This is a genomic window from Pseudomonas sp. UBA3149, from assembly GCF_002364655.1.
Classification (GTDB): Bacteria; Pseudomonadota; Gammaproteobacteria; order Pseudomonadales; family Pseudomonadaceae; genus Chryseomonas; species Chryseomonas luteola.
In genome coordinates, this window is the sequence record NZ_DEYV01000028.1 from 1 (window position 1) to 57,052 (window position 57,052).

General features: G+C 55.8%; 57 protein-coding genes and 3 pseudogenes. 23 read left to right on the forward strand and 37 right to left on the reverse strand.

All coding sequences use genetic code 11. The annotated features are described in order from the left end of the window. Positions 1-51: 51 nt before the first annotated feature. On the forward strand, positions 52-270 hold the full coding sequence (locus B3729_RS17535) for a hypothetical protein (RefSeq protein WP_084213921.1): 219 nt from the start codon (positions 52-54) through the stop codon (positions 268-270). 100 nt (positions 271-370) lie between these two features. On the opposite strand, the gene B3729_RS17540 is transcribed toward B3729_RS17535, so the two are convergent. The 3 genes from B3729_RS17540 to B3729_RS17550 all read right to left on the reverse strand — a co-directional run bounded on the left by B3729_RS17540 (position 371) and on the right by B3729_RS17550 (position 3,778). Then, positions 371-1,087 carry a transposase gene (locus B3729_RS17540; RefSeq protein WP_218186950.1) on the reverse strand — a complete coding sequence of 239 codons (717 nt, stop codon included), beginning with the start codon at positions 1,085-1,087 and terminating at the stop codon, positions 371-373. Then, entirely contained in the window at positions 1,054-2,193 is a 1,140-nt protein-coding gene (locus B3729_RS17545; protein ID WP_010799141.1) for a glutathione-independent formaldehyde dehydrogenase, read from the reverse strand. Before B3729_RS17545 ends, B3729_RS17540 begins: the two co-directional genes overlap by 34 nt. Positions 2,194-2,788: 595 nt before the next feature. Continuing rightward, positions 2,789-3,778, reverse strand: a complete 990-nt coding sequence (locus tag B3729_RS17550) for a zinc-dependent alcohol dehydrogenase family protein (RefSeq protein ID WP_286788586.1) — start codon at positions 3,776-3,778, stop codon at positions 2,789-2,791. 140 nt (positions 3,779-3,918) lie between these two features. Between B3729_RS17550 and B3729_RS17555 the strand changes: the two genes are divergently transcribed. After that, positions 3,919-4,815, forward strand: coding sequence for a LysR family transcriptional regulator (locus B3729_RS17555; RefSeq protein ID WP_196122367.1), 897 nt, complete (start codon positions 3,919-3,921; stop codon positions 4,813-4,815). Between the two features lie 60 nt (positions 4,816-4,875). Here B3729_RS17555 and B3729_RS17560 read toward each other — a convergent pair whose 3' ends face one another. Both B3729_RS17560 and B3729_RS17565 read right to left on the reverse strand, forming a co-directional pair. Beyond that, a complete protein-coding gene (locus B3729_RS17560) occupies positions 4,876-5,124 on the reverse strand; it encodes a hypothetical protein (protein WP_010799145.1) in 249 nt (82 codons plus the stop codon). Positions 5,125-5,817: 693 nt separating this feature from the next. Then, positions 5,818-6,120 (reverse strand): putative quinol monooxygenase, encoded by a 303-nt coding sequence (locus B3729_RS17565; RefSeq protein WP_007182542.1) that lies wholly within the window; start codon positions 6,118-6,120, stop codon positions 5,818-5,820. A gap of 768 nt (positions 6,121-6,888) precedes the next feature. On the opposite strand from B3729_RS17565, the gene B3729_RS24835 reads away from it, so the two are divergent. The 3 genes from B3729_RS24835 to B3729_RS17580 all read left to right on the forward strand — a co-directional run bounded on the left by B3729_RS24835 (position 6,889) and on the right by B3729_RS17580 (position 8,644). Next, positions 6,889-7,197, forward strand: coding sequence for a helix-turn-helix domain-containing protein (locus tag B3729_RS24835; protein WP_371106407.1), 309 nt, complete (start codon positions 6,889-6,891; stop codon positions 7,195-7,197). A 66-nt stretch (positions 7,198-7,263) separates the two neighbouring features. Further along, complete coding sequence (locus tag B3729_RS17575) at positions 7,264-7,449, forward strand: hypothetical protein (RefSeq protein WP_037031229.1); 186 nt, start codon at positions 7,264-7,266, stop codon at positions 7,447-7,449. A gap of 211 nt (positions 7,450-7,660) precedes the next feature. Then, positions 7,661-8,644: an LLM class oxidoreductase gene (locus B3729_RS17580; protein WP_219652948.1), complete on the forward strand. Its 984-nt coding sequence runs from the start codon at positions 7,661-7,663 to the stop codon at positions 8,642-8,644. A gap of 79 nt (positions 8,645-8,723) precedes the next feature. Here the strand turns inward: B3729_RS17580 and B3729_RS17585 are convergent. Next, positions 8,724-9,101, reverse strand: a pseudogene (locus B3729_RS17585) (potassium transporter); the annotation flags it as partial. 873 nt (positions 9,102-9,974) lie between these two features. Here B3729_RS17585 and B3729_RS17590 point away from each other — a divergent pair. Continuing rightward, positions 9,975-10,334 (forward strand): SPOR domain-containing protein, encoded by a 360-nt coding sequence (locus B3729_RS17590; protein WP_286788565.1) that lies wholly within the window; start codon positions 9,975-9,977, stop codon positions 10,332-10,334. Positions 10,335-10,610: 276 nt separating this feature from the next. Here the strand turns inward: B3729_RS17590 and B3729_RS17595 are convergent, their stop codons facing one another. Both B3729_RS17595 and B3729_RS17600 read right to left on the reverse strand, forming a co-directional pair. Further along, complete coding sequence (locus B3729_RS17595; protein WP_286788566.1) at positions 10,611-11,465, reverse strand: helix-turn-helix transcriptional regulator; 855 nt, start codon at positions 11,463-11,465, stop codon at positions 10,611-10,613. A gap of 188 nt (positions 11,466-11,653) precedes the next feature. Then, on the reverse strand, positions 11,654-12,625 hold the full coding sequence (locus B3729_RS17600; protein WP_010799151.1) for an XdhC family protein: 972 nt from the start codon (positions 12,623-12,625) through the stop codon (positions 11,654-11,656). A gap of 90 nt (positions 12,626-12,715) precedes the next feature. Here B3729_RS17600 and B3729_RS17605 point away from each other — a divergent pair, with 90 nt between their 5' ends. Next, positions 12,716-13,495, forward strand: coding sequence for an alpha/beta fold hydrolase (locus B3729_RS17605; RefSeq protein WP_010799152.1), 780 nt, complete (start codon positions 12,716-12,718; stop codon positions 13,493-13,495). A gap of 16 nt (positions 13,496-13,511) precedes the next feature. Here the strand turns inward: B3729_RS17605 and B3729_RS17610 are convergent, their stop codons facing one another. The 15 genes from B3729_RS17610 to B3729_RS17680 all read right to left on the reverse strand — a co-directional run bounded on the left by B3729_RS17610 (position 13,512) and on the right by B3729_RS17680 (position 30,011). Continuing rightward, positions 13,512-14,135: a UbiX family flavin prenyltransferase gene (locus tag B3729_RS17610; protein WP_010799153.1), complete on the reverse strand. Its 624-nt coding sequence runs from the start codon at positions 14,133-14,135 to the stop codon at positions 13,512-13,514. Next, positions 14,122-15,072 (reverse strand): LysR family transcriptional regulator, encoded by a 951-nt coding sequence (locus tag B3729_RS17615; protein WP_196122363.1) that lies wholly within the window; start codon positions 15,070-15,072, stop codon positions 14,122-14,124. The genes B3729_RS17610 and B3729_RS17615 overlap by 14 nt, the downstream gene beginning before the upstream one ends. A 20-nt stretch (positions 15,073-15,092) precedes the next feature. Beyond that, a complete protein-coding gene (locus B3729_RS17620; RefSeq protein ID WP_010799155.1) occupies positions 15,093-16,535 on the reverse strand; it encodes an aldehyde dehydrogenase family protein in 1,443 nt (480 codons plus the stop codon). A 14-nt stretch (positions 16,536-16,549) separates the two neighbouring features. Further along, entirely contained in the window at positions 16,550-17,308 is a 759-nt protein-coding gene (locus B3729_RS17625; RefSeq protein ID WP_154851539.1) for an SDR family NAD(P)-dependent oxidoreductase, read from the reverse strand. An 11-nt stretch (positions 17,309-17,319) separates the two neighbouring features. Then, complete coding sequence (locus B3729_RS17630; RefSeq protein ID WP_286788567.1) at positions 17,320-18,669, reverse strand: MFS transporter; 1,350 nt, start codon at positions 18,667-18,669, stop codon at positions 17,320-17,322. A gap of 78 nt (positions 18,670-18,747) precedes the next feature. Then, a complete protein-coding gene (locus B3729_RS17635; RefSeq protein WP_286788568.1) occupies positions 18,748-20,181 on the reverse strand; it encodes a UbiD family decarboxylase in 1,434 nt (477 codons plus the stop codon). A 75-nt stretch (positions 20,182-20,256) separates the two neighbouring features. Beyond that, positions 20,257-21,675, reverse strand: coding sequence for a sodium:solute symporter family protein (locus B3729_RS17640; protein WP_286788569.1), 1,419 nt, complete (start codon positions 21,673-21,675; stop codon positions 20,257-20,259). Positions 21,676-21,870: 195 nt separating this feature from the next. After that, on the reverse strand, positions 21,871-22,674 hold the full coding sequence (locus B3729_RS17645) for an enoyl-CoA hydratase/isomerase family protein (RefSeq protein ID WP_196122360.1): 804 nt from the start codon (positions 22,672-22,674) through the stop codon (positions 21,871-21,873). A gap of 19 nt (positions 22,675-22,693) precedes the next feature. Beyond that, positions 22,694-24,232, reverse strand: a complete 1,539-nt coding sequence (locus B3729_RS17650; protein ID WP_010799161.1) for an AMP-binding protein — start codon at positions 24,230-24,232, stop codon at positions 22,694-22,696. Positions 24,233-24,237: 5 nt separating this feature from the next. Further along, complete coding sequence (locus B3729_RS17655) at positions 24,238-24,738, reverse strand: (2Fe-2S)-binding protein (RefSeq protein WP_008060977.1); 501 nt, start codon at positions 24,736-24,738, stop codon at positions 24,238-24,240. Positions 24,739-24,740: 2 nt separating this feature from the next. Next, entirely contained in the window at positions 24,741-25,547 is an 807-nt protein-coding gene (locus tag B3729_RS17660) for an FAD binding domain-containing protein (RefSeq protein ID WP_010799162.1), read from the reverse strand. Next, on the reverse strand, positions 25,544-28,540 hold the full coding sequence (locus tag B3729_RS17665) for a xanthine dehydrogenase family protein molybdopterin-binding subunit (protein ID WP_286788570.1): 2,997 nt from the start codon (positions 28,538-28,540) through the stop codon (positions 25,544-25,546). The genes B3729_RS17660 and B3729_RS17665 overlap by 4 nt, the downstream gene beginning before the upstream one ends. 134 nt (positions 28,541-28,674) lie before the next feature. Continuing rightward, positions 28,675-29,016 carry an EAL domain-containing protein gene (locus B3729_RS17670; protein WP_256205769.1) on the reverse strand — a complete coding sequence of 114 codons (342 nt, stop codon included), beginning with the start codon at positions 29,014-29,016 and terminating at the stop codon, positions 28,675-28,677. Positions 29,017-29,084: 68 nt separating this feature from the next. Further along, entirely contained in the window at positions 29,085-29,330 is a 246-nt protein-coding gene (locus tag B3729_RS17675) for a hypothetical protein (protein WP_010799165.1), read from the reverse strand. A 486-nt stretch (positions 29,331-29,816) separates the two neighbouring features. After that, entirely contained in the window at positions 29,817-30,011 is a 195-nt protein-coding gene (locus B3729_RS17680; protein ID WP_010799166.1) for a hypothetical protein, read from the reverse strand. Positions 30,012-30,071: 60 nt separating this feature from the next. Between B3729_RS17680 and B3729_RS17685 the strand changes: the two are divergent. Further along, a pseudogene (locus B3729_RS17685) lies at positions 30,072-30,359 on the forward strand (Mu transposase domain-containing protein); the annotation flags it as partial. 36 nt (positions 30,360-30,395) lie between these two features. Here B3729_RS17685 and B3729_RS17690 read toward each other — a convergent pair. Then, positions 30,396-30,635, reverse strand: a pseudogene (locus B3729_RS17690) (helix-turn-helix domain-containing protein); the annotation flags it as partial. Between the two features lie 67 nt (positions 30,636-30,702). After that, positions 30,703-31,446 (reverse strand): SDR family oxidoreductase, encoded by a 744-nt coding sequence (locus B3729_RS17695; protein WP_010799168.1) that lies wholly within the window; start codon positions 31,444-31,446, stop codon positions 30,703-30,705. Positions 31,447-31,568: 122 nt separating this feature from the next. Between B3729_RS17695 and B3729_RS17700 the strand changes: the two genes are divergently transcribed. Next, positions 31,569-32,477, forward strand: coding sequence for a LysR family transcriptional regulator (locus B3729_RS17700; protein WP_010799169.1), 909 nt, complete (start codon positions 31,569-31,571; stop codon positions 32,475-32,477). Between the two features lie 82 nt (positions 32,478-32,559). Here B3729_RS17700 and B3729_RS17705 read toward each other — a convergent pair whose 3' ends face one another. Next, the gene (locus B3729_RS17705; RefSeq protein ID WP_010799170.1) at positions 32,560-32,862 is read right to left on the reverse strand and encodes an ArsR/SmtB family transcription factor; all 303 of its coding nucleotides are present in this window, start codon (positions 32,860-32,862) and stop codon (positions 32,560-32,562) included. An 85-nt stretch (positions 32,863-32,947) separates the two neighbouring features. Between B3729_RS17705 and B3729_RS17710 the strand changes: the two genes are divergently transcribed. Next, positions 32,948-34,039, forward strand: coding sequence for an NADH:flavin oxidoreductase/NADH oxidase (locus B3729_RS17710; RefSeq protein ID WP_196122356.1), 1,092 nt, complete (start codon positions 32,948-32,950; stop codon positions 34,037-34,039). On the opposite strand, the gene tnpC is transcribed toward B3729_RS17710, so the two are convergent. The 5 genes from tnpC to B3729_RS17735 all read right to left on the reverse strand — a co-directional run bounded on the left by tnpC (position 34,030) and on the right by B3729_RS17735 (position 37,301). After that, entirely contained in the window at positions 34,030-34,965 is a 936-nt protein-coding gene (gene tnpC, locus B3729_RS17715; protein WP_258019894.1) for an IS66 family transposase, read from the reverse strand. The two genes, B3729_RS17710 and tnpC, sit on opposite strands and share 10 nt — an antisense overlap. An 18-nt stretch (positions 34,966-34,983) precedes the next feature. Beyond that, positions 34,984-35,343 (reverse strand): IS66 family insertion sequence element accessory protein TnpB, encoded by a 360-nt coding sequence (gene tnpB / locus B3729_RS17720; RefSeq protein ID WP_225441864.1) that lies wholly within the window; start codon positions 35,341-35,343, stop codon positions 34,984-34,986. Positions 35,344-35,447: 104 nt separating this feature from the next. Next, positions 35,448-35,663 carry a hypothetical protein gene (locus B3729_RS17725; protein WP_010799175.1) on the reverse strand — a complete coding sequence of 72 codons (216 nt, stop codon included), beginning with the start codon at positions 35,661-35,663 and terminating at the stop codon, positions 35,448-35,450. 18 nt (positions 35,664-35,681) lie between these two features. Next, positions 35,682-36,167, reverse strand: coding sequence for a hypothetical protein (locus B3729_RS17730; protein WP_037031233.1), 486 nt, complete (start codon positions 36,165-36,167; stop codon positions 35,682-35,684). Between the two features lie 900 nt (positions 36,168-37,067). Continuing rightward, a complete protein-coding gene (locus tag B3729_RS17735) occupies positions 37,068-37,301 on the reverse strand; it encodes a hypothetical protein (RefSeq protein WP_286788571.1) in 234 nt (77 codons plus the stop codon). A 294-nt stretch (positions 37,302-37,595) separates the two neighbouring features. On the opposite strand from B3729_RS17735, the gene B3729_RS17740 reads away from it, so the two are divergent. Further along, on the forward strand, positions 37,596-38,489 hold the full coding sequence (locus tag B3729_RS17740) for a ParB/RepB/Spo0J family partition protein (RefSeq protein ID WP_286788572.1): 894 nt from the start codon (positions 37,596-37,598) through the stop codon (positions 38,487-38,489). A gap of 1,113 nt (positions 38,490-39,602) precedes the next feature. On the opposite strand, the gene trfA is transcribed toward B3729_RS17740, so the two are convergent. The 4 genes from trfA to B3729_RS17760 all read right to left on the reverse strand — a co-directional run bounded on the left by trfA (position 39,603) and on the right by B3729_RS17760 (position 45,842). Then, positions 39,603-40,445 carry a plasmid replication initiator TrfA gene (gene trfA / locus B3729_RS17745; protein WP_010799179.1) on the reverse strand — a complete coding sequence of 281 codons (843 nt, stop codon included), beginning with the start codon at positions 40,443-40,445 and terminating at the stop codon, positions 39,603-39,605. Next, entirely contained in the window at positions 40,446-41,414 is a 969-nt protein-coding gene (locus B3729_RS17750) for a ParB/RepB/Spo0J family partition protein (RefSeq protein ID WP_010799180.1), read from the reverse strand. It abuts the gene before it with no gap. Then, entirely contained in the window at positions 41,411-42,208 is a 798-nt protein-coding gene (locus tag B3729_RS17755) for a ParA family protein (RefSeq protein ID WP_010799181.1), read from the reverse strand. Before B3729_RS17755 ends, B3729_RS17750 begins: the two co-directional genes overlap by 4 nt. 1,648 nt (positions 42,209-43,856) lie before the next feature. Continuing rightward, positions 43,857-45,842: a hypothetical protein gene (locus B3729_RS17760; protein WP_286788573.1), complete on the reverse strand. Its 1,986-nt coding sequence runs from the start codon at positions 45,840-45,842 to the stop codon at positions 43,857-43,859. Positions 45,843-46,294: 452 nt separating this feature from the next. Here B3729_RS17760 and B3729_RS17765 point away from each other — a divergent pair, with 452 nt between their 5' ends. From B3729_RS17765 to B3729_RS17795, 7 genes are all read left to right on the forward strand, one after another. Next, positions 46,295-46,762, forward strand: a complete 468-nt coding sequence (locus tag B3729_RS17765; protein WP_125890169.1) for a helix-turn-helix domain-containing protein — start codon at positions 46,295-46,297, stop codon at positions 46,760-46,762. Continuing rightward, positions 46,759-47,334, forward strand: a complete 576-nt coding sequence (locus B3729_RS17770) for a PIN domain-containing protein (RefSeq protein WP_125890168.1) — start codon at positions 46,759-46,761, stop codon at positions 47,332-47,334. The genes B3729_RS17765 and B3729_RS17770 overlap by 4 nt, the downstream gene beginning before the upstream one ends. 303 nt (positions 47,335-47,637) lie before the next feature. Then, positions 47,638-48,594: an endonuclease gene (locus B3729_RS17775; RefSeq protein WP_286788574.1), complete on the forward strand. Its 957-nt coding sequence runs from the start codon at positions 47,638-47,640 to the stop codon at positions 48,592-48,594. Further along, complete coding sequence (locus B3729_RS17780; protein WP_286788575.1) at positions 48,591-49,010, forward strand: lysozyme inhibitor LprI family protein; 420 nt, start codon at positions 48,591-48,593, stop codon at positions 49,008-49,010. Before B3729_RS17775 ends, B3729_RS17780 begins: the two co-directional genes overlap by 4 nt. Before the next feature lie 379 nt (positions 49,011-49,389). Further along, positions 49,390-50,922 carry an AAA family ATPase gene (locus tag B3729_RS17785; RefSeq protein ID WP_286788576.1) on the forward strand — a complete coding sequence of 511 codons (1,533 nt, stop codon included), beginning with the start codon at positions 49,390-49,392 and terminating at the stop codon, positions 50,920-50,922. Beyond that, positions 50,913-52,406, forward strand: a complete 1,494-nt coding sequence (locus tag B3729_RS17790) for a VWA domain-containing protein (protein WP_286788577.1) — start codon at positions 50,913-50,915, stop codon at positions 52,404-52,406. Before B3729_RS17785 ends, B3729_RS17790 begins: the two co-directional genes overlap by 10 nt. Before the next feature lie 468 nt (positions 52,407-52,874). After that, positions 52,875-53,177 (forward strand): hypothetical protein, encoded by a 303-nt coding sequence (locus B3729_RS17795; protein ID WP_286788578.1) that lies wholly within the window; start codon positions 52,875-52,877, stop codon positions 53,175-53,177. Between the two features lie 2 nt (positions 53,178-53,179). Here the strand turns inward: B3729_RS17795 and B3729_RS17800 are convergent, their stop codons facing one another. Both B3729_RS17800 and B3729_RS17805 read right to left on the reverse strand, forming a co-directional pair. Then, complete coding sequence (locus tag B3729_RS17800; protein ID WP_286788579.1) at positions 53,180-53,416, reverse strand: hypothetical protein; 237 nt, start codon at positions 53,414-53,416, stop codon at positions 53,180-53,182. Beyond that, positions 53,406-54,035 carry a hypothetical protein gene (locus B3729_RS17805; protein ID WP_286788580.1) on the reverse strand — a complete coding sequence of 210 codons (630 nt, stop codon included), beginning with the start codon at positions 54,033-54,035 and terminating at the stop codon, positions 53,406-53,408. Before B3729_RS17805 ends, B3729_RS17800 begins: the two co-directional genes overlap by 11 nt. A 158-nt stretch (positions 54,036-54,193) precedes the next feature. On the opposite strand from B3729_RS17805, the gene B3729_RS17810 reads away from it, so the two are divergent. The 5 genes from B3729_RS17810 (at position 54,194) to B3729_RS17830 (ending at position 56,932) form a co-directional block, all read left to right on the forward strand. After that, complete coding sequence (locus tag B3729_RS17810) at positions 54,194-54,502, forward strand: DUF5440 family protein (protein ID WP_286788581.1); 309 nt, start codon at positions 54,194-54,196, stop codon at positions 54,500-54,502. 91 nt (positions 54,503-54,593) lie between these two features. Further along, on the forward strand, positions 54,594-56,096 hold the full coding sequence (locus tag B3729_RS17815; protein ID WP_286788582.1) for a 3'-5' exonuclease: 1,503 nt from the start codon (positions 54,594-54,596) through the stop codon (positions 56,094-56,096). Between the two features lie 9 nt (positions 56,097-56,105). Continuing rightward, on the forward strand, positions 56,106-56,420 hold the full coding sequence (locus B3729_RS17820; protein ID WP_073450614.1) for a hypothetical protein: 315 nt from the start codon (positions 56,106-56,108) through the stop codon (positions 56,418-56,420). Positions 56,421-56,438: 18 nt separating this feature from the next. Then, the gene (locus B3729_RS17825; protein WP_073450613.1) at positions 56,439-56,753 is read left to right on the forward strand and encodes a hypothetical protein; all 315 of its coding nucleotides are present in this window, start codon (positions 56,439-56,441) and stop codon (positions 56,751-56,753) included. Continuing rightward, on the forward strand, positions 56,747-56,932 hold the full coding sequence (locus B3729_RS17830) for a hypothetical protein (RefSeq protein ID WP_073450612.1): 186 nt from the start codon (positions 56,747-56,749) through the stop codon (positions 56,930-56,932). Before B3729_RS17825 ends, B3729_RS17830 begins: the two co-directional genes overlap by 7 nt. Positions 56,933-57,052: the final 120 nt, after the last annotated feature.

The following is a 57,052-nucleotide window of genomic DNA, read 5'->3' on the forward strand; positions in this document are numbered from 1 at the left end:
TCGGCGTATTTCACCAGATTCGGGAAGTCTTTTTCAGACCTTCCCTAGAGCCTGTATAAATATGAGGTTAGGTTGGTGGCTGAAAACCCTGCCGATACCCATGTGCCATACCTGGATGTAGGGCCGGTTCACGCGATTGGCGAATGCTGGTTCCAAAGCCCGGAGGACTACCAACGATATATCGAGTCGGCAGTGCGCAAAGCCTGGTTCGAACATGGCAAAACGTTCATTGGCCAGCTCAAGCCCTTCGTCACTGAAACACTTGTTTGAAAGCTGCTCAAAGCGGTTATCGCCGATCAGGCCACCCCTCCATTCATTCTGGAGGGGCTTTCATCTACGAGTGAACCCCTGGTTATTGATTTAACGTAAATCACTGGCAGATTCCCCAATGAACATGGGGACCCGTGCGAGTCTCAATTCGCACGAGGTGCCGTCTATGTGTCGTTTCGACAGCATGTCCGACGACTGCGCGTGGGAACCATCGATCAGGTCGCCGATGGGGTAAAACATATCGAGCGGCTGATGCCTGCAAATCTCTCAGAAATCCTGGCAAGTTGCCGGGATGGTTCAGTGACGTGCCATGCAGCAACCCCAAGATGGCCCAACTGCAGGCAGTGAAACTCATTTCGCAGGGGTACACACCGGAACACTGCCTGGACATCAGTACCATCTGGTAGCGCAAAAGGTTGTAGCCCAGCAGCACACCCCATAGCTCTTGAGCGATCATCTCTGGCGTCTTGCTTCTCAGGGTATATTCGCCGCCCAGCAGTCTCTGCTTGATCGCCCGATAGCCCAGCTCAATTTCCCAGCGTTGACTGTAAAGGTCGACGATCTCCCCACCCGGAAAGCGCAGCGGGTCGACCACCGAAGTCAGTACGCTTACCATTTTTCCCTTGATCATCTTGCGCAACAACCGCGCTCGCATTTCGAGCGGACGACAGGTGGTATGTGGTCGGTAAATACATAGCGGCCATACTGTAAGCGCGAGTAGGCGGGTCTTTGGGCTGACGCCCGGCGATATCGTCAGGGCGTCAGATCCATACAGCCGTTCGATCAGGCTGCCGGCTTCAGAATGACCTTTGTCCAACCCTCATCTCGCGCATCGAAATGCTTGTACGCATCGGGCCCTTCCGCCAATTTCAGGCTGTGAGAGATGATCTGCGAAGGCTTGGCGCGGTCGTGATGGATCAGCTCCGCAAGCCTGCGGTTATAGGCTTTGACGTTGGCTTGCCCGGTGCGTATCTGCTGGCCCTTGAACCAGAACGCGCCGAAATCGAAGGCCATTTTGCCTTCCTTCGCCAGTTCATTTTTCGCGCCCGGATCCTGAGGAACAAACACCCCGACGACGCCGATGCCACCCGTGGCCTTGGTGGAAGCTACCAGGTTGTTCATCGTCAGGTGATTGACCTCATGGCCGTGTTTGTCACAGCACTGGTACCCCACACACTCACAACCTCGATCAGTGCCTTTGCCGTGAGTCAGGTTGAGGATCTGATCAACCGCCTCTTTCTCCAGGGAGTTGATTGGCGTGGCCCCCATCTGCGCGGCCAATTTCAATCGATCCGGATGGTTGTCGACCACGAACACTTGCGAGGCGCCTTTGATCATCGCGGCATGAGCTGCCATCAGGCCCACTGGCCCTGCACCGTAAATGGCGATGCTTTCACCCGGCATCAGGCCAGCCAGTTCAGTGGCATGCCATCCGGTGGGGAATATGTCTGACAGCATGACGTAGTCGTTTTCTTTCTCTTGCGCATCCTCTGGCAGCACCAGGCAATTGAAGTCCGCATATGGCACACGCAGCAGTTCTGCTTGACCACCCTGGTATGAGCCCATATCGGCAAACCCGTAAGCAGCACCAACACTGCCGGGGTTGGCCGTGAGGCAGAAACCGGTCAAACCTTTTTCACAGTTTTCGCAGAAACCGCAGCCGATATTAAATGGCAAACAGACGCGATCACCTACCTTGATGCGATCTACGCCGGCGCCGACTTCGATGACTTCTCCGAGGTTCTCGTGACCGAAAACACGTCCCGTCTCCATCGAGGTGCGGCCCTCGTACATATGCAGGTCAGAGCCGCAGATATTGGTAGTGGTGATGCGCACTACGGCGTCGGTAGGTTTTTCGATCTTGGCGTCTGGGACATTTTGCACGCTGACGTCGCGTGGCCCGTTGTAAACGATGGCCTTCATTAGACTCTCCTGTTCAAGCGACGATGAGGGGGGTTCGTCTGCTTACGGGACATCTGTCTAGTTCTACGAACGTATGTTCCACAAATCGAGCTATGACCAGACGAGTGGTAATGCCGTCGCCCGCGCGTGGCGGCCCTTGAATTTGCAGCTCGTGACGAACTTAGACAGTTGAACGCCATAGAAGCAATATGGCTACGACACCCCTGTCAATCAGCGCCTCACGTCCCTCATGAGCTCCCTGATGCACTGGCCAATTACCGCTCGCGTTCCATCAACAGCTTTGAGGGAATATCGGACAGTTTCTGCAACTTCAGACCTTCCTTAGGTTTTCGAAATTGTTGCGACTGCAGACGGCAATTCATCCAGCCGCCCTAGGGTCTGCTTGTAATGGCTGCGACTGCTTGTAATGGCTGCGACTGCCTGAACAATCTCCATGAACAACTTAGGAATGGCATTCCAGCCACGGGGACAGCTTGCAGGGCTGCTATCGACCCAAAGCGGACGGTCTCGGCAGGCTGTTTACGGCCAAAAGCGGTCATCAGGGCTGGCTTGAATCGGGGCCGAAGGATTACGCTCTCAGCCCCATAATTGCTGGTCAGACAGTTACCACGATCTTGCCGATCTGCTGATTGGTTTCAAGGAAACGATGGGCATCCTGGATGTCGCTAAGTGTGAATGTCTTTGCGATGATCGGGCGCAACGCACCGGACTTCAACCCTTGCAGAATAAAAGCCTTTGCTCTCTCTAGGGCTTCAGGGTCGGCCACAATCTCTGCGTAGAGATAGCCCTTCAAAGTCAGGCTTTTGCTCAGCACGGTAAACAGTGGGAATGGTGTCGGTTCAGAGCTAAGTGCGCCGTACTCCAGCAAAATTCCGCCCCGCGCCATGCTCTGCGTGAGAGGTTCAAAGGACGGCCCGCCTACAGGATCGAATACAACGCGAGCGCCTTGACCGGCAGTTATCGTCATAACACGCTCGACGATATCCTCTTCATCGCTGACGATGACATGCGCAGCGCCTGCATCAAGTAGGGCTTGCTTCTTCGCGTGAGTTCGAGTGATCGCAATCGATGTGGCGCCGACCATACGAGCCATTTGGAAGGCGGCCAAGCCAACACTGCTTGACGCGGCGGTAACGATGACAAAATCGCCCTGCCGTAGCTTCGCCTGTTCAATCAATGCCCCCCAGGCGGTGACGTACTGCATCCAAGACGCCGCAGCCTCTTCAAAGGACAAGTTCTCAGGGCTCTTTACCACCAGGTGGGCCGGTACATTGGCCAACTCGCCGTAGGTGCCCCAGCGAGTAATATCCAGAGGTGGGATCAGAGCGACCGAGTCACCAATCGTGATCTCGGTTACGTCGCTCCCAATTGCCGTTACGATGCCTGCGGCCTCGTAGCCTAAGCGGCTGGGGAACTCCGCTTCTTGTAGGTATGCGTGATTGCGGAACATCACTTCGGCTCGGTTCAAGCCAATGGCTTTAACACTAATTTGCACCTCGTTTGCTGCTGGTGCCGATACTTCCAGATCTTCCAGCTTCAGAACGCTGGCGTCACCGTATTCATGAATTCTGACAATGCGTGCCATCATAGATATCTCGTTTATCAATGGGCCCCGACGTACATCCGGAAGGTATCCGGGCACTCGAAAGGTGACGAAAATTTAGTCATTGGTTGGCGCTAGATAAAGGCCTACGATGGCGCATTACTAGAAACAGAGTGTTTATAATGGATCGCCTGACCCAGATGGCCACGTTCGTCAAAACAGTTGAGCTGGGTTCATTCAGCGCCGCTGCGGACGACCTGAATCTGTCCCCTCAATTGGTAGGGAAACAGGTGAAAATGCTCGAACAACATCTGGGTGTTTCCCTGCTGCACCGGACTACGCGCAGGCAAAGCCTCACCGACTTCGGCAGGGCGTTCTACCCGCGAGCAAAACTGATCCTTGCAGACATGCAGTCTGCCGAGAGCCTGGCCGCCCTCACTCGGGGCACACCAAGCGGCCGCCTTCGCATCAACGCGCCGGTCACGTTCGGAATTCGCACGCTTTCGCCACGCCTGCTGGAATACATGGTTCGGTATCCTCAGGTGTCTGTTGACCTAACGTTATCGAACGAACTGGTCGATATAGTTGATGATGGTTACGACGCGGTATTTCGCATCGGCGAGCTGGTGAGCAGTGGGTTGAAGGCAGTGCCACTGGAGCCCTATCAGATGGTTTTATGCGCTGCGCCGTCCTATCTTGCACGTCGCCCTCCCATCATCAATCCGTGGGATCTACAGCAGCAGGAGTGTCTGGGGTTTACCTATTCTGATGGCCGCTCACACTGGAGCTTCGACAGCCCGGAGGGGCGTATAGATGTTCCTATTACAAGCAAATTAACGATCAATCAAGGTGATCCACTGCTGGCAGCGGCTGTAGCTGGTCTAGGTGTGGTTCTACAGCCGATAGAGTTGGTTAGCGATGCACTGCGCGATGGGACACTGGTGCGTCTGTTGCCGCAGTACCCAGTGCCGAATACCGCAATGCACATCCTCTATGCCCCTGACCGAAGAATGACTCCAAAGCTGCGCAGCTTCTTGGAGTTTGCGCGTGAGGCTTTTGGGCAGCGAGGCCCTCTCTAACGCACGAAAATCAATGTCTGCGCTATCCGGTATTCGTAAAAGGACGACGATTACCGTGGCTCACCGGATATGACCAAGCACCCCTTGCTGAGGAAGTACCTGCTGTAGCACTTCGCGGCGGAAGTCGAAGAACTGAAAGATGCCATGTTCGTTGGCTTGGGGCCGCAGGTCCAGAGCGTGCTGGACCGCCTGATCCAGGAGCGGGTTCTGAATCCCGACCGGGTGATTGGCGGCATGCTGCACCCCTCCGGAAACTGCACCTACCGGATCAACTACCTCATCGGCGACAGAAGCGCGCTGGTCCCGCACGCCACCAGCCCTGTGCCTTACGACCAGGTCCGGCGAGCATTTCGGGAGCGGTTCGTCACCGCCTGATCGAACGTCGGATGAGTGGATGCGGGCGCGGGTTCAATTCCGCAAGCGGGAATAGAACTGGCGTCCTGTCTGATGCGCTCGGTTGGTGATCCGACCAGAGCAGAACTGGTAGGATTGCGGGCATCAAGGGCCGGATTCCGCACCTTTCCGCAGGAGTTTGCAGCGGTCGTAAGGCGCTGAGTTACATAGGTTTGGCGCAGGGTTCCACCCCACCGAGCCCCTGCAGGAGTTCGAATCGTTACGCACGCCCCCCCAGAAACCCTCACTAGCCCGCACGGCACGATGCTAGGTCGTTGATTTTCAAGAAATCGCTCGATCGATCCGCGCTTGCGGACTGCGGACTTCCAATGGGCCGGAAATCTGGCTCGCCCAGTCGGCTCTCGGTACCGACACGTTGCAAACAGTCGGTACTTCTCGATAACTACCCGACGAATCGGAACATCTCAGCTAGCCCTGATGTTGCCCCTGCTTGCTGACGCAGCTTGGAAGTTCTGGCTGCAATATTGCCCCCCCAATCGCTGTGGAAGGTAGCTCCCTGGGCAAGTGCAATCGAGGGGGGGGGATCGCTGCGTAGGGCCGTGTGACCCCCATCCTGCAGCGTGACCTGATTGGGTCAAGGCCGGGTTGTCATGCAGGCAGTTTGGCTGCAAGCAGTTCGACCTTCTCGATATTGGGCGGAGAACTGAGCAAGGTCGCGGCGTTGGCCATCAAGGCCGCGGCGATCTGGCCGTTCAGATGTGCTTGGCGACCTGCCTCATCGGCAAAGGCATCGAACACACCGAACGTCGAAGGGCCAAACTTCAATGCGAACCAGGCAGTGGTGCCGGACTCGGCGTTGGCGAGCGGCAGTGCGCTGGCCAGGAAGTCGGCAAGCGCAGCCTCCTGGCCGGGTTTGGCTTCGAGGCGAACAAACAGGGCGAGCTTGGTCATACTGTAATCCTTTGGGTAAATGGGTTAGGTGAATGGATCAACGAGCCTGCAGTCTAGGTCGTCATGACAGCCATCTCTATAGACAATAATGACAACATTGATATCATTGTTGCCATGAAACTCCACATCCTTGTTTGTGATGGCGTGTTTGATCTGGGGCTTGCGGCGCTCACCGACACAGTGGGCTTGGCCAATGCGATGGCGGGCTCGCTGCCACAGGCTCCCGCGCACATAGAGCTCACGCTGGTGGGCGTGCGGCGTCGCATCCGAACTGCGCAAGGCTTGACGGTCCCCGTGGTCCCTGCGCGTAGTGTGCCGGAACCAGACGTCGTGCTCGTGCCCGCGTTTGGCGACAAGATGCCTGACACGCTCTCAGCTCGGCTCACACGCCCCGATGTGCCCGACGCGGTCGCGGCGCTACAGCAGTGGTCCACCGCTGGCGCGCACCTAGGTGCCGCTTGCTCCGGTAGCTTCTTGATTGCAGAGAGCGGCCTGCTTGATGGGCATCGTGCGACGACGTCATGGTGGCTGGGGCCGATGTTTCGGCAGCGCTATCCGAACGTCAAGCTGGAAGAGTCACGCATGATCGTGAACTCGACACGCTTCACCACCGCTGGTGCCGCTTTGGCCCACGTCGACCTGGCCTTGCGCATCATCCGGGAGCGCAGTCCGGCGCTGGCGGCCCTGGTGGCACGCTATCTGCTGGTCGAGGCACGCAGTTCGCAAGCCGAGTTCGTTATTCCCGACCACCTTGCGCATGCCGACCCGATGGTGGAGCGCTTCGAGTGCTGGGCCAGAAGTCAGCTCGCGAAGGGGTTCTCGCTGGCCGAGGCGGCCAGCGCCGCGGGCACAAGCGAGCGCACCTTGGCGCGGCGGCTGCAAAGCGTTTTGGGCAAGACACCGTTGTCGTATTTCCAGGACCTGCGCGTGGAGCATGCCGTCCATCTCTTGCGCACCGGAAACGCGAGCGTCGACCAAGTCGCCGCACAGGTCGGGTACTCGGATGGGGTGAGCCTGCGGGCCCTGTTGCGCCGCAAGCTGGGCCGGGGTGTCAGAGAGTTGCGACGCGGTGGATGACCAGAGGCGTTTGGTGTATACACGGCTGGAGACCGCCGAGAAACTGACGCAGGCCAAACGGCGCATTTGGACCTGACAAAACTACTGCCCGCCACGGCGCGCAAGCTCCAGTTTGACCCCGGACAAAGTTTTGCTGGCAATGTCGTGGTTGAGCAAATCAATACCTTGATTGAGCAACGCTGTGCACTGACGATTCGGCGGCTCACCGACCCCGCCGCCGACAATGACGCAGCCGCCGAGCCCACCGTTTGAACTACCGTGCGGACACGGGTTCGATTCAGGGTTTGGGAATTGAACCTACATCCCATCGCAGACGAGTTTGATGCCCGTTTCCGGCGACCAGCATGGCTGAGAAACCTGCTTGCAGGTCTACAATCGGGCAGGCTTTACGATCGAGTTCGCAATGGTTCGCAGCAGCTCGTTGCACTTCTATTGCGTGGTTCTCCCATTGAGGAAGATTAGAATGTATCTGCCGAGCACGATTCCTTATCAGCAGCATCGAGGGTTCAGCCGAACCTTCACTCCGGGTCATTTGAGCCTGGGATTGTTCTTCCCTTTGGAGGCCTTCGGTGGGGACATTCCGAGCATGCTCAACCAGGTCGAATTGGCCAAACGAGCGGAGGCTCTGGGCTTCTGCGCACTCTGGTTTCGCGACGTGCCTCTTCGGGACCCTAGCTTCGGCGATGTTGGCCAACTGTTCGACCCTTGGGTTTACCTGGGCTACATGGCTGCTCATACGTCGGAGATAGCGCTTGGCACCGCATCCATTGCCCTCCCTATACACCATCCTCTGCACACGGCCAAGGCATCAGCCAGCGTTGATCAGTTGAGCGAAGGTCGCTTGATACTGGGGGTAGCTTCCGGCGATCGCCCAGTGGAGTTTTCGGCTTTTGGCGTCGATCCCGAAAGGCGCGGAGAAATCTTTCGGGAGCACTACGAGGTGATTCGCAGAGCCCACAGCACCAGCTTTGAGCCCATTCGCTGGAGCGGTGGAGAGATGCGGGGCGCAGACCTCATTCCGAAACCCACTACCCAAGTCATTCCAATGCTCGTGACTGGGAATAGTCGCCAGTCACTGGATTGGATCGCGCGCGAAAGCGTCGGATGGATCAACTATCCACGTATACCGAACATGCAGCGAATGATCGTGGAAGATTGGCGGCAGGAGGTCATGAAGCAATGTGGCCCCGTCTATAAGCCCTTCACTCAGTCGCTCTACATCGACCTCGATGAGAACCCGTCTACGCCGCCCACTCGCATTCATTTGGGGTTCAAACTTGGACGCTACCATCTCCGGTTTTTGCTCGAGTCGCTTGAGGAAATCGGAGTGGACCATGTTATCCTGAATCTCAAATACGGAAAACGCCCTGCTGAGGAAGTCATTGAGGAGCTGGGTACTCACATCGTTCCGCAATTCGGAGTACAGCCGCGTCCTGAAGCGAATTGATACGCCGGTTGGTTTGCTGCGTTACAACAGACGGGCCTCACGGCCGTGCTGTTACTGGAGTGCGCCGCTCTAATGATGCTCACTGAGCATCCCGCGCTTCTTGGTTTGGCGGATCAATGCGCTCGATGTTCCCCAGTACCAACGCTCGTCCGGCAAACAGGCCGCCCGATGTTTCCAAGGCAAAACGTTCGGCATCACGTTTGCGCACTTCGTCGATCACCGCGTCGGCTTCGCGCTCCGACGCCCCCAGAGTCACCACCGCCTGACGGCCGAGCAGCAGGGCCGACTCAGAGGTTTCCCGCACGATATAGTCGGCGTCGTGTTTGACCAGTTCCAGCGCATGTTCGCGGTCAAAAGCGCGCACCAGCAATTTCACTTGCGGGCAGTAGTGCCGCGTACTTTCGACAATGCGTGTCGCGGTTTTTTTATCGTCCACACAAACAATGATGGCGCGGGCGTAGCACAAGATCCTGAGCGTTCACCAGGAACTCTCCAGGGTAAGAGTGGCACCTGAAGTGTAGTTCAGGACACCGGCATCGTTTGAAAGGGTGACCAAAGATTCAGCAGCTTCTGCCGGTCCATACCGTAAAGGGCGTCCTAACAATCCTTTCATTTATACCGAGCGCGCAGGCATGGCTTGAATCTTGGTCAATGCACTCTGCCCACGATATCCAGCTTAAATACAAGTTTTGTTTTAAGGGGTCGCCAACCAATCCATCTGATATGGTAAATTTTCGATCACCTGAGCCTTTTTCGTCAACCAACAGTCTATAAAGTGCATGCTCGATGTTCTTTCAAACAACAAAATAGCAGCCAACCAGTTTTGGCTCTTGGGCACACTGACGCGCTCGAGAATTCAGACCCTCCCAGGATCAACAATAGAACCCCGCTTATCAGAAAGAAATGGGATAAATAACTATTCACTTGATTTGGAGATGGCCGCTGTGCGAAAGCTTGGCTTGGGCTTCCTGGTTACTGGCGTTTTGGGGCAACTATCAGCACTACTATGGACCTACACGTCCACGGGACCCATTTGTCAAAATAACGTCGACAATTCATACATCCAGCAAAAAGTGAAAAAGTTCGAACAACTACTCGATGACACTGCTAATAAAGTTGCGACAGAGCTCAGTACAAAACATTCCTACGGGCTCGCGCCTTTTGCGAAAAACGAATACCGCATACCCGATTCAACGGAGGCTGACGCCGTACGGTTTTCGATCGAAAAGCCAGACGAAGCATCAGTATTTACGCTGCCTTCATTGCCCATACAGGCACACAAATGGCCGATTATCCTTAGCGGTCTGATCACTTTTACCTCTGCCTGCTCTTGGCACTCTTCGCCAGCAAAAAAGCCGTTGATCCGCAATGGCACGTCTTTCACACCGTGCGAGGATCGCTAATCACGCTAGAACGCCCGTGTTTGGCCTGCGGCGGCTTCATTTCCCACGCTGCAAAAGCCGCTTCAGCAACGCCTTCATCCGGTCTGTGGGTGATCGAAATTGCGTTGAACACACCAAGCCGCCATCGCGCCAGAAAAGCCATTCAGCAGCTGGGGTTGTCGGTAGCGCGTAAAGAAAACAACTTTGTCGTCATCGGCCCGTATAAACAGAAGCAGGACGCGGCCCGAGTCGTGAAAGAGTTGAGTAAACTTCATGGCGTTAGAGGATGGATAATGGCGGGAAATTGACATAGCCCGATTTAGCTCTGGGCCAAACTCGAACAAACGGCTACTTGTTTGACACAAGAAAGCATTCATGACCACAAAATAACTTAGAGCCGAATTCGCCCTGAAGAAATGCCTGATCGCCTACTTATGGATCAAGTTTTAAATCAGCGAACTGAACTACGGCCTCGATGAGTAGACTTTACAACTTTCGTAGCCTATACAAGCCGCTAACTTTCAAGATGAAAGACTCACTTCATCGGCGGGCGCATTGCCCTATACCTCCGCTCTCCTCTCGGTTCAACTCTCCGCATAACTATCCACTACCCTTCGGTACTGGCTGGGAGAGGCGCCGATGTGTTGCTGGAAAAACCGCGTGAAATGACCTTGCTCGGAGAACCCGAGGTTCTCCGACAACAGGCCCAAGGTTCCACTGCGCTCATGCTCAAGCCAGGCAAAAGCCCGGCGCATGCGCGCATCGTTAAGCAACAGGGTCGGCGTCATGCCGGTATCCTTCTTGAACAGCGTAAAGAAGTGCGCCCGCGACAGCCCACAAGCCCGCGCGGCATTGTCGATCGGGTTCGGATCATCGAGGTGCTCAAGCAACCAGGCGGTGCCACGGCGCACGCGCGCGTCCCGGAACTCACCTGAGTTCGGCGCACCCAGTAGCGACAAATGCCGCCAGCTGGAAAAGTCCTCGATCAGTTCGATCAGGAAGTCGAAAAGCATGAATTCCATGCGCTCTTTCGGCACGATCCCGCAGCCATGCGCTTCGGCGACCAGTATGTCGGCCAAGGTGCGATTACGACTCGACAGCTCGATGCACGACTGGGCAAAAAAGTCCCGCCGACCGCTGAGCGCCAGCGACTGCTGGGCAGTGGCCAGCCAGGCGGACTCGATGTAGAGCGCCAGAATTACGGTGGCACCGACACCCGGCTGCGGATCGTAGAAATGCGGCTCCCAGGCGTTGACCAACACCGCCGTGCGATCGCTGAGCGGAACCCGCCGACCGTTGACGTTGAAGTAAGTGTCTTCACCGGACACCTTGACCAGCACATGGCATTCGGAATGGGTGTGGGTGACCAGCGAACGATCCATATTCAGCAAGGCGACCCGACCAAACCTGCCGTGGAAAACCCGTTGGGCAATCGACATCAGATTCCTCCGTTCGCTTGAAGCGATATTGTTATCGGCCATAATGAAGGATCACCGTAGCTTCTATCTGTTCTGGACCCCGGCGATCGCTCAATGGTTCAGCAACACTTGGCGGGCTACTATCGCGCGCGAATGACCGAGCGTCAACCTCGACTTTCGCAGCCCCCACGCTCATCGGAAAAACCGCCTTACAAGGCATGGCGTTCTTTCCCGTGATAAACGCGCAGGATATCGGCCACCACCGCCAGAGCGATTTCCGCCGGGGCCTTGCTGCCCAGATCGAGGCCGATGGGCATATGCAAACGGGCAATCTGTTCATCCGTCAGACCACCGATGCGCTTGAGCCGCTCGGCGCGCTTGGCCGAGGTTGCCTGAGAACCCATGGCACCGATGTAAAAGGCCGGGGTGTGGACCGCTTCCATCAGTGCCAGATCATCGATTCGCGGATCGTGAGTCAGCGCCACCACCGCGGTCGCTGCATGGCAACCTCCGGCGGCAATGAACATTGAGGGCAGCACACGTTGCATCTCCACACCTTCGAGATGTACATGCAGCATCTCTTCCCGGGGGTCGCAGGCGATGACTTCGCAGCCGATGGCGCGGGCAAAGCTGGCGCAGACTTCAGCGACAGGCGAGAGCCCCGCCAGAATCAGTCGTAACGCCGGGCCAACGCTGATGCGCACCCTTTCGTCGACGACTTGCACCCGCTCGCTGCCGTGTCCGGTGTCTGGGTCCAGGCGCAAGGCACCGCTGCTCAGCTCGACGTGACGCAGCAGACGGCGCTGGCCGAGTAACGCCGCTTGCAGACTCTCCAGGTGTACGATCCATTCGAGACTAGCAGCGCGGTGCTCGACCAGCACGATCAGGACGCCCCCACAGGGCAATCGTAGACGGTGGCGTTGCTCGACGCTGTCGCCATAACTGACGATCTGCGCCGGTTCGCGTAATTCACCGCGCGTCAGGCTTTCGAGAAACTCCTCTTCGACGCAGCCACCCGACAGCGAGCCAACGTGTTCGCCCGTGCCATTGGCCACCAGCATCGCACCCGGCGCACGCGGTGCGGAGCCATAGGTGGAGAGCACCGTGCACAGCCATTGGGCCCGCCCGGCGCGAGCCCATTGCAGTGCCTGGTCGATCACCTGAACATCGAGATGGCGCATGTTTTCTGTACCTCAAGCAAAGCGTGGTGCTGCATGCAGGGTTACGTTTACGGTAACCTTCGAGCAATCTTGTTCAATCGTTGATTCAACATGTCGCCACAACAATTTTTGCAACTTGGGCCGCTGCGCCTGGAATATCGCCAACTGCCTCCGGCTGACCTGTCGCGACCGACGCTGGTGCTGTTGCACGAAGGCCTCGGCAGCGCCGACCAATGGAAAGACTTCCCCCTGCGCCTGGCCCAGGCCAGCGGTTGCGGTGTGGTCACTTACAGCCGTCAGGGTTATGGGCAATCGAGTCCGGTAACCCTGCCGCGTCCGCTGAACTACCTGAGCAGCGACGGCCCTCGTGAACTGCGGCAATTGCTCGATGCCTTGCAACTGCCACAAGTGGTCTTGCTCGGTCACAGTGACGGCGCATCCATCGTCCTTGCCTATGCCGCCGCCAACGATCCACGCGTGTTGGGCAGCATTGCACTGGCGCCTCACGTGATTGTCGAGACCGAGAGCCTCGATGGCATTCGCCATACCACCGAGGTTTGGCATCAGGGTGAATTGCGCGAACGCCTGGCACGCCACCATGGGGCAAATGTCGATGGCGCTTTTCACGGTTGGAGCGACAGTTGGTTGCACCCGGACTTTTCCCTGGACGATCTCGAAGCGCAGCTGGCTTTTATCGAAAGGCCGCTGCTGGTCATTCAGGGTCGCGAAGACCACTACGCCACGCCCGAGCAACTGCGGGTCATCGAGCGAAAGGTGCCTGGGCCATGCCGCTGTGTATTGCTGGATAACTGCCGACACTTTCCCCAGACCGAAGCGACCGAGCGGACCCTGCAGCTGGTCTGCGAATTCCTCGAGCGCCTCCCCGCCTGAACCTACCGAACGTGATTCAACCATCGACCACCTCATCCAGCGTTGCTACGCGCTCCGGCTGTTCACGCCAGCGACGCACGATCCCCAGTTCGATATCGAACATGTCCAGCACCCTGCCAACGGTATGATCGACCATGTCTTCCAGGCTGGTCGGCTTGGTATAGAACGCTGGCACTGGCGGCGCGATCACTGCACCGAGCTCGGCCAGCTCGGTCATGCTGCGCAGGTGATTACGGTGCAGTGGCGTCTCGCGAACCATCAGCACCAGGCGCCGGCGTTCCTTGAGCACCACGTCGGCGGCGCGGGTCAGCAGTGTCGAGGTCACGCCGCTGGCAATCTCCGACAGGCTGCGTATTGAACACGGCGCGATGATCATGCCCATGGTCTTGAACGAGCCACTGGCGATCGCCGCGCCAATGTCCTGATTGACGTAGCTGACGTCCGCGAGGGTCTTGATCCGCGACCAGGACATGTCGGTTTCATGGGCCAAGGTGATCAGCGCCGATTTGCTGACCACCAGATGGGTTTCAATTGGCGTGTCTCGCAACAGCTCCAGCAGACGCATGCCATAGACGGCACCAGAGGCACCGGAAATGCCTACGATCAACCGCTCCGGCCGACTGTTACTATGCGCGCTCATGATCGCCTTCCTCTATTAGACCTTCTTTGTAGAAGTGGATGGAGTCCAGTGCACTGGTCATGGTTTTGCCGATCATCTCGATGAACAGCATGGCCGCAGGAGTCAAGGGTCGACGGGCGTCGTGCACACAGACCATGCGTCGGCTGATTCCTGGCGCGGCCAGCGGATAGGCGCGTAACGCACCCTCGTGCAATCCGCGATGCAGGATGGTTGCCGGCAGCACGCTTATCCAGTCGCTGCGACGCAGGAAGTCCTCGATGACCGCCAGGTCGTCCACCTCCAGCTGCGGGGTGACTTCGATACCCTGGGCGCCAAGGTACTGGTCGATCACCCTGCGCAAGCCGTGACGACGCGAGGGCAGCACCAGTTTGAATCCCGCCAGACTGGCCAACGGCAAAGGCAACGCTACGTTGAGGCGATTGGCTGCACGGGTGGCGATCAGTAGCTCCTCATCGAAGATGTCGCGGCCGACCAGGTGCTCATGCTGAAAGCTTTGGTTGATGACCGCGAAATCCAGCGCGCCGGTCAGGACCTTCGCAATAAGTTCCTGGCTGTAGCCCGAGGTGACACTCAGTTCGACCTGTGGGTGATGCTCGACGAAATGCGCCAGGGTGCTGGCCAACGCGTTGTTGGCGGCAGAGGCGATCAGCCCGGCGCTGATGCGTCCGCCAATCTGGCCGCTACGGTCGATCAGGGCCTGACGCGCCGCCAGCAGCTGGCCAAGAATCGGCATGAACAAGCGATAAGCCTGATCTGCGGCCTCGGTCGGCGCCATGCCCTTGGAGCTGCGCTCGAACAACGTCTGCCCGAGCTCTTCCTCAAGCCTGGCGATCTGCATCGACAACGCCGGTTGCACGATATTCAAGCGCTGTGCAGCCCGGGTGACGGAGCCCTCTTCATAGAGGCAGGTGAAATACTTCAGATGGCGCAGCTCCATAGTCACCCTCGCGTGCGCGCTCAACCGAGTGTGCCGACGTTCTGATAAATGTGTTTGAGCTCGCTGAAATCCAGCAGCGCATCGACGCCATGCAAGCGCCCCAGGCCGCTCTTGCGGTAGCCACCGGTTTCCGCCTCGGCGAACAATTTGTTGTGGTCGTTGAGCCACACCGTACCGTTGCGCAGTGCCCGAGCGACACGCCAGGCGCGAGCGCCCTGCCCGGTCCAGACACTCGCGGACAGACCGAACTCGGTATGGTTGGCGCGCGCTACTGCCTCGGCTTCATCTTCGAAGGACTCCAGCACCAGCAACGGGCCGAAAATTTCTTCCTGACAAAAGAACGCGCTGCTATCGCGATGGGCGATCAGCGACGGCGCGAGAAATGCACCATTGCCCAGTTCACCCTGCGGGCGACCACCGGCCAGCAGCACTTCGTCACAGCTGTCCAGCGCCTCGCCAATGCGCCGCTCAACGCTGTCCCGGGATTGCCAGTCGATCAGCGGTCCCATGTTCGTCGCTGGATCGAGGCCATTGCCCAGGCGGATCCGCCCCAGTGCGGCGCTCAGCGCGGTTTTCATTTCGGCGAAGCGGCTGGCATGCACCAGCACGCGCCGGGCGGCAGTGCATTGCTGGCCAGAGATAATGGTGGCCGCCGCGGCCAGTTTCGGCGCGATGGCGGCAATATCGGCATCTTCAAAGACCAGGCAGCAGGACTTCCCACCCAGTTCCAGAGAGAGCTTTTTCATGGTCGCCGCGCAGTCGCGCATGATGCGCTGGCCGGTAGCGGTCGAGCCCGTGAAGCTGAGCACATCCACCCGCGGCGAAGCCACCAGATGCGCTGCCCCGGCATGCCCGCTCTCGGTGAACAGATTGACCGCCCCTGCCGGCAGGCCCGGCAACGCGAACAGCGGTTCGAGCATCGCCGCGTTGAACAGCGCGGTTTGTGGCGCGGGTTTGATCACCACCGTGCAACCCGCCGCGATCGCCGGCGCCAGAGCACGAACAAGCAGCACCGCCGGGGCATTCCACGGAATGATCAGCCCCGCCACTCCGGCGGGTTCGCGCAGCATGCTGGAGAACTCACCGGGCGCCACTTCGAGCATGTGCCCCGGGTTGTGCCGGGCCAGGCCGGCGTAATAAAGAATCTCGGAAATCGCCCCGCCGATCTCTCCTCGGGACTGCGCCAATGCCTTGCCGTTCTCGCGAGTCAGCAACTGCGCGAGTTGTTCCTGACGCGCTGTCAGGCCGGCAGCCCACTCCAGCAATAGCTGCTGACGCAGGCGCGGATTCTGCGCCCACTGCGGGTCGTTGAAGGCTCGGGCGGCGGCGGCCACCGCCGCTTCAGCTTCGGCCTCGCCGCCGTCGGCAAAGCATCCGATCAGCTCACCGTTTGCCGGGTCGAGACTGTCGGTCCAACGATCCGTAGCGGTCCATTGTCCATCGATGAAGTGTTGGCTTTGCATGAGTCCTCCTTGAATCAATGGGTCACCGAACCGCCGTCGACCACAAGGGTCTGGCCGCTCATGAAATCACTGTCGGTGCTGGACAAAAACAGCAGGGCACCGATCAGATCCTGCGGCACCGCCTCGCGCTTGATGCAGCGGCTGGCAATGTTGTTGCGCACGATATCCCCGGCCCAGGCGGCATTGGCCTGGACGTTGGCGCTCATGGTCAGGCCGGGGGCCAGGCAGTTGCAGCGGATGCCGGCGTCGCCGACTTCGCGCGCTATGGAGCGAGTCAGGGCAATCACCGCGCCCTTCGACGCGACATACGCCGCCATCATCGGTGCGCCTTTGAAAACCGTTGCCGAGGCAATGTTGACGATCTTGCCGTAGCCCTGACGGCGCATCACCGGCATTACCGCCTTCGCGCACTCGAAGGAACCGCGCACGTTGACCGCCATGATCCGGTCCCATTCCGCCGAGCTGGTCTGCTCGAACGGTTTGAGTTCCAGGGTGGCGAACAACGCCGCGTTGTTGATCAGTACGTGCACACCGCTGAACTGCGCCACGGCTTCCTCGACCATGGCTTGAACTGCGGCACCGTCGGTCACGTCGCAAGCGATTGCCAGGGCCGTACCGCCCTTGTTGCGGATCGCGGCGGCGGTTTCGTCAGGCGCCTTCAAATCGCAAAGCACCACCTTCGCGCCCTCGGCCGCCAAGGCCTGGGCATAAGTGGCACCGATGCCTTGCGCGGCACCGGTGATGATCGCGACTTTTCCCTTCAATCTGCTCATTGCGTTTTCCTTTACTTGAAGTTGCCTTGGGTTTCCGGAATCACCACGCTGCCGATCAGGTAGATCACCGACAGGCCGACAGCGAACATCGCCAGCACCATGGGGATTTGAGCCGGGCTGCTGCTGAACAGGGACACAAAGGTCGGCATGGTTCCGCCGAGGGCGAAGCCGATGTTCCAGGACAACCCGGTGCCGCTGGCACGCAGCTCGGTGGCAAAGCGTTCGTTGAGGAAGATCAGGATCGGCGCGATGATCGCCCCGCCCATGAAGGCAATGCCCACGCAATACAGCGCAGTGCGGGCCAACGAACCCGGCTCGGCGACACCGAGGAACATCATCGGCAAGCTCACCAGGTTGAGCACGCCCAGCAGCATGAAGGTCTTCTTGCGGCCGATCAGGTCACTCAGGTAACCGAAGGCCAGTGCTCCGACAATAGTTGCCACCGACCCGTACATGAGCAGCTGCGAAGTCTGCGTATGGGGAACTTTGGCGACCACGTTGAGCAAGGTCGGCAGATAACCGCAGGCCAGGTAATACGTAGCCCCGCCGCCGAACGTAATCAGCAGGTTGACCAGCATCACGCCGCGGTACTCGCGACCGAACAGACGCTTGAGTGGCGACACGGCCACCACCGCCGGCCCCTTGGTTTTGCGCGCTTGTTGCAGTTGCTGCCAGACCGGGGTTTCTTCCAGGTAACGGAACATCACCAGACCGAAGAACGTGCTGAGCAAGCCGCAGAAGAACATGAAGCGCCAGCCCCAGACGTCAAATTCCTCCCCGGGAAAGATCTCCGACAACACCAGATAAGTGAATGACGCCAACAGCGCGCCCATGCCGGCACCGGCGCCACCGATCAACCCGGACATCAAGCCGCGATAGCGCGGCGAGATGGATTCGGTGCCGATGGTGTGCGTGGAGGCGACGATGCCGCCAACGAAAACGCCCTGAATGATCCGCAAGATCAAAAACAGTATCGGGGCCAACACCCCGATCTGGTGAATGGTCGGCAAGGCGCCAAACAGTGCCGTGGAAATACCGACGCCGACCATCGACACCATCAACGCACGCTTGCGGCCGTGTTTGTCGGCATACGCGCCAAAGATCGCCGAGCCCAGCGGACGCACCAGCAAGGCCACGGCGAACGAGGCATACACCGCGGCCAGCGACAGTGTCGGGGTGTCCGAGGGGAAGAACATACGGCCGATGATCGGCGCCACGTAGAGCAGAATGAACAGGTCAAACAAATCCAGCGCCCAGCCGAATGTCGAAGCAAATGCCGCAAGCAAGGCCTTGCCCGGTGGAATCTGCGGTGTATCGGTAGCGGCGCTGGTTGGCGGTGCAGTTGTTGTTGTCGTGGTCATGGTTGCCTCACACAAAACGTGTCTTGAGCTGGTTGGAACTATCGGGAACAGGCCGCTGAACACCAGCGGCCTCCGGGTTCAATCGTGCTTCTGGAGCACGCACTGCCAGTCCGGCGGCGCCGCGTGCGCCACCTTGTCGAGCTCGACTTCCTGTTGGCCCGGCACCTGGATTCGCTTGAAGCGCATGGTCGGTGCCGACAGCGGCACCGTGGCGTCGTAGCCCATCTTCGAGCCGACACCGTCGCGGGTGGACGGATCGAGTTTCGAGCCCTGGGATTCATGGATCAGCACCAGGTCGCGGTCGGCCTGGAAACGGGTGGCAATCGCCCACTCGACTTCGATGGGGTCATGAATGTCCACATCCATATCCACCACGGTGACGTGCTTGATGTCGTAGTGACCGCCCAGCGCGCCGAGGATGACGTTCTTGCCCTCGCCTTCGGAGCGTTTGTCGATCTGCACATAAAGGTGATAACGACACACTCCGCCCTTGCTCAGGTGCACGTCACGCACGCACGGAAAGCTGCGGCGCAAGTGCGCAAGCATGGTCGCTTCGCGCGGGATGCCGCCGAGCAGCAAGTGTTCCAGGCCGCCGCCGACGATGGTGTGAAAGATCGGGTCGCGACGATGGGTTACGGCGTCGACTTCGATCACATGGCGTTCGGCGCGCTCGCCATAGTACTGCGGAAACTCGCCGAACGGGCCCTCCATCTCCCGCGCCTTGGCCAGCAGCCTGCCCTCGATGACGATCTCGGCGTCGGCAGGTACGCGAATCTGGTTGGTCACACAACGCGTTACTGCCAGCGGACGGCCATGCAGCGCACCGGCAATTTCCAGTTCGTCGTGATCGATGGGCACGATGGCCTGGGATGCCAGCAAGGTCAGCGGATCAGCCCCAATGACCACCGCCACCTCCAGATCCTCACCCAGCGCCTCGACTTCCTGAAAGAAGGCCAGCGCATGGCGTGGCAGCAGCAGCGCGCCCAGGCGATTTGGGCTGCTCACCTGCAAGCGGTGAATCGAAACGTTCTGCACCCCGGTGCGCGGGTTGCGGGTAATCAACAGGCCGGCAGTGATGTAAGGGCCGCTGTCGTGCTCGTTGTGGGTGGGAATTGGCAGCAGTCGATTCAGGTCGATCTCGCGATGCTCCACTTGCTGACAAACTGCATCGCTGACTTCGCGCCACGGCAACGGATTGAGGCTGGCCGCCTCGAAACGCGCCAACACTTCAGCGGACTCCACGCCCATGGCCTCGGCCATCCACTGCCGGTCGGACAACAGACCGGACACCACCGCGATCGAATGGCCGCCCGGCTGGGGGAACAGTGAAGCGCTCTTGCCGTCCAGACGATTGGCAATCGCTGCAACGCCGAAACGCAGGTCCACGCCGGGACGTATCATTGTCAAACGCTGCCGGCGCTGCAAATGGTCGAGCCAGCCACGCAGGCTGGCGCCTGCTGGCAGGTCCCCGGCCCTGTCGGCTTCGGGGGTGGAAAGAGTCACAGGCTGCATGGCCTTACCTCGTCATTATTGTTTTGGTGGCATGCCCGGTCACCCCGATGGCATGCCCGTTTGAATCGTCGGGATTCAGTTTCCGGTAGTGCTCGCACTGACGGGCCTGGTGCTGTCGGCCTGTTCGGGTTTGCCACCGCGCAGAAAATGGCTCAGGGTCATGATCACGAGCGGCGTGGCCAGTGCGATGTAGGCGTTGTCGATGCCATAGGGATTGCCCATCAGGAACCAGCCGATGGTGATGATCAGTGACGCGATGATGCTGATGAGCGCACCCTGCCGCGTGCCGAATGTCGGCGCGTAAAACACCATCAGCACCAGCACCGCGAGTGAAGCGCGCAAGGCCTTGGCGAGGAAGGTCACCACCAGAACGTCGGAGGCGTACAGCGCCAGTGTGATGGGCAGCAGGCCGGCGACGATGGTCGCGGTCCGGGCAAAGTTGAGATTCTTGCGATCATCCCCTCGGGGGTTGAAGAACGGCTGATAGAAGTCCTTGAGCAACAATGTGGCGATGCCCATGGTGAGCGCGGCCATGGTGCCGAACAGCGCCCCGGCCAGTCCTGCGACGACGATCCCGGCCATCCATTCGTGCATGTGCCCGAGGATTTGCGGAAAGGCCTGCAACGAGGGAATCTGCGGAAACAACACTGCGCTGCACATCCCCACCATCGCAGCGATCAGGCCGTAGGGAATCAACATCAATGCACAGTAGAAACTCGCATGTTGGGCCTTGCGCCCGTCACTGACGGTATTCACTGCCTGCACTACGTACTGGGTGGCGAACGTCGCGCCGATACCGGCCACCAGCCAGACGAAAATCTTCGGCCAACCGACGTTGTCGACTTCGAACATCGGCGCTGGCAGTCGCGCGACCAACTCGCCCATGCCGCCAATCTTGCTCAAGGCAAAACCCAGGGCGAGGATAATCCCGGCGTACATCATTATCGCGTGCAAGACGTTGGTATAGATCACCGAACGCATGCCGCCGATGCCGACGTACAGCACCGAAACAATACCGACGATGATGATCGCCGAAGTCCGCTCGATGCCCAGCAAGGTCGCGAGCACGGCCCCGCCGCTGGCATAGATCGAGACCGCAACGATCGACAGCGCGCAGATCATGATCACTGACGTGGCGAAGCGTACCGGCTCGCCGTAAGTGCGGGCCAGCGCCCCGGAAATGGTGTTCTCGCCGAGGTCCTTGTACTTCTTCGCCAACAGCATGGAGAAGATCACGAACCCGACGCCCAGGGCGGCGATGTTCCAGGCAGCGGAAATGCCATAGGTGTAACCCGCCTGGGCCGTACCAATGCTCGCGGTAGTGCCGATGAACTCGGACATCATCAGAAAACCGATCAGCATCGCCGGAAAGTCCTTGCCTCCTGTTGTGAAGTTTTTCGCGCTTTGTGTAGAGCGTCGAACCCAGAAACTGATCAACGCCAAGACCACCATGTAGGCGGCCACGATGGTTAGTACCAGCCAGCTAGAAGCCACTAAGAGGAACTCCGATTTTTATATTTATTGGACGGATTTCGGTGCAGCCGATCTCACCCTAAGAGCCCCGCAACAGGTTTTCCATTAACGAATATTGATGCGTCCTATCAGTCTCAGTGAAGGGGCGGTAGGCCCTGCTCCGTAAGGGCGCACGCCGTTGCCGACATGCTCCCGGGCCTGCTCGCCGGTACGCATTTACTCGCCGGTGAACACGGCCACACGCTTGCTGTGAAACGCTTCGACGCCTTCCTTGAAGTCCTTGGAACTGCGCAGACGGCTGTAGCAGTGACCTTCCATTTCGATCGCGACGGTCAGCGGCGCGTCTTCGTTGTCATTGATCAGTTTTTTCGCCGTGCGCTGAGCCAGCGGCGAGAAGCGCCGCAGTTCATCGACCAGCGCATCGACGGTGCTTTCCAGTTCGGCATCCGGCACGACCTCGGTCGCGATACCCCAGGCATAGGCCTGGTCGCCCGTGATGCGTTTGGCTCGCATCACCATGTGCTTGGTGCGGGTGATACCAATGATTTTCTGCAGGCGTGCAGAGCCACCCGAGCCCGGAATCTGGCCCAGGTTCTGCTCAGGCAAGGCGTAGCGGGTGGTTTGCGAAGCAATGCGGAAATCGCAGGCCAGGGACAGTTCGAAACCGACGCCGAAGGTGTAGCCGCGGTTGGCAACGATCACCGGTTTTTCGCAACGTGCCGGTGCCGCGACGTTCCAGGCCAGCTTCGAAACGTGCTCCGGCGACGCTTCGAGGAAGCCCTTGATGTCGCCGCCGCTGGAGAAGTGTTCACCCACCGAGCGCAGCACGATGACGCGCACACCCTTGTGTGCATCGAGGGCTTCGAAGACCAGGCGCAGTTGATCGCGCTGGCCCATGGAAATGACGTTCAACGGCGCCCGGTCGAGGATGATGTCGGCGCGCTCGCGGGACACGTCGACTTCAACCTGGAAGCCATCGAACCGAGTGTCGAGAAATTGCTGGATCGCTTGTTGTTGCATGGGAATGTCCTCTGGATGATTAGCTGATGGCCTTCAAGACCTGTTCCTGGAATTGGGCCAGCAGCACGCGCCGCAGCACCTTGCCAACTGGAGATTTGGGAATCTGATCGATGAACTGGTAACGCCGTGGCCGCTTGAATTTGGCCAGGCCCGAAGCGATGCAATGGGCATCGAGGTCGCATTCCGACACCTCGGCGCGCGGCTTGATAAACGCAGCAATGATCTTGCCCCACTGCTCGTCCGGCAGACCGACCACCACCACTTCTTCCACCGCCGGGTGCAGCGACAGCATGTTTTCGATTTCCGCCGGGCTGACGTTTTCGCCGCCGGTGATGATCAAGTCATCGACGCGCCCCGTGACGAACAGATCGCCTTCCAGATCGAAGTAGCCGATGTCACCGGTGAAATACCATCCGTCACGCAACGCCTTGGCGTTCGCTTCGGGGCGATTCAGGTAGCCTTCGAACGCCTCGTCGCTCGCCAGGTCGGCGATGATCTGGCCCTCCTCCAACGGGTTGACCTGCACGTCCGCCGTTTCAGCATCGATCGGCACCACGCGTACTCGCTGGTTCATTGCACTGCGCCCTGAGGAGCCGGGTTTGCGACTGGCCTGCTGGTCGATGGTGAAGGTGTAGATTTCCGAGCTGCCGTAATGGTTGACGAACAATTGCGGCTGGAACGCCTGCTCGACGCGACGCATCAAGCCGTCGCTCATCGGCGCGCCGGCAAAGCCGATTTTCTCGACACTGGCGACTCGCTCGCGGGCAAAGGCCGGGTGTTCGATGAGCATGTGGTAGAGCGTCGGCACCAGGTACAGGTTGCTGACCTTTTCCCGCTCGATGGCCTGCAGCGTGGCCTCCACATCGAACTTCGGCACACAGACGAAATGCCCGTCGATCAGCGCCATCGACAACAACGAACGCACGCCCATGGTGTGGTAAAGCGGCATGACACCCAGCGTGCACTCGCTCTGGCGGTAGAGGTTTTGCGCGACGTGGGCCACCGCCGCGGCGCGTTCACTACGGTGCCGACGGGGCACGCCCTTGGGCTTGCTGGTGGTCCCGGAGGTGTACAGCAGCAGTGAAAAGTCTTCGGCATCGGCCTGCAAAATGATGTCGGAGGGGATCTGCGAACACAGCTCCTCGAAACTCAGGTCGGTGTCGGCGGCACGGATACCGGCGGCGATCCGTGGCAGCCTGGTGGCGGCGCTGCAACCGGCCACCGCGGCCACGGTCGCATCGTCGTAAGCCAGTGCGCGGATTTGCGCATCTTCGATGCAGTAGCCCAGTTCATCGGCAGTCGAACGCCAGTTCAACGGAGTCATGACGACGCCCGCAAACTGACAGGCCCAATGCAGGGTCGCCATCTGCCAGCGGTTCTGCATCGCTACCAGCAGTCGGTCACCGCGTTGCAGTCCGAGGCGTTGCAAGCCCCGCGCTGCGCTCTGGATATCGACGAACCAGTCTTCATAGGTTTTCTTCAACGCACCGTCACTGACCGCCACGGCGTGCGGTCGGCGTTCAACGGCAGCGAGAAAACTGCGTCCGAGATCGAACATTATTGTTATACCCCTTTGTTCGTTTGGCGCTGGGCAGCGACTTCGAGCACGGCCTGGACGATGCCGGTGTAGCCCGTGCAGCGACATAGATGCCCCGAAAGCATGTCGCGTACCTGGGTCTCGTCCGGGTTGGGTACCCGTTCGAGGAAATCCACGCAGGACATGAGAATGCCCGCAGTGCAAAAGCCGCACTGCAAGGCGTGATGACGGCGAAAGGCTTGTTGCAGGTCGCTCAGTGTGTCGTCGTCGGCCAGGGACTCGACGGTCTCGATACGCCGCTCGTGCCCCTGTACCGCGAGCATCAGGCAGGAACGCATGGCGACCCCGTCCACCAGCACCGTGCAGGCGCCGCAGACGCCGTGTTCGCAACCGACATGGACACCGGTGGCTCCGAGGTCGTGGCGCAGGAAGTCGCAGAGTTGGGTCCGCGGTTCGGCCAGCGCTTCGCGGGAGCGGCCATTGAGTTCCAGGCGAATCGGAAAGGTTTGGTCGGCAGTTACACGCATGTTCAGACTCCTTCGATCAGCTGATGACCCAGCTCGCGAACCAGTTGGCGGCGATAGGCGGCGCTGGCGTGCACGTCGTCTTGTGCATCGAGCGACCAGGCGGTTTGATTGAGCGCGTCAGGCAGCGCCGCACCCCGTGGCAGGCTGCGACGTTGCGGACGGTCGGCGACCCCGCCGATGCCGAGTTCGACCTGGTCCGTGCCGATGGCCGCGGCCAGGGAGACAATTGCAAAGTCGCCGTGGCGCATGGCGATTTCACGGAAGCGATAGGTGATGCCTTCGCGCTTGAGCGGAAAACGCACCTCGACGACGAGTTCATCCGCACGCTTGTCGGTGGTGAGAATGCCTTGGAAGAAGTCGGCGGCCTTGACGATGCGCTTGCCTTTTTTGGACTCGAGAACGATCTCGCCGCCCAGTGTCACCAGGCACAGCGGCAACTCGGCGCTCGGGTCGGCGTGAGCCACCGAACCGCAGACCGTACCGCGATTACGCGTCTGGAAGTGGCCGATCCAGGGCATCGCCAGTGCCAATAAAGGCACCTCGTCCATCAGGGTCGAACGCGCCAGCAACTGCGCCTGTCGCACCCCGGCACCTACCGCCAGGCAATCCTTGCGCAGCTCGATATAGGCCAGCTCGGCCACATGATTGATATCGATCAGCAACTTGGGTTGAGCCAGGCGCATGTTCAGCACCGCCATCAGCGATTGGCCACCGGCGATGATGCGAGCTTCCTGGCCGTACTCGGCGAGCAGCTCAACCACCTGACGCCGGGTGTCAGCCCGAACGTAATCGAAAGCAGCCGGTTTCATTGCGCACCTCCCTTGCCAAACAACGCGCCAAGAGAGGCCCGCAGTCGCGCCCACCAGCCGGTGGAGATGGCTTGGCCGCTGACCCGTTGCGACAGGCGAGTAAAGATTTGTCCGATGATCACTTTCGAGGCCCCTTGCAACATACGGCCGCCGACCGCGGCGACTTTGCCGCTGACTGCCACCTGGTATTGGTATTCAAGGCGTGTGTGGCCATTTTCCAGTTCGACGAAACGCACCTTGGCCTGGCCTTGGGCCGAGCCCATCGAACTGCTGCCGGAACCGGACAGACGCAATGAATGCGGCGGGTCCAGATCACTCAGGGCGACCTTGGCCTCGAAGCGCGCGCGGATCATGCCGACACCGACGGTGACGTCTGCGCGGTAACGGTTTTCGCCTTCAAGCACGAGGTCGTGGCAACCGGGAATGATCGCCGCCAGCGTCTGCGGGTCGAGCAAGGTGTCGAAGACCTGTTGCGGCGGGGCAGGAATCACCACCGAGTCGTTGGCCCGCAGTGCCGGTCCACCGGCGGCTGCGTCGAGGTTGTCATCGGCTTCCATACCGGCGGGCCGTGGCGGTTCGTCGATGCCAATGAGCGTGCGTACTTTCGATGGCGTCAGTGGCAGACGGATGTCCGAGCGACCGAGGGCGTCGGCCACCGCGTTGGCGATGCACACCGGCGTGCTCATATTGTTGCCCTCGCCCACACCCTTGGAGCCCAATGGGGTGAAGGGCGATGGCGTTTCCATGTGCAGGATCACCGGTTCGATCACTTCCGGTGCGGTCGGCACCAGGTAATCGGCGAAGGTCCCGGAGAGGAAGCTGCCGTCCTCGCCATAGGCGAACTCTTCCATCAGCGCTGCGCCGAGGCCCTGGGTGAAGCCACCACGAATCTGTCCATCGACCAGTGCCGGGTTGAGCAGTCGGCCGGCGTCATGGCAGGTGACGTAGCGATCGATGTGGATCTCGCCGGTCATGCGGTCGATTTCCAGGCCACAGATGTCGAAGACAAAGCCGTAGCACAGCGAGCTATTGACCTGGTCCTGGTCGTCCGGTGCCACCAGTTGCGGCGGGCTCCAGAAGGCGGTTTCGCGCAGACCGCCGCTTTCACCTTCCGGCAGCAGGCCGGGCGACCAATGGGTCATACCGGCAATTCGATGGAATGGCGCCACCGCCCCGCCATTGACCACAAAAATCTTGCCGCCCGCGAATCGAATATCTTCCTGGCTGGCCTGCAAATGCTCGGCGGCAATTGCGGCGAGGCGCTCGCGGACCTTCAGCGCCGCCTTGTAGACGGCACCGGCCACAGCGCCGGCAAAGCGACTGGAATAGTTGCCCGAGGCAATCGACCAGGCGTCTTTCTGAGTGTCCAGTTCGACGTTGACCACGATGGATTCCAGCGCAACCCCCAGCACTTCGGCGACGACCTGCGCCACGGTGGTTTGATGGCCTTGCCCTTGCGGTGCCGAGGACACGTGCACGCTGACGTCACCCAACGGGCCGACGTTGATGGTTGCGGTGGCGACAGCGCCGTTTTTCGGACCGGCCTTGCGCCGTTCTTCGGGTGTCATCGCGGTGGTGATGTAGCCCATGTTGGAAATCGATGGCTCGATGACTGCGGCATAACCGATGCCATAGATTCGGCCTTCGGCACGCGCCTGATTACGGCGTCTGAGCAAATCGTCGAGACCGCCATCAGCCGCCGCCAAGGCAATGCCCGCCTGGTAATTGCCGGAATCGAGCAACGCACCGGCGGCCGCTTGATAAGGAAAGGCATCGGTCGGCACTAGGTTGCGGCGGATCACGTCCAACGGATCGAGCTTCAACTGCACGGCGATGTGTTGCAGCAATCGCTCCAGGGCAAAATACACCTGCGGGCCACCGAAACCACGGTTCAGGCCGGAAGGGGTCTTGTTGGTCAGCACCACCCGGTTGCGCACTTGTACATTGCGGATCGCGTAGGCGCCCGTCAGGTTGCCGTGCATGCGGTAGAACGTCGCCGGCTCCGGCGCTCTCAGGTAGGCGCCACAATCGTCGATCTGGTCATAACGCAAAGCGGTGATTCGGCCATCGGCTTCTACCGCCGCTTCAATTTCGGTCACCCGATTGGTCGCCGAAGAAGCCCCCTGAAGATGTTCCAGGCGGTCCTCGACCCACTTCACCGGTGCCCCGACCTTGCGTGACGCCAGGCCCATCATCACCACGTAAGGGAACACGCCTTGCTTGATGCCAAAGCTGCCACCGGAATCTTTCGGTGTGCGCAAACGCAAGCGGTTGCCGGGCACATTCAGTGCCCGGGCCATGACCGTGTGTAACGCATAGGGGCCCTGGAAATTTGCCAGCACGTCATAAATGCCAGTGGCGCGCTCGTACTGAGCCAGCACCACATAGCATTCGATGGGTGTGCAGGAACTGCGCGGAAACTTCACTTTGAGCGAGACCTTGTGCGGCGCCTGCTCGAACGCCTGCTCCGGTTCGCCATAACGAAAGTGCCGTTCGTTGACCACGTTGCTACCGACTGCTTCGTGCAGGATCGGCGCCTGGTCGGCAGTGGCCAGTTCAGGATCGATGATCGGGGGCAGCGGCTCGTATTCAACGCGCACACCTTCGATGGCGTCTTCGGCCAGATAGCGACTCTCAGCGATCACCACGGCCACCGGCTCTCCGACGTAACGCACCTTGTCGACGGCAACGCACCAGTGCTCCATCGGCTGACGCACACCCACCGGAAACGGCAGCGCCCAGCGTTTGACGTCTTCGCCGACCAGCACGCCGTGCACGCCTTTCATCAGCAACGCTGCGGAAAAATCCACCGACGTTATCCGGGCATGAGCGTGGGGTGATCGGATGATCGCCGCGTGTAGCGTTCCAGGAGGGATCGCAGCGTCATCGGCATAGCAGCCAAGGCCGCGCAACAATGCGGCGTCCTCGATACGGGTCTGACGGGCACCGATGTGGCCGGTCTGGCTTTCGGTAGCAGGTTGGAAACTAGTCATTTTTTTCGCGGCTCTTGTTGTTATGCAGCGCGATAGCGTTAGAGCCGAGTGTGTGAGAAAGGCGCAGGGAGCGCCTTGCCTGGAGAAAGGGAGTTCTGCGCTGGGGTCTGAAAATTTGCCTTAGCGTCTGATTTTCAGGTCTGGGGCCCGACAGAGTTGCCGGTCAGGGATGGGACGCGGGATGGCTCCGGAAAAGCCTCGATTTCTGCATAGGGCATCGGTTTGGCAAAATAATACCCCTGAAAAACATCGCAGCGACTGCCCTTCAGAAATTCCATCTGAGATGTCGTTTCCACGCCTTCGACGGCCACCGTCAGGCGCAGGTGATGGGCCATGGAAATAATGCCTTCGGTGATCGCTGCATCGTGAGGGTCGGTGGCGATTTCCCGGATGAACGAGCGGTCGATCTTGATCTTGTCGATGGGTAAACGCTTGAGGCTCTCAAATCCCGTCATTGCTTGAGTAGGCGGAATCACTCAGGTCAAATGCCATTCAGGTGGGGCATTCTGAAAAATATCGAGTTGCATGATCGAAGCCCAAGCTATCAATCAGTAATCGATAGTGATTCGCCTGGCGGCCTTCCATCAAGTGCGGGCATTGGATCAGTTTGGACTTCGGCAAGAAGAACCGTCCACGCCTCACTGGCGAGTTTTTGACAAGATACTGCTTCATCCCACCGGAAGCCTGACAACTCATCGGCGACTACCAACATCATGAGGTGATTTGTAGTCGCGTCGAGGTCGAGCAAACGTTTGTGCGCATTGAAACGAAAATCTTCGTTGAATTTCATTTGGGCATTTCCGCTATAGGTATTGCCCGATTCTCGGGCAGTGGTTCCTGTTTTCAATATGGCACCTATTGACGTGTCCAAACGTACGTAAGCCTACGCAATACGAATCTTGTGCTGTTAACTTCTTGAGCGTTTGCTTATGGTCGAGAGCTACCAGCTGAGACCAGCAGGTTTACCCGGACTTCACCGCTGATGACCCTGCGAACTTCGGCTGCAAACGATCGGCGGCCTGTATGAGGTCGAATGGCGAGTGCGGGACATATGCGCGCAGGATCGCTGGCGAATATTGCAGGGCAGCTAGCCAATTGGATAATGCCACGAGGTTACAGAGATCTGATCTACGAGGTGATCAACAGCAAAACTCCGCTAGATTTAGTAAATTTTCCAGCACAACACCTTGATGACTGACTCGAAATTCGCGTCACGGCGGGAGTTCTACGGTCAAGTGCATATCAGCACGAAGCGCCGCTCCAATCCGGGCTGTCATTAGTCCACCGCCACGTCTATTAGTACGGTCAATACAGAATCCAGCGTGCCATCGGGCCGATAGCAAAGTTGCGCATGGGCGGACTTTAGCGGGCAACTGGGCTGCTGTTCCGCCAACCATTCATTCAGTGCCTCGACCAGAACACGGGCTTCGACTATTGAATTTTCCGAACTGTCAAAAATTAACACCGCCATTTTTTATGTCCTCGGTTCGCCGGGTTAATGTTTTCGTGCCGCTGGAGCGGGTCGAAATGGATGCGGACCGAATTTGATGGCTATGTCGAACGCACTGTGCGGGTCTCCAGCACCTGCCTGATCAGCGTGGCGCGAAATCGCTACTCGGTGCCGTGTGAGCGGGTCGGCCAGTGGATCAGCATTCGTCTGTATCCCACGCGGGTGGTTGTCATCGCCGATGACACGATGACTGCCAGCCACGAGCGCCACTTTGATCGAGACCAGGTCAGTTATGACTGACAGCATTACATCCCGCTCCTCGAACGCAAACCCGGAGCACTGCGCAATGGCGCGCCGTTTACGCAGCTTACTGGCACTTTAAGTTCATTTTGCCTTTCAAGCGCAGGCTATCTGCCCCTCGTCCGTCAGGCTCAGTTTGCGCGTCGTGCGATTGAGCAATCGTGCGCCCATCCGGTCTTATAGGCAAACAACGCTTTTACCCACCGCCGAACGGGTCAGGCCCAGTGCAGTCGCCTCAGCGATAAAGCTTCCCGCCTTCACAGCAAAGACAAACGCGCTGATATCACCGAATCGGTTGGCTTGCGTGTGAGTTTGGCTCCAGGCTAGACATTCGAAGTATTTCAATAGCGCTAAAGCTTAGTCGCTCACGCCCGTGCCTTTGTGCAAGGGCGCAAACGGCAAAGGGTACCTATCAGAAGTCTTGCGCAGTGGGACGCAGAACGATTTCGTTGATGTCGACATCGGCAGGTTGCTCGATCGCGTATGCGATGGCCCGTGCAACCGAATCAGCCGGGATGGCCATCTTGTAAAACTCGCCAACGACCTCGGCGCTCGGCTGGTGCCCGCTGCCGAACTTGAGCTCGGAATCCACCGCGCCCGGTTCGATGGTCGTAGTGCGAATATTCCCGCCGACTTCATGACGCAGGCCATCGGAAATGGCGCGCACCGCGAACTTGGTGCCGCTGTACACCGAGCCACCGGGGCTGAATACCTTGATGCCGGCAACCGACGAGATGTTGATGAAGTGACCGCTGGCCTGTTGTTCGAAAAGCGGCAACGCGGCCGCGATGCCATACAACACGCCCTTGATGTTGATGTCGATCATGCGATCCCACTCTTCGACGCGCAGCTGCGAAATCGGTGAGATCGCCATCAGCCCTGCATTGTTGATCATCACATCGATGCGACCGAATGCCTCGACAGCCTTGACGACCAGCGCAGACAAGTCCTCTTTGCGTGTGACATCGATCGGATGGGCAATCGCCTTGCCGCCTGCTACGACGATCTCCCGGACAATTGCATCCAGACGATCCTGGCGACGGGCGCCAAGTACCACATGGGCGCCGAGCGCAGCCAAATGACGCGCCGTTGCTTCGCCCAGACCGCTACTCGCACCGGTGATGACGACCACTTTACCCTGGATATTTTTACTCATGTTCAGCGCTCCTGTTGAGACCTGCTTGGGTTGATGGGTGCAGTCTGCGCTGGTTTTATTTGTCAGAAAATGGAAGAGTTCGGATTTGAGAATTCCATTTTCTGGAACGGGAGTTGACGGCAATGCTCAATCGCATGGAACTGATTCGGATCTTTTCTGTGGCAGCGCAATCGACCACGTTTCGCGATGCCGCCACCCGCCTCGGCACCTCTCCGCAGACCGTGACACGAGCCATCAAAGAACTGGAGCGCACACTTGGGGAGCTGTTGTTCCACCGAAGCACGCGGCAGATTCATGTCACCGCGTTTGGTGCCAAACTCGCTTTGCAAGCCCGGGAAACCCTGGAGCTGGTGGATCAGTTGTTTATCGCCCACAGTACACAGGAGGCAAAAGGCATCGTCGGCATTACGGCGCCGCACGCCATTGGCAAGCTGTATCTGATCGAGTTTCTGAAACCGCTGATGCGGGAGAATCCGGGCCTGAGCATCGACCTGAGTCTGGATGACCAGCTCACCGACGCGGTGGCCAACAAGATCGACATCGGCATTCGTGTCGGCGCCGTGCAGGATCGGCGTTATATCGCCAGAACGGTGGCCCATGTCGCCCTGAAAATCGTTGCGGCGCCGCCACTCCTCGACACCGTACAGCGCCCTGGCAACATCGAGGATCTGAAACGTCTGCCCCTGTCGATGCTGATTGATCGCAACAACGGCCGCCCTTGGCCGTGGGTGCTTGCCGAGGGGCAAGCGTTCCTGCCTGCCTCCCCAGCATTTACCTGCGACGACCCAGAAACCGAGCGAGAGATTGTCCTGGCCGGCATCGCCTTTGGGCAAATGCCCGATTATCTGGCAGAACCCTACCTGTCTGAAGGGCGACTGGTCGAGGTCATGCAACACGATGCCCCGCCGCCTTCGGAACTGATCATGTATCGTCCGCAATCAGGGCCCGTGGCGTCGCGAGTGAGGCTGGTGTACGACCACCTGGTCAACTGTTTCTCCGACCCGCGTATTTTTGCGCAGAGCAAGCGCTGAAACAGTTCTGAACAAGGGCTTGTTTGGGGGGAGTACTACGCTGTCCCTTCGGGATTGCATCACTGGATGACCCGCAGAAACATTATTCGCGCTGGGACAGGATCGTTTCCAGCAGGCCCGGAAAACGATTACTCAAGTCTTCCCTACGCAACGAGTTCATGTGGGTCGTGCCGATGGTCTGGGTTTGAACCAGGCCGGCATCTCGCAGCACCCGAAAATGGTGGGACATGGTGGACTTCGCACGGCCACCGTCCAGCTCGCCACAGCTGGCCTCTCCCAGCTCGGCGAGGAGCCGGACAATCTCCAGGCGTACAGGGTCGCTCAAGGCGTAAAACAGACGCTCAAGAACGAATTCGCTGAGAGGAAGATGTTTGAAGGGGCGCATGAGCGAATCATACACGGGTTTGCTCTATGCCAATAGTTCGAATATTACCGAACAAGAGAAATACTAGCCTTCGGAGAAAAACCTAATGTCTGCGCTGTTCCAACCTTTCACGCTCAAGGATGTCTCCCTTCGCAACCGGATCGCGATTCCCCCCATGTGCATGTACTCGGCTAATGATGGCCTGATCAACGATTGGCACACCGTGCACTATGCCACCCTCGCGCGTGGCGGAGCAGGACTAGTGGTCGTCGAGGCAACCGCCGTGGCACCCGAAGGACGGATCACGCCTGGTTGTGCGGGTATCTGGAATGATGAGCTCGCTCTTGCGTTCGTGCCGGTGGTGCAATCGATCAAGGCTGCCGGCGCAGTGCCAGGTATCCAAATTGCCCACGCGGGACGCAAGGCCAGTGCGAACCGTCCCTGGGAAGGTGACGATCATATCGGCGGAGATGATTCGCGTGGCTGGCAGACCATCGCCCCATCGGCTGTAGCCTTTGGCGCTCATCTCGCCAAGCAGCCGAAAGCCATGACGCTGGAAGATATCGCCCGAGTGCGCGAGGATTTTGTCTCAGCCGCTCGCCGTGCACGTGAAGCTGGCTTTGAGTGGTTAGAGTTACATTTCGCCCATGGCTATCTGGCCCAGACATTCCTCTCTGAACACTCCAACCTTCGTGACGACGCCTATGGCGGAAACTTCGATAACCGTAGCCGCTTTCTGCTAGAAACACTGGCGGCGGTTCGCGAAGTATGGCCAGAGCACTTGCCGCTGACCGCTCGTCTGGGTGTCATCGAATACGACGGTCGGGATGAACAGACCTTGTCAGAGGCTATCGAACTGACGCGTCGTTTCAAGGACGGTGGATTGGACTTGCTCAGCGTCAGTATCGGGTTCACCATCCCTGAATCCAACATTCCTTGGGCCCCCGGTTTCATGGGCGAAGTTACCCAGCGGGTACGGCGCGAGGCGGGTATTGCGGTGGCCTCGGCATGGGGGTTCGGCACACCGAGCGTCGCCGAAGAGGCGGTGAGGAGTGGTCAACTGGACCTGGCGATGATTGGCCGGGCGCACCTGGGCAATCCTAACTGGTCCTATTCAGCCGCCCAGGCGCTGGGTGTAGAGCGTGCTGCCTGGACCCTGCCCGCTCCCTATGCCCATTGGCTTGAACGCTACAGGTGATCCCGCCGGAGCGAGGGCGCTCGCATGGTCTTAGGGCTATCAACTTGGTCGAATGCCCAAGCGGGCAAGATTGTTGTCGCGCTCTCACCCGGATTCAGGTTTTTGGCCGCATGGCCGGCATGGACATCTTCGATACTCCGTGCCAGCCAATGCGCTTCTCGATCAGGCTCTTTCAGAACCTGGACTCGGGTTTCATCGCAATGAATGATGCGGCTATTCAACAGGCTGTCGCGCATCAGATTCAGCAGGGGTTGGAAGTGCTCGCCGCACTGGATGACCCAGCGTGCCAGGGTTTGACGTGAGATATCAATGCCGTGACGTCCCAGCACTTTTTCGAAGCGATGAAGTGGCAGGCCGTCGACGTATTTGGTGGTCAGCAACATCGCCAGCACGCTGGGACTGGCCATGCTTTTTTCGATCATCTGAGCGGGCTTATCTGCTGTCAACGGTGCTGATTCGCAGTCGCGGCAGCCATAAACCTTGCGGATATGCTTGATGACCCGGATCTGCATCGGGACGATTTCAAGCTGCTCGCTGACTTCTTCGCCAATGGCGTGCTTGCGGCAGCCGCACGCACACGTCAGCTCGTGCTCAGGCAGTTCATGAATGACTTCGACACGCGGTAGATCACTGGGCAGCGGCTTGCGTTTACCACGGCGCTTGCTCGGTGCAACTATTTCCTCATCCGAAGCCTCATCCGCCGGCTCTGCCAGGCTTTCTGCTTCGTCAAAGAGAGGGAGTTGGGGCGTAGCCGAATCCTTGGTCTGCTCGGTCTTGCGGCCAAATAACCGCTGGCGGAGCAGTGCCACCTCTTCCTCCAGATGAACGATCTTGCCCTTATCAGACGCGCGCTCATTGATCATTTGCTCAAGCAGCTGCTTGAGCAAAACCGGATCGTCAGGAAGGGTCTCGGGCATGGAAATCATGCCGCGGATTATACCGAATCAGGCGACGTAGCGAGGCGTCAGAACTTGATGGGGGCGGTTGCGCCAGAGGTCGAAGCCGTCGAGTAGCCAATTGAGTTCCTGAACGGTCAGGATAATGGCCTCGTCAGTGGGGTCAGGCGATGTTTTGAAACGCTCCGAGTCGAGACGCTTGAGCCAAAGACAGAAGCCGTTTCGCTCCCAGTACAGAATCTTCACGCGGTTGCGCGTTTTGTTGAGAAACACGAAGAGCACGGGGTCGAACACCGCCACTTTGATGTCCAGTTCGACCAGCGCGGCCAGACCGTCAATGGACTTTCGGAAGTCGACTGGCTTGGGGTAAAGGTAGACTTTTTCGACTTTGGCGTCGGGACGCATCATGGCGTGCGGGCTCCAGAAATAAATCGGGAGCACAGCATCGGGGATCAGCTAACCGCTTTGAATGTGTGGTTCATGGAGCGCTTACGAAGCTTTAGCCGTTCTGTTCAGACCTGTTCCGTAGAAGGCGTGAGTGCTAACCCCGCTATCCATGCCACCAGTCCTAAGGCCAGTGCCAGGCCCGAGATCCAATACGAGCCAAGACCGACTTCAGCAAGCTGGCTGGCAAACAACGGACTGATGATGCCAATGGAAATGCCCGCTACGCCTACTTTGCGTAGGTCGCGAGAGAGTGCGATACGCTTGCTTAATGATAGACCCATAAGTCGTTATCCTTTGCGCTAGGGTTTGACGCAGATGCTGGGTTTATCTTTGACCAGCCGCTTGATGCTATCTCTGCGCTTTTTGAGTTCACTAAGCCTCCATCGCTCCTGCATCCCCTCGGTAAGGCAATACCAGGGATGTCTTGCGTCTTCCATCAATGCCTGATCAGAACACTGGATGTCGACTGCTCTTAGGTATTGAGTTGTACCCTGAGAAACAACAACACGCCATGGTAGAGCGTTGTACAAGGTATCTATAGGCAAAGGGAATGGGTTGTCACTGATTGCACCATTAATAACGGGGCCTGACCATTCCATTATCAATTTTGCACCATAGTGCTCGTATTGCTGGCTTGCTAGCAGTTCGCCAACAATGCCTGCGTTCAAGCCTGAATCGGATAAATGAGGTGCATGGTCTGCCGGCTTGAACTGCTGGGAGGCAATAATACTTCGCGCCCTTTCAATCGAGGTCACATGAAATAGCATTATCGTGGGGTATGACATGCGTAGGGTCATTTTCGTACTTTAAACACCTGTTGTTTAGCACAAAACCCCCGCGCGCGAGCTATTTCAAAACTCGTATAAAAGGATGTGCAGGATGAACCAGAATCTACAGCGGATAAGGTAGTAGTATTGAGTCTGGTCACTTTGTACATTCTATACATTCATAATACCAGCCGTACATCTTATACATCGAAAAGCCACCTCCCAACCAGCCGCCCCTAAAGAAGGAAAGACCAAGGAAAAGAAAAGGAAAAAGGAAGGAAAAAGGCTCGCGGGAGTGCGTCAGGGGGAGGCTAATAGGATATAGGTTTAAGCGGGCTGGTATTACAATGTACAGAATGTACTTTCTCAAAAGACATCGGAACGATCGATGTACAGCCTGTACATCGTATTCTGGTTCTTCTCTGGTTCCTTCCAGCTTACCCGCTACCCCTACAAACATGTTCAGAGTCGCCTAAGTCTGGGCAATATTGAAGTCCATAGAGGATGCACTCCCCTGCTGCCATGGCATACAAAACCAATGGAGATAAGCCGCCTATCAATATAAGGCAAAGCAAAGGCCTCCTTTTCCCTCTTTCAACCCAATTACCGCTGCTAAACCAAGCAAGCTCTACTCGTAATTTATCTTCATTAGGAAGCAGCAATTTGTATTTGCTGGCCAAGAGCTCTCACTCCCAATGAGGATGGGATTACTCACAGCCGACGCGTCTTTTTGTAAGCAGAAAATAAGTTCTGCTCAATTCGGTACGCACTGCGTTCCAAATTGGAAATTCCTGACAAGAAACTTGCAGATTGTGCTCGTCAAAGCCCCTGGCAAATACGCGTGGAGCGACTTGGCCAGGATCGAATTCAATAATATGCAGGCCTATTTTCCAACAGGTTTGTAACGGACCTAATTCCTTATTCTTCAGCTATGAACTGGCCTGGCGGATCAAAGAGATCCTCTGGCAGGGTTGAAATGAATAGCCTTACATGGCGAAGCGGCGAAGGACTGTTCATGACGTCAAACATGTACTGCCGGTAACGTCTGGGCAGTTGTTTGGAAAAGCGTTTGGCTGCCTCAGCTACCGCCCGGTCTGTACCATGTATTTCCGTTATGAGTGCCAGTGACAGGACTGCATCAATAAATCGCAAAGTGTCTTCCGTCCTATAGGATAGATGTCCAGATTGTCGCAGGTTGAATACAAATGATGCATCAAGCGTTTAATTCAGATCTATCAGTCGTTGTCAAGAGAAATAAGTAGGGTCAATCCGGCTACTCCCTACCCGCGCGGGTAGCAACCACGGCCCTAGCTCGCCTATAACCTGCGTTAAAGTCTTCTGGCACATAACTTCAGTTGCCGACGTGGGAGATCCTCGTGCTTTAGGGTCGCTCATTGTAGGCCTTGTTTCTGACAGCTGATTTGTATCTCCATGCCAGGAGTCACCATGACATCGAAATCCGAAGGCCACGTTTCTTTTCTTGAAAAGAGCCGAGAGCAACACCTGGGCACTACACAGGCGCCCTCCCCTCTTCCGGAGATAAAGAAAGATTCCATTTCGCTTAACCAGGTCATTGATTTGGATCCGGATCTCATCGATGAATGGGAGCTGGTCGATCGACCAGTAGAAGAGTTTGGAGACCTGTCCGAACTCATGAATAGCATCGCCCATCATGGGCAATCCATCCCGATTCTGGTTCGTCAGGCCCCTGCAGGACGCTTCGAGCTGATCTACGGGCGCAGACGCTTGAAAATATGTAAGGACCTTGGAATACAGGTGAAGGCCTTTGTACGCGACCTGAATGATCAGGATGCGTATCAGCAGATGGTGATCGAGAACGAACACCGCCAGGATATCTCCAGTTGGGCCAAAGCCCTTAGTTACAAGAAGGTATTGGATAGAGGCATCTTTCCCAGTCAAGCCTCGCTGGCTATTCATCTGGGGATTGATCGCTCGGCACTCACCAATATTCTTGTCTATACCCGAATTCCTGAGCCTGTCTCCCAGGCCATTGGTACGTTTGCAAAGGTGGGCATCCATACAGCTCGTGCTCTATTGAGCCTGTCAGAAGACAAGAACAATTATGAGCCCCTCATTGCGCTTGCCCCAAAAATCGCCTCAGGTGAGATGGGTGCGAAGAAACTGGTGAGAGCCGTTGCCAAGGCCCGTAATCCGTATACTCGAAACACCGGATCGGCTGTTTTTAGCGAGACAGGAAGCAAAATCTTTTCGCTCAGGCGAACACCCAAGGGAGCCGTGCAGATCTTGTTTCCAAGCGATGTGGTCTCCAGATTTTCCGAAGATGAACTAAAACAGCGGTTAGCCTCGGCGCTGATGTAATGTGCTACTCAGATGGATCGCCGGTGTTTTATAGCTAAAACATCGGCGCTTTACGGGGAGGCGTTAGATCGTGTTAGCACTGTACGCACTGCTTTAAGCTTTTCCTTTAGAGAACCCTTTGTAGGTTAAAGAGCGGTTAAAGATGGTTAAAGAACGGTTAAGGCCTGTGATTAAATGCTTTAAGTTACTGATTTTAAAAAATATTATTGGATGAGGCTGTACCTCAATTTGAGGTATCCATTCCTCAAAATGAGGTATATCCGCCTCAAAATGAGGTATTTGTTCCTCAAAATGAGGTACGTGTCGGGCCTGTTTTGGCCTCTTTTTTCGTAAATCCTTGATTTTCAAGGCTTACAGAGACGAAAAATGCTGCCAAATGCCACTTTTGAGCAGACCTAAAAATGAGGTATCTCGACCTGAAAATGAGGTATCTGATCTCAATATGAGGTATAAAACGCTAATAAGTAATTGATATATAAGTATTTATTGGTTTCAGGTCATAATAGATTTCTGCGTCTTGCTAGCCCCTCCTCTTGCACCTAAAAATGAGGTACGCCTGAAAATCAAATCGACTTAGGTCTCCCCTCCCCTTTCAGGCTGTCATCGAGCTGTGATTTCAAATCTGTTCTTACCTTGCCCTTTCCATCCGTTTTCTTTCCTACCTCATTTTTAGGTCGGTGCTAGAAGGTGGTGCACTCCAAACGTGCATACCTCATTTTCAGGTCGAAGACCTCTTTTTAAGGATTTTCGCTGCTTTTAATACAACCACGCATAAGCGCGAAGCCAATACCTCATTTTTAGGCGGAGAACTTTTGTTTTAACCATTGGCAGAGAAATACCTCATTTTCAGGTGCAGCAGGTAGAGCTGTTGTGTCTCCCCACAAGGCCTTTCTAATAGCTGCTCTAAACGGCTCATCCATACCTCATTTTTAGGTAGGAGGCCCCGCCCCTTTGTGATATCTATCCCAGGGTTGGCTAGCGGTATCGGTGATAAAGCGACAAAACCTAAAAATGAGGTAGAGGCTCTTTTTTGGCTATACCTCATTTTCAGGTGCTAATAGACAGGCAAAAAAGGCGGCTTCAACGCCGCCTGATCTACAACGAGGGAAGTAGCTAAACCGTAGCAGCGCCCTTTGCCTTGACCACAGTGACCATTCCCTTGGCGTCAATCTTCATCTCCTTGAGAAAGCCAACTTCTATCAGTTCCTCAAGGGCATCCTTGACCATCTGCTTGGCCTTGGACTTTTGCGCTGCGCTGCTCCCAGATACCTCAAGCAGCATCTCAAAGTGCAGCGGATACGGGTCCCTGTGGGAGTTGTAAAAGCCGTGCAGCCACTTTGCCAATGGCCCCAGGTTCAAGCGTTGCTGCCATTCCAGCCGGGTACTGTAGGCACCGTCTATACCAAACAGCACGCCCATCTCCGGTTCGATTTCGACGGACCAGACATCTGATACCTCGTTGTCAGGGGTCTGATAGATGAAGCTTCTAACCAGCGACATCCCTTTACCTGATTTGAGCCGCGTGGATTCGATCCGGACAGTGGTAGCGGAGAGTCGATCCAGGATTTCGATCAGGCGCTGCGTATAGTACTTACCGTATCCCCAGCCAAGCGCCTTCTTGATTTCAGAAAAGGTAAACTCGATCGGTTTGCCCAGCTCCTTTCCTCTGCTCATGTGCAGGATCTGAAGCCATACGTCCAGATCATCCTGACGCAGCTCCTCACCCTTATAGAACACAGCGGTCTGTCCATAGGAGAGAATCTGGTTGGAGATATAGACTCTGGGGTGCTTTTTATTGCGCGCAGTAAACAGCGCGGTACGTAGGATTTCATTTGGAGCACTGCGTAGGGGCTCTGCCCAAAGCGGTAGCTGCAACGATTTCTGTGCCTCGACCGCCTCAGCTCTGGCCTTGATATTGGCCAGGCCCCTGCCTCGCTTTTTGCCCTCCTCAGTCATCTACGCCTCCAGTGCTAGCTGCTCGAGGAATGCCTTAAGCTTTTCTTCCTTCTCGGGACTGTACGTCTGGCTGTCCAAGCGTACCTGCAGGTACTTGTCCTTGCGCTCGAATACCGCAACAGGCTTGTGACCTACAATGATCTCTTCCTTTTCTGCGGCGGGCTTTTGAGGTTTCTGAGCCAGTTTTTTGGTCAGAAACGCTGAGAGGTTGGGTACTTTCTTTTCATCACTGATCATGTCCCGCACCCCCACAATCAGCGCCTTTTCAATTTCAGCCTTGGACACACCTTCGTCGGACAGTGTACCGATGGTTTTGGCAACAGTGGCAGCCGAAAGCGCAGAGACTAATCTGGGTTTGGTCTTGAGAAGATCAATAACAGGCTTGGGAAGCTTTTCAAACGCCTTGATCCGATAGAAATGGGCACGGCTCATCTCAAGCAGTGATGCGACCTGCTTGGCGGTAGAAAAGGCGCCTTCAAAGCGATCAAGCGAGAGATAGATTTCCAGGTCGCTAAGATTCTTGCGGTGGATATTTTCTGCCAGTGCCTGGACAGCAGATTCGGCGTCAGAGATCTGTACTATTTCTGCATCAATGGTTTTAAGGCCCAGCTTCTTATGTGCGAGAAGCCGGCACTCACCTGCAACCAGCTCGTACCCGGTGGGCACGGGGCGAACCTTGATGACCTCGATTAGACCATTTTCTTCAATGGATCGAGCCAGCTCTTCAATATAGGTCTCATCGAATTCCAGGCGGGGCTGATAAGGGCTAGAGGTGATTTGGTCAACCTCAATAGACCTGATTGTACGGCCCGACAGGGGATTGCCTACTAGCTGCTTTTGCTGATGTTCCTGGAAATTGGCTGAGAAAGCATTTTGGACCATGAAAGCATTCAAGCGCCCCGGCTTGGCATTACCGGCCTTGGCCTCGGTCGGCTTCTGTTCCTTTTGCTTGTTTTGTGCGGGCATCATGCATACTCCTTGGTTACAACACTATCAATATGCTCAGCCAGTTCCTTGTACTGCTTTGCAATGTGGTTGTTCTTGTCGATGAGGCGCAGCGGTACCTTGACGGCAGCTGACTGGTTGATCTTTGAGGACGTCCCGATCTTGATCGGGATAACCTTGCCAAACATCTTGGCTGCATCTTCTTCATTCTGGCGACACAGGCTTAACCTGTCGTCATGCCAGATTAGCAGGGCGCCCAAGAATTCGAGTGTGGGATTAATCAGCTTGATCTGCCCTACCCGCTTGTTAAGGTCACTTAGCCCATAGGCTCCATAAGGCGCACCTGATTCCAGCGGGACTAGATAATGAGTCGATGCAGCCAACGCATTCATGGTGAGAATCTGTAGCGAAGGAGGGCAGTCGATAATGATGTAGTCGACGTGCTCCAGCAGCGGCTCAAGCCGGGCCCGCAACACCTCATTCGGACGTGGATGACTATTCTTAAGCGTGTCCCCAATAGTCTCTAACCCCATTGACCCATAGATCAGCGCTACGCCTTCAACGCGAGTATCGGTATGAATGAAAGCCTGAAGTGGGAGCTCAAGATTTAGCAGCATCTCAGCGGCCGTATAGCGTATCTCGGCAGGGTGGTTCATTCCGATATGCAGGCTTGAGTTGGCCTGTGGGTCCATATCGATAACCAGAACGGTCTTACCCATCTGGGCTAGATTATCGGCCAGGTTTATACAGGTCGTTGTTTTGCCACACCCGCCCTTGTGATTGGCTACAGCAATTACGGTCGCTTTTGATGAATCCATCGTCTTCCATCCCCCCTTCGCTTCGGAATGAAGCTGAAAATAGGTGTCTCATGATGAGACATTTATGCCTTTCTCATAGGCCTAAGCGGCTTAAGTATACTTATGATCAGCTAAAAAATTTAGGCGATGTGGTATTTTTTAGAGCAGATCGTTTATTGCGGGCGGGTTGAGTATCGTTTTCCGCCTTGGCATGCAAGTGTTTCATGATGAGACACTTGCATGGTTCCTAGTCCCCTTACGCCTAATCTCGTATTTGGCGTAGCCACCGCAGCTCTGTTCCTTCCATCCTGGGGTCAGGTCTATATGAAGTCTAAGTGTCTCATCATGAGACACATGAACGACTGTAGAAAACCTCACATATGTAGTAGCTAGGCTGCGCTCTCAATTATGCTCAAGGGGAATGACATCGTTGGTGTCTCATGATGAGACACTCTGTGTAAAGGCCGCTAAAACTACAAGGCTTACGATGTGATGCTTAATTCTTCTATTGGTATCAATACTAGAATACTTTTGGAAATTTCTGAGGCAGCCTTGTGAGATTTTAGAAGTCTCGCTGCTGAGTTGAAGAAATGAAGGGCATAGCTATGATAGTAACGGACTATCATGAGTCCGATTCTTATAGGTCGGGTGGTATCCTCGGTGCTCTAAAAAGACAGGTATCCCGCTGATAGGCGCTTCTGCCCGAGCGCAGAAATAATCCTGGCTGCGTTTATATCGCGGTCGTAACCGATACTGTACTTGCTGCAAACCTATTCTCTTATAGACGCTCTTTGACACCTGTCGGGATGCCGCAAGCTGAGCAGGTACAAGCGGTGTATGCCTCGGCTACTTCCTTGAAAACAATACCTGCGGGAGCGGACTTGCATTCCAGCATTGTCCAGCCAGCATCCAGCACTGACTTGGCATCTTGGTTTTGGCGAGTTTCGAAGGGCTTGAGTCGCCCACGATGATGGTGCCGTAGCTGTTTACCAACTTGCGGCTGAACTGGTGCAGCGCATTATTGCGCCGGGTGGCGATCCTGGCGTGAATAGTATTGATACGTTTCCTGTTTTGGCTGTGTTGGGCGAGGCAAGCTTTGGCCCTAGATCACACTAGAACTGCCGATTCTCAAGGTTGCTGCCATCGCTGAATTTTCGCAATCTGTTTCAGACCAAGGTCGACGCCTACCTAACCCTTTCCAAGACCTGGCTTGCTATCGGCATCAACCACTACATTGAAGTACCAGCGTTCGCGGGCGTCCTAAAGGAGCGAGGCAGAGCGGAATTTGTATCCTGCCAGACCGTGGCTGTCCCACTCCTTGAAACAGCGGCCCTTGTGTTTGACCTGCTCACTCTCTCCGCTTTACGCTCCGGAAATGGGGCTTCGAGTAGGCACATTAAGCACTTGCGCTCTGAGCCAATCGCCACCGCCTGTCAACATGATACCCTATGGAGCCTCGGCTATTTTGCAGGCACTGGGGAGGCGCCGGTTTTCAGCAGTAAAGGCAATGATGTGAGCAGCAGACGAGACCACTGTAGGAAGGCTAGGCGTCATCTTGAAAGCGAGGCCAAACGCCATTTGTGAGAAAGATGCTGGTGGCTAGCACTTGATCTAAAAAGTGTCTCATGATGAGACACTTTAATTCATCGAAGGAGATTTGCCGTATCGCTTAAAGATAAAGGCTGTGGCGATTAATCAACTGCTTCTGGTCATGAAAGATCATGAAGGGAAACAAAGCTCCAAAGATACGTTCTTGATCAGCTGCAGACACCCAACTGGCGTCACCATCAAGTGTTTCTAGCATAGCGCGCATCACATTATCGATGAGGTGAGTATCGGTACAGGGTTTGACTTCAACCATTAGCGCTTCGACAGCCTGTGCCAGCTCTAGATGATTAGGATAGTTTGCGCTGAGATGTAATTTTGCGCAGATATAGCTGGGATGTCCACGCTGTGCTGGCAAGAGGATCAGTAGTGTCCCATACAAGGCAGATAATTGGCCCGCATCGAAATAGGCTCGATCGCTAACCCAGCTACTGTTAAAAAACGCCTGCAAGATACTCACCGTTGCGACAAGACCAATCTCTCTATAGTGGTGATTGTCGAGCAAGGCCGTATGCTGCACCGTTTTAAATGCTTCGGGCCCGCTGTAATAGGAAACAGTTTCCTTAAAGTTCAGATAGGTTTTGATTGGGCTAAAACAGGCTCTTCGCCATTTCAGGCTTCGCTTCGCATGCCAATGCCCTGCAGCGGGAAGCAAAGACTGTGTAAACCAGCGATAGCATTCCTGGCAGGACCAGGTAACGTTGTCAGAAGAGGAATGGTAGCTGGACGCGTTCCAAAGTATCGCTATCTCATGGTCATCACACAGCTCATCAACGGACTCTCCAAATAACATGGCCCTGTACCCTGAGGGAGAGTAGGGCATTATCCGGTTAAAGGCCCTGTGAAATATATGCCATGTGGTGTTGCCGTTGTCTGTATCATGAGCATTAGCGAAGCTTATGAGTACATCCCATACGTCCTTCTCAACAACGCATAGTACAAACTGGGTGCCATGTCTTTGCACCACGGGGAAATTGTTTGCTTTCAACTCAGCTTCAAGGTTGCGAAGAGCATTGAGATAGGTATCAGAAAGTCGATCAGCTATCCCTACTATCTCTTGGAGCACCTGATCTGAAACATGAAACTGACAATTGTTGAGATCAACTATGTGTTTGAACCGACCCAGCCCGTAGGTCCCTCGGTAAAAGGGTCTCGTCTTGGTAGAGACCGGCTCGCCATTGTTACCCAAGAAATGAGTAAGAAGCCATCTTTGATCAAGAACTACGGTCACGCCTCCGGTACTAGGGAGCTTAATGGAGACTGCAGCTGAGCCTGGATACTGATCGGGTGCTGGGAGAAACGACGACAGATCTATAAAGGGTTGCTTGATAGACCAGTGCTTTTCATCAGAATAGTGTGTCTCGAGCTCGCTCGATTTCAGGTTAGCGTGAACTAGATAATCATTTGCCAGATTTGCAATTTCAGGCCGTGGATCTGTGATGGCTTTTAGAAGTTTCTCTGTGAAGCCCACCTTTGCCATCCAGGCGTTACCGAATTGCTGGCTATCTGCTCCAGGGAAAAACTTCAACAGTACGTCAGGTGCATCCTGAAGTCTTTCTGTAAGGTGTTCGGCCGTCCAGATATCACCCTCGATGCCTTTTCCATGAAGCTTTCGATTAGTCTCTAGCCAGTAATCAGAAAGCGATTGGAGACCGTCTTGCGCTAGTATTAGGGTATATTTACGGGCACGATTCGCCCACTCGCCTGCTAAAAAAGTGTCAACCGCAGACAGAAGCTCTTTACCTGAAAAACTACGTCTGCATTTACATTCAAAAACATGAAGCTGATCCGGACGGCTACGTTCAAAGGCAAAGAGATCGATACCCTGTTGAGATTTAGCTCCCATCTGCCCTAGTCGCTGATAGCCAACCAGATCGTGATCTCTTCTCAAAAGCCACCAGCAGAACTGCTCAAACTGCTCGAAGGACATGTCTTTGAAGCCCAGCGTATGTGCGCCGGTAGGCAGAGTGGTGTTTTGTCTGCTAACAGGAGCCTCTTCAGTTAGGTGCTCGTCCCAGGCTTGAGGGAATATATGGGTTTCTATGCTCATTTGGAAAACCGGTCAGAGACAGGTGGAAAGGGCCACAACATCTTAGGCTGAGGGTTTAATAGGTTCGCTACTGCTTCTTGAGGTTATCTCCTCGTAAAGCGGATAGTAGTGCTATACGACAATACGTCAGTTGCCTGCCTGTAGGTGCAAGTACGCTAGCAGGAATCACATGCCCAAGCGCATCCTTTGCCTATCCGGCATGCCAAATAGATAAATTCAGAAGCTAAGTCGATGAGACATACTGGTCTTTAGCACAACCACTAATGCGATGGATCTGAGCTCATAGGGTTTAGACTCGCACGGCAAAGACCCAGAGTTTGAAACGGCAGTTACAGGACATCTGTGAAGAGGTACATTCTCCCAAAAAAAGAAAACGTTTTTTCGATTATTGCGATTTTCGACTATTTCGTTTAACTTGAGATTTACAGAATGATTTTGTCGAGGAGCCTTTTATGGTCACTACCGCTCAATCCAAGATGACTATGCCCGCCGAGGGCGAGGTAAGGGCGGCCGTGCAGGGTCAACGTGCCTTGGCGGCCTACCTAGCAACCCAGTTCGAGACGCAACACATCCAGATCTTTGATGATCAGAAACAGGCGCATCAGGTAGAGCTGCCTACCTCAGCGCTGCGCCTGCTGGTAGACATCCTGGCTGAACTCGCTGATGGCAACGCCGTGAAGGTGGTACCTGTCCATGCGGAACTGACAACTCAAGAGGCTGCGGATCTACTTAATGTGTCTCGCCCTCATTTAGTAAAGCTGCTCGAAGAGGGTGTCTTGGCCTATCATCGGACCGGCAAGCACCGTAGGGTGAGGTTTGCCGACCTGATGCACTACAAGGAAACGCGTGAGCGTGCGAGTGAGCAGGCGATGGCCGAACTTGCCCAGCAGTCCCAAGAGCTAGGCATGGGTTACGAATGAGGCATTCCCCCTTCACAGCTGTTTACGACGCATGTGTTTTGTACCCTGCGCCACTTCGAGATTTTCTGATGTGGCTGGGTTTGTCTGGCCAGTTTCGGGCCCGATGGAGCCAGGCAATTCATGAGGAGTGGAAGCGCAACCTTTTGCTCAACCGCCCTGATCTCACCAGGGAACAGATTGACCGCACATCTGGGCTAATGGATCGTGCGATCCCGGACGGTTTGGTTGAGGGCTATGAGGCGCTTATTGAAGGGCTGGCATTGCCTGACCCAGACGATCGCCATGTACTCGCTGCTGCGATTCGCTGTGGAGCAAGCGTGATAGTGACCTTCAACGAGCGGGATTTTCCGGCAGAGAGGTTAGCCCCTTATGGTATTGAATCACAACATCCAGATGAGTTTGTGGACAATCTGTTGGATCTAGATACCGCCGCGGTGGTATCGGCGGCACAACGCCAGCGCGCTCAGTTGAAGAACCCGCCGATTGATGTGGATAGCTATCTCGAGATCTTGCTCCGTCAAGGTTTGGTTCAAACAACTAAGGTGCTTGCTACTTACAGAGCAATCCTATGAGCTGGTATGTAGCAGCCCATTAATTTGTTGTTTTACACATTTCTGACACAGCGCGGCTAGTTTGCGCTGTGTCTCAGGAAAATGGCCGCAAACGTCTGGCAGGGCAGGGAGGTGTTGCGCCCTGTAAAGGGAGCACAAAGACCTATCAGGGATACACCAGTCTGCCGTATTTGTGTCTCGCTAGAGGTTAACCGGACGTGTGTATAAGGACCTTGCTTACCTTCGGTATAGCCTACAACCGTTATTATAACCCCTGACGACCCTCTATAATGCCGGCCCGTCTCGTTTGCCCTGCATACTGTAATGAAAAAAGTCCTGCTCTCCCTTGCTTTGCTCGTACCCTTTGCCGTTCAGGCTGCACCCGCAACCTTCACCGAGGCCAAGGTTGCGGCCAAGCAAAAGGTCTATTTCGACCAGGGGAGCAGCGCTCAAGGTGAGCTGTATTGCGGCTGCCACTGGACCTGGACCGGCAAGTCGGGTGGACGCATTGACCTGGCGTCCTGTGGCTATCAAACACGCTCGCAGCAGAACCGGGCCGAGCGCGTCGAGTGGGAGCATATCGTCCCCGCCTGGATCTTTGGTCACCAGCGCCAGTGCTGGCAGAACGGCGGGCGCAAGAACTGTGTTGCGGACGATCCGGTATTTCGCGCCATGGAAGCGGATATCTTCAACCTCTACCCCTCGGTGGGTGAGGTCAATGGCGATCGAAGCAACTACCAGTACGGCATGGTGAGCGGTGTGGCACCGCAGTATGGGCAGTGCAAGACGAAAGTTGACTTTGCCGGCCGCTCAGCCGAGCCCCGCGATGAGGTCAAGGGCCTGACGGCTCGGGTAACGTTCTACATGTACGATCGCTATGACCTGTCCATGTCGCGCCAGCAACAGCAGCTCCTCATGGCCTGGGACAAACAGCATCCCGTTACCGCCTGGGAAAAGGAGCGAGACAACCGTATTGCCGCAGTGATGGGCCACCACAACCCGTTCGTAACCGGTGAGCGCCAGTGGACCCTGGGGTACAAGCCGGTAGGGGAGGGTATCGTCAGCCCGATTCCGGCACGAAATTCGAAGTCCGCTCAGCCGGCTACTACTAGCACCTCTGTATCATCTGTGACCATTATTGGTAACAAGAATAGTCACATCTATCACCTGCCTCAGGGATGCCCAAGCTATACCAAGGTCTCGGCCAAGAATCAGGTACCGTTCAGTTCCGAGGCTGAGGCGCAGGCGGCCGGGTATCGTAAGGCAGGTAACTGCAAGTGACAAAACATCGATCCATACGAGTAAAGCAGGCCCTTCTGGCCCTGATCGCTATAGCGGGCATCGTCTTTCAGGCTCAAGCGCAGGAGCGATGCAAGGAGCCCTGTGTTACGCCTGGTCCCGAGGAGTCAGTTGATGCGAAGCTCAATAGAACTTATCGCGACATCATGCACAAGATTGACTCGGGTGGCTTTGATGGCGGACTAGTACCTAAAGAAGAGCTAAGCCAGAGTTTAAGGCAAAGCCAACGAGCGTGGTTGAAGTTTAGAGACGACAATTGCGAAGCCTACTACACCTTGATGAGTGGGGGCCTGTCTCGCAATGAGGACCGAGAGGTATGTCTAGGCGAGATGACGTCCGAGAGGACTCGGTTTCTGGAGAAGATCTATCTCCAAGGCAAGCTGTTTGATGAGGAGTAACGTCCTTAGGTAAAGGCTATTGGATAGAGCTACATGAAATCTCTCAGTCATTGATATAAGCAGCCCTGCGCGGGCTACATGTTTTGGTCTTTGAGAAGCTATAGAGCTGTCACCCATGGGCTTACTTCATCCTCAGGTAATTGAGGAAGGAAAGTCCTGATCATAAAAGCCATTACGTAGAGCTATATATCATACCTACGTAATCGCTTGGATTAGTTGTAACAACCAGCACTGCATGGCCGCTATCGGCCAGAAGCGGGCATTGGCTTGATCTCCGACGCAACCCGTTGCAGAAGACTAGCCCAACCAGGAAGTGGCCATTCGCTATGAATCTGGATAGTCTCGGCATCAACAGCCGAGTGGGTTCAAGGAGTCGAGTGTGGGATTGCAAAAGCGTATCGGGGATTTGGTCGCCAGCGTAAGCGCGGGCATGTTTGAGCGTGAAGAGATCATCGCGGTATCTCTGCTGGGAGCACTCTGCGGGCAGAATACATTTTTATACGGGCCACCCGGCACGGCCAAAAGTCTTATTTCGCGCCGCATAGCCTGCGTCTTTGAGCAGCCAACCTATTTCGAATACCTGATGAACCGCTTCAGCACACCCGAAGAGGTGTTTGGCCCTGTGTCCATCAAGGCGCTGAAAGAAGATCATTACGTTCGCAAAACAGATAATTACCTGCCCAAGGCCGATTTCGCCTTCCTCGATGAAATCTGGAAATCCAGCCCCGCTATTTTGAACACCCTGCTGACATTGATCAACGAGCATGTGTTCCGTAATGGTGAAGCCATTGAGAAAGCCCCACTCAAGGCTCTGATTGCTGCATCCAACGAGACGCCAGATGCCAACCAAGGCCTAGAGGCCTTGTACGACCGCTTTATTGTGAGGCTGATGGTTGGGCCAATTCGTGAAGCCCAGCACTTCGATCAGCTACTGAATAGCAAACCGACCGAAGCCAAAATCGAGATCCCCTCGGCTCTACAGGTTAAGTCCAGCGAATGGGCTGAATGGATGGCGCAATCCCATCAGGTCAAGCTGTCTGCTGAGACGCTAACCATCATTCACTTGATCCGCAAACAGCTGGAGCAGCAATACGAAACGCTCAAGGTTTATGTCTCCGACCGGCGCTGGCAGCGTGCCGCGATGCTCATGAAGGCAGCAGCCTTCTTTAATGACCGCAAGGAAACCAACCACAGTGACGCCTTGCTGCTGCAGCACTGCCTATGGACGCATGAAGAGAATCGTCAGGCCGTCTGGGATATTGTTGCGGATGCAGTGAAGGCGTCGGGGATTGATAGTGGAATCGATCTCGCTGAAGCGGATAGGCGAAAGGATAAACTCGATAAGGAAATTCACACTGAGCTTTATCATTCGGAAAATATTTACAAGACAGTTACTATTAGTGGTAATGAATTCTTCCAGCAAAAAGTCAGCTTCCTTCCTGATGATAGATATTATCGGCACCCGGAAGAATTTGAGATATACATTTATAGCGACAAATTGAAGTCCACTGATGTCTTTCATCCGGTAGACGCAAAAGGAAATGAAGAGGAGGAAATATACTGCAAATTTGATGGGCAGGGGACTTGTCAGCTTGAATATAAAAGTGGTGGTATCAAGTATAAGAAAATCAATATTACGCCTTCTGTTTTGTTCCATAAGGGTGATAAAAAGAAAGATATAAATTCGCGCCTGGTTTCTTCGCTATCGCACTCAGTGATGGAGATGAGGGAGACATTGCAAGGTACGCTCAAGCAGGTTGAAGCTAAATTTAAAGGTTACAAGTCAAGACTTTCTTCTCCATTTGTGCCGGCTGATAAAGTCAATTTAGCAATCTTTGGTATAGCGAAACAAATCGAGGATTTGCAGCTTCGCATCAAGGACTGCGAGCGGTTGGAAGAGCTATGCCGCTAGATCCACTGGCTAATGCTGCAAAAGATATTGGCGATAACGTTCAGCACATATTTGCGCCATTATTAAGGGGCTCTGATTCGATTGCAGGGCATGTAGCAGAGAGGATTCGGCTATGGCAATTGGCCTCGGCTGCTGAGCTGAAAGCAGATTTTCCTTTTGCGTTCTATGAGCAGCAGCTATCGGACTGGCAAAACAGGAACCAGTCTCCCCCTGTTTCGAGTGCAGAACTAGCAGCAGCCGCTGCGGACTATGCTGCGCTGTGCCGTGCTGCCAAACTGCCGGACAATCAGTCTTTTTGGCAGCGTGAGCTGGCAGCGGCGACGGCACCTGTGACGGTGGGGAAAAAACGTCAGACTGATAGCACTATAAGTGCTCGTCTTTTGCTAGATGAATGGCAAAAGGCACTGGATAAGTCGCGGGCAGAATGGGAGCTTGGGCGTATATCCATGCTGCGCCGACAGTTCATGGAGGAACTCGAAGCATTTCTGCGGCTACTGCAACAGCTTCACCAGCAGTTGGAAATGCTGGGGTTGGACCCTGGTATGTTCCTTGACCTATCCAAAGGTAATTTGTCTGCACAAGAGATCGAACGCTTTAAGCGTTGGGCCTCATACTTGGCCAATGATCCAGGTGTTTGGTCGCTATGTGATTTGCTAGGCAAGCTACGTCAGCTGGAGTTATCCGAGCGTATCGAGCGAGCCCAGGTGCGCTATACGCAAGACATCGAGTTACCGGATATCAATTCGCGGGAAGAGATCATTGGCGTTCGTTTGGGACGTGATATTGAGCATGTGCTGCCCAGTGAGTTGGCACTATTGGCTGACCCTGAAACGTCCGTTCTTTTCGACCTCAAGTACGTCGAGTCACGCCTGATGTGTTTTGACATGCAGGGCATTCAGCGCGTCCAACAACATCACCAGAAGGAAGAGCTGCGTAGCGTTGAAGAGGCGGCTAAGCAGGGGGCGATGGTGATCTGTGTCGACACCAGCGGTTCTATGAGTGGTATGCCTGAGACGGTTGCCAAAGCCGTGGCGCTTTTTATTGCAGGCAAGGCCAGGCAGCAGAAGCGAGCGTGCTATTTGATTAACTTTTCCACTGGCATCGAGACGCTGGATCTTGGCGAAGACTTCGGCATGGAGGCATTGATCAAGTTTCTGGGAATGTCCTTTCACGGCGGTACGGATGCTATCCCGGCATTGGATCATGCGTTGGGAGTGATGCAGCGCGAGACCTATGAGCGTGCTGACGTACTGATGATTTCAGATTTCATCATGGCCAACTTGCCGGGGCAGCTGCGCCAGCAAGTTGAGCAGCAGCGCACCCATGGCAACCGCTTTTATTCCCTGGTTGTAGGCGATTGCTTTATGACTCAACGTTTAGCTAGCCTTTTTGACCATGAATGGGTCTATGACCCGCGCAACAGCCAAATTCATGAACTGATTGGTTTTGAGCAGAAGCTATCTAGTAGTGCCAGGAATGGGTGACCCAATAGCTCTTCCTCAATGGCTGCTTCTGGCCGATTCTGTTGAAAAAGTTAGTCATGGTTTGAGCAGCAGAAAAGTGCGCGTCCGAGATTGAAATCTGCACTTTCGGCAGAGGCTTCCAGACGCAGATTTCACGTAGCAGCGTGTAAAAAAGGCGTTTTCACCGTTCAATGATCAGGCCGTTTCGGATGACCGATTTTTCAACAGAATCGGCCGATAGCTGCCACATTAGGCTGATAGCTATCAGGCTGAAACAAGGCATGCCTTCAAATCAAGTCTATAGGGGCACCTGAGCGGAAATGATCTATCGATAGAGAAGTGAAGTTCTGCCTAATCCAACCTAGCTAAAGCCATGAACATAGCCTTGAAACTCAAAAGAGAGGGATGCTTGTCAGCGTTTACAATTGATTGACCCTGAACGAGTGCTCGAGGCCAAATAAGCAGTTGGCTCTAGACGTCCACAAACTGGTGCCTCGAAAAACCAAAAGCAGCAAGCAAAGCAAAAAGCTTATGGCTGGGCGACATCTCCTTGCCATTGACGATGCAGCGATGCAGATACTTACCCCAGCTTTTGAGCAACTTCGTGCCCGTACAGGCCAGCTAATCGATGCCTATACGGATTGCGTGCTTTCAGATATGGATAGTTTCATTCAGATACTTGAACAGCGCATGCCACCTTTAACTCAACGCTCTGGTATTTGGTTTGAGCTACTGTCGGTACTCAGGCAGGCGAGGGCAGAAGGGTATGGCGTCATGTTTGCTGGAGACTAAATTCATATTGAAGTAAATCTTTCTAGCTGGCGCTGCGTCATGATCTCTAGCTCATTGCCTGAGCTTCCCGATACCTCGATTGCTACATAGGCCAATGCCTGTATGCGCCAGAACGGTACCTGCATACCCTCGGCAACCCGCTTGCAGGTCTCATCATCGTTGAGTGCCAGTTGCGCGGCTTCCATCAACTCTGCAACAAGCTTTTCGTCCATTTTTGCAATAGTGTCCTTAATCGACATGCTGTGACTCCTGGCTAGTGCTACTGTGAGCATCACGAAAGGAAAGGTAGGCTTCAAGAAGGCTCCTGGTATCAACATCAGAAGCATGCTCGGTCAGAACTTCAATCTCTTGCAGGCTGAGTTGTTCGAGTGGGGTTCCCTTGGACTGGCCCTGAAGGATTGCTCCCCTGATCTCTCCTGTGCGGCTATTGATCGAGACGCGCACCCATGCTGTCTCAAGAATGGCAGACTCTGGTATGGCTCCGTGCTTTTTGAGAAGCGCGACAACCCGCGCCTGCTTGCGCTGGCGCTGACGTGATGCAACAGCGAAATCAGTCTCCTCCAACCGCAGTTTGTACTGGGATTCGAACAGATAGATCAGCGCTATCCCGATAGCGGTAGGGACGGGCGCAGCGATGGCAGAGAGTGTGAATCCTAGAGTAGTGATCAGATCGATAGTGCCTATCGCTCCCGCATACACCTTGCTTGCGCTGCCTTTAAAACTGTCTGCCCTGTCGAGAATCGCGTCTTTTGCAGTAACTGCGCGCGTCTCTATCGTTAGGGCTGCCCGCTTTGCACTTGCGCTGGCGGTGCCCATTACCCGATCAAGAAATCTTTTCGTGTTGATGTCGTAACTCATCAGTCAGTCCCTGCGATTTAGCATGTTCTTTCTATGCTACTTGGAAAAATAGTTGAGCTATCCTGCTACTCCCTACCCGCGCGGGTAGGCACTACGCCGATTGGTATTAAAAAAGTTGGTTAAGCTGGTAGTGAACCCAACAACAGGGTGCCGCCGACATGAACTACCAATCGCTTCCTCCTCTTCCTTCCGGAATTCGCTCCAGTTTTGAGGTGCTGAGTTTTGAGGGTGTGTCTGGAAACAAGAAGTGGATATTGCTCGATCTGGACTCACGGAAGGAGTACCGACTTGATCATTCCATGCTTGCAGACAGGGAGATCAGGGAAGGGGATATCCCTGAATCCGGACCACGCATTATCGTGAGCTTAGAGCCTCGACTGGTCGCCATGCACTTAAAGACAGGTATCTTCTACAGCGATGCGCCGCCTCCATCGCGCTTTCGTCTGCCTCGCCAGAAAAACTCCTGATATTGACTGGAGTAGGGGAGGGCCGGACTTGCATCCCGGAAGACCTGTGAGACGCTGGTTGTATCTGGCATCGACTAATCAAGGACACCTTATGGCCTTCACGCCCACCTTCGAGCAGGAACCCATCATTGTCTCCAAGGCAAAAAAGCTGGTGGTCCGTGCCTATGCTGGTACTGGCAAGACGTCGACGCTGGTAGCCTTTGCCAGGGCCACTCCCAGTGAGCAGATGCTTTATCTGGCCTACAACCGCGCCATTCGTGATGAAGCTACCAAGAAGTTTCCCCGTAACGTCACATGCAAGACCACGCACCAGATGGCCTTTACCGGCTACGGGAAAACACTCCAGCACAAGCTCAAGGGCAATCTACGCCCCGTAGAGGTGGCCCGCGACTACGAGTGCAACTATCAGGTCGCTGCCGCCGCCATTGCTACAGTTTCCTGCTACATGAACAGTGCTGATCAGTTCATTACGCAGGCGCACTACTGCCGCGCTCAGGAGATGAAGTCGAAGAAGTCAAAAAAGAAGGACGATCCACGGCTGGCCAATGCTGCGATCAAGGTGGCCGAAGCACTATGGAGTGAGATGCAGGACCCGTACAGCAAGCAAATTGCGGTGCACGATGTGTATCTGAAGCAGTACCAGCTCTCCCGTCCGGATCTGTCTGCCCAGTACAGCGTGATCCTCTTTGACGAAGGGCAGGACAGCAACGAGCTGACTACCGACATCGTGTTCAGCCAGACCAAGGCGCGTGTCATTACCGTAGGCGATGAGCATCAGCAGATCTACCAGTTCAGGGGCGCTATTGATGCCCTGAGCCATCCCCAGTTGCACGACGCCGAGCAGCTGCGGCTAACTAACAGCTTTCGCTTTGGTCCCAATGTCGCGGCTATGGCAAACGTACTCTTACGTTATAAAGGTGAGGATGTACCGCTTGTGGGGCTGGGAGGGGAGGATCGCATTGTGGTCTCGTCCGAGTTCAAGCTAAGCGATTCAAAGCCGCCATTTGCCTTTATTGCCCGCACGGTGATGGGCGTGATTGAAGCCGCCCTGTTTTTCTCATCCCGTGGCATGAGCATTGAGTTAGTTGGCGGGTACGATGCCTACGATTTCAAGGGCATCCTGGATGTGTACTGGCTTTCAAAGGACGAACCGCAAAACATCCAGAACAAGCGCCTGCTTGAAGACTATCCGGATTACACCGCTTACCAGATAGTGGCGCAGGAAGCCCGTGACATCGAGATGCTGCGAGCGGTGAAGGTCGTGGACAGTTACCCCAATCTTCCTGACAACCTTGCCATCCTCAAGAGCCAGCTCGTGAAGGGTGGCCAGCAGGCGCAGATGGTCATAACCACAGCTCACAAGAGCAAGGGGTTGGAATGGGATCAGGTCTATCTCTGCGACGACTTTCCTGATCTCACAGATGACGAGATTCCCATGCAGGAGATGCTAGGGGAGGTGAACCTGCAATACGTGGCGCTGACGCGGGCCAAGAAGCTGCTGGTGATCACGCCTACACTTTTGAATCTGGTCAAACTGGTCAAGACCGGTTTTCGCCTGACGGATCTATACCGTTCAAAATCACTGAGCGCCTAGGTGAACATAATGTTTCAAGCCCTGCTCGCTGATATATCCATGCTGGCCGTACTCACCGCTGCCATTGTTGGAATAGTTGCGACCTTTGCAGCTGTCTGGAAGCTGGTAGAAACCCTACGCCTCCTTTTGCCTACTATCTTGCTGGCGCTCGGCATGGGAAGCTTCTGGGCCTCTCGCCATTTCTATGAGCTGCACTCGCATGCAAAGGCGCTCTCTGCCGGACAGGAAACCTGGATCGTCTACGTCTGGCTGTTGGGCTTTATCTTCATGGTCTTGTGCTTGTCCCTTCCATTCTGGGCAAGAAAAGACATTAAAGACCAGTGAGCGCCTGTTGAGGTGGGTATGCCTGAGATCACCGTTGCAGACCTGTACCTTGCTGCATTTTGCTTAAGCTTGATCACCGATGCTGTGCTGGTAGGCGTAGTGTTAGCAAAGCTGGCCTCCACCCGGCGTCTCGTCTGGGTAGCTGCGTTAATGGCATCCGTGTTCTTTAGCTGTACGTTTTCCTATTTAATGTATGGGCTGCATGCTGGGGCTGAGCGTGGAGGAAGCTGGGTCGCCTATGCTATCGCCGGTATCGTGTTGTCTGTAGTGATAGTCTTGTCCCGCATGCTCAGTTTTGATCGCCCCTGGCAGCAGGAAGGTAAGTCGTGCTGAAAGTAGGACACTATCTCGATGCCAAACCTTCTGACCCTACCTTTGCAGGTTGGATAGAGGCTTACAGTTATGCGCGTGAACTGGCCCAGCGGTCAGACGTGATACCCATAGCCATATGGGGCAAGCACGACGAAGCCCTTTGCCTGTTTCTTAACGGCGAGAAGCTCAGGCGCATCTGAGCATTGGGATAATAGCGCACATCTCGAAACGTGCGTCTTGGGGCCGTCAACCCAATTATTTATACCCAATCTTGCTACTCCCTACCCGCGCGGGTAGGCAGTACGCCGATAGGGTAGTGC

Bases quoted from the DNA above. Each gene is read 5' to 3' on its own strand.
- B3729_RS17605 (WP_010799152.1), top strand. From the start codon at position 12,716: ATGTCGCCACAACAATTTTTGCAACTTGGGCCGCTGCGCCTGGAATAT.
- B3729_RS17770 (WP_125890168.1), top strand. From the start codon at position 46,759: ATGAGGCATTCCCCCTTCACAGCTGTTTACGACGCATGTGTTTTGTAC.
- B3729_RS17750 (WP_010799180.1), bottom strand. From the start codon at position 41,414: ATGATGCCCGCACAAAACAAGCAAAAGGAACAGAAGCCGACCGAGGCC.
- B3729_RS17760 (WP_286788573.1), bottom strand. From the start codon at position 45,842: ATGAGCATAGAAACCCATATATTCCCTCAAGCCTGGGACGAGCACCTA.
- B3729_RS17765 (WP_125890169.1), top strand. From the start codon at position 46,295: ATGGTCACTACCGCTCAATCCAAGATGACTATGCCCGCCGAGGGCGAG.
- B3729_RS17635 (WP_286788568.1), bottom strand. From the start codon at position 20,181: ATGCAGCCTGTGACTCTTTCCACCCCCGAAGCCGACAGGGCCGGGGAC.
- B3729_RS17820 (WP_073450614.1), top strand. From the start codon at position 56,106: ATGTTTCAAGCCCTGCTCGCTGATATATCCATGCTGGCCGTACTCACC.
- B3729_RS17705 (WP_010799170.1), bottom strand. From the start codon at position 32,862: ATGCGCCCCTTCAAACATCTTCCTCTCAGCGAATTCGTTCTTGAGCGT.
- B3729_RS17610 (WP_010799153.1), bottom strand. From the start codon at position 14,135: ATGAGCGCGCATAGTAACAGTCGGCCGGAGCGGTTGATCGTAGGCATT.
- tnpC (WP_258019894.1), bottom strand. From the start codon at position 34,965: ATGATTTCCATGCCCGAGACCCTTCCTGACGATCCGGTTTTGCTCAAG.
- B3729_RS17805 (WP_286788580.1), bottom strand. From the start codon at position 54,035: ATGAGTTACGACATCAACACGAAAAGATTTCTTGATCGGGTAATGGGC.
- B3729_RS17630 (WP_286788567.1), bottom strand. From the start codon at position 18,669: ATGACCACGACAACAACAACTGCACCGCCAACCAGCGCCGCTACCGAT.
- B3729_RS17620 (WP_010799155.1), bottom strand. From the start codon at position 16,535: ATGCAAAGCCAACACTTCATCGATGGACAATGGACCGCTACGGATCGT.
- B3729_RS17675 (WP_010799165.1), bottom strand. From the start codon at position 29,330: ATGAAATTCAACGAAGATTTTCGTTTCAATGCGCACAAACGTTTGCTC.
- tnpB (WP_225441864.1), bottom strand. From the start codon at position 35,343: ATGATGCGTCCCGACGCCAAAGTCGAAAAAGTCTACCTTTACCCCAAG.
- B3729_RS17625 (WP_154851539.1), bottom strand. From the start codon at position 17,308: ATGAGCAGATTGAAGGGAAAAGTCGCGATCATCACCGGTGCCGCGCAA.
- B3729_RS17555 (WP_196122367.1), top strand. From the start codon at position 3,919: ATGGATCGCCTGACCCAGATGGCCACGTTCGTCAAAACAGTTGAGCTG.
- B3729_RS17645 (WP_196122360.1), bottom strand. From the start codon at position 22,674: ATGCAACAACAAGCGATCCAGCAATTTCTCGACACTCGGTTCGATGGC.
- B3729_RS17655 (WP_008060977.1), bottom strand. From the start codon at position 24,738: ATGCGTGTAACTGCCGACCAAACCTTTCCGATTCGCCTGGAACTCAAT.
- B3729_RS17775 (WP_286788574.1), top strand. From the start codon at position 47,638: ATGAAAAAAGTCCTGCTCTCCCTTGCTTTGCTCGTACCCTTTGCCGTT.
- B3729_RS17825 (WP_073450613.1), top strand. From the start codon at position 56,439: ATGCCTGAGATCACCGTTGCAGACCTGTACCTTGCTGCATTTTGCTTA.
- B3729_RS17550 (WP_286788586.1), bottom strand. From the start codon at position 3,778: ATGGCACGCATTGTCAGAATTCATGAATACGGTGACGCCAGCGTTCTG.
- B3729_RS17815 (WP_286788582.1), top strand. From the start codon at position 54,594: ATGGCCTTCACGCCCACCTTCGAGCAGGAACCCATCATTGTCTCCAAG.
- B3729_RS17755 (WP_010799181.1), bottom strand. From the start codon at position 42,208: ATGGATTCATCAAAAGCGACCGTAATTGCTGTAGCCAATCACAAGGGC.
- B3729_RS17700 (WP_010799169.1), top strand. From the start codon at position 31,569: ATGCTCAATCGCATGGAACTGATTCGGATCTTTTCTGTGGCAGCGCAA.
- B3729_RS17600 (WP_010799151.1), bottom strand. From the start codon at position 12,625: ATGCGCCATCTCGATGTTCAGGTGATCGACCAGGCACTGCAATGGGCT.
- B3729_RS17800 (WP_286788579.1), bottom strand. From the start codon at position 53,416: ATGTCGATTAAGGACACTATTGCAAAAATGGACGAAAAGCTTGTTGCA.
- B3729_RS17595 (WP_286788566.1), bottom strand. From the start codon at position 11,465: ATGTCGATTGCCCAACGGGTTTTCCACGGCAGGTTTGGTCGGGTCGCC.
- B3729_RS17790 (WP_286788577.1), top strand. From the start codon at position 50,913: ATGCCGCTAGATCCACTGGCTAATGCTGCAAAAGATATTGGCGATAAC.
- B3729_RS17710 (WP_196122356.1), top strand. From the start codon at position 32,948: ATGTCTGCGCTGTTCCAACCTTTCACGCTCAAGGATGTCTCCCTTCGC.
- B3729_RS17680 (WP_010799166.1), bottom strand. From the start codon at position 30,011: ATGGCGGTGTTAATTTTTGACAGTTCGGAAAATTCAATAGTCGAAGCC.
- B3729_RS17740 (WP_286788572.1), top strand. From the start codon at position 37,596: ATGACATCGAAATCCGAAGGCCACGTTTCTTTTCTTGAAAAGAGCCGA.
- B3729_RS17650 (WP_010799161.1), bottom strand. From the start codon at position 24,232: ATGTTCGATCTCGGACGCAGTTTTCTCGCTGCCGTTGAACGCCGACCG.
- B3729_RS17565 (WP_007182542.1), bottom strand. From the start codon at position 6,120: ATGACCAAGCTCGCCCTGTTTGTTCGCCTCGAAGCCAAACCCGGCCAG.
- B3729_RS17660 (WP_010799162.1), bottom strand. From the start codon at position 25,547: ATGAAACCGGCTGCTTTCGATTACGTTCGGGCTGACACCCGGCGTCAG.
- B3729_RS17545 (WP_010799141.1), bottom strand. From the start codon at position 2,193: ATGAAGGCCATCGTTTACAACGGGCCACGCGACGTCAGCGTGCAAAAT.
- B3729_RS17810 (WP_286788581.1), top strand. From the start codon at position 54,194: ATGAACTACCAATCGCTTCCTCCTCTTCCTTCCGGAATTCGCTCCAGT.
- B3729_RS17665 (WP_286788570.1), bottom strand. From the start codon at position 28,540: ATGACTAGTTTCCAACCTGCTACCGAAAGCCAGACCGGCCACATCGGT.
- B3729_RS17580 (WP_219652948.1), top strand. From the start codon at position 7,661: ATGTATCTGCCGAGCACGATTCCTTATCAGCAGCATCGAGGGTTCAGC.
- B3729_RS17615 (WP_196122363.1), bottom strand. From the start codon at position 15,072: ATGGAGCTGCGCCATCTGAAGTATTTCACCTGCCTCTATGAAGAGGGC.
- B3729_RS17730 (WP_037031233.1), bottom strand. From the start codon at position 36,167: ATGTCATACCCCACGATAATGCTATTTCATGTGACCTCGATTGAAAGG.
- B3729_RS17725 (WP_010799175.1), bottom strand. From the start codon at position 35,663: ATGGGTCTATCATTAAGCAAGCGTATCGCACTCTCTCGCGACCTACGC.
- trfA (WP_010799179.1), bottom strand. From the start codon at position 40,445: ATGACTGAGGAGGGCAAAAAGCGAGGCAGGGGCCTGGCCAATATCAAG.
- B3729_RS24835 (WP_371106407.1), top strand. From the start codon at position 6,889: ATGGTGGAGCGCTTCGAGTGCTGGGCCAGAAGTCAGCTCGCGAAGGGG.
- B3729_RS17695 (WP_010799168.1), bottom strand. From the start codon at position 31,446: ATGAGTAAAAATATCCAGGGTAAAGTGGTCGTCATCACCGGTGCGAGT.